Genomic DNA, 54274 nt, shown 5'->3' with positions numbered 1-54274 from the left:
GTTCGCGATACCGCGAACCCGCCCCGTCCGTATCCGCACCCGAGCGCCGACGGCACGACCGCGCTACCCGGCATCCGCAGGGGACCGCCCCGCCCCGCGTCGGCACCGCCGCAATACGGTGGCCGCGTCCCCGCCGCGCTGGCATGCTGACCGCGTGGACACCTCGGGGATAACCGTCGATTTCGCGCCGGAACTGGGACCGTTCCTGCCCGCCCGCCGGCGCGGCGCGCCGATGACGGCGCGTGTGGACGGCGTCTCCACGCTCGGTCACGTGGTGGAATCGCTCGGGGTACCGCTCACCGAGGTCGGTGAGCTCCTGGTCGACGGTGCACCGGCATCCGCCGCCCACATTCCGACCATCGGGCAGACCGTGACGGTGCGCGCGGTGACGCGCCCCCAGCCCGTCGCGAGCCCGCGCTTCCTGCTCGATATCCACCTCGGCACCCTGACCCGCCGCCTCCGTCTGCTCGGCGTGGACGCCGCCTACGAGAATCCGGATATCGGCGACGCGGCGCTGGCCGCCCGCTCGGCCGCCGAGCGGCGCATCCTGCTCTCCCGCGACCGCGGTCTGCTGCGGCGTCGCGAAATCTTCGCGGGCGCTTACGTCTACAGCCACCGGCCCGCCGAACAGCTCGACGACGTGCTGTCCCGCTTCGCGCCGCCGCTGCGCCCCTGGACCCGCTGTACGACCTGCAACGGCTCACTGCGCGAGACGGATCGGGAGTCGGTGCGGGCGCTGCTGCCCGCGCACACCGACCACTCCTACGACACCTTCGCTCAGTGCGAGGACTGCGGTCAGCCGTACTGGAAGGGCGCGCACCACGCCCGCCTCGACGCGATCGTCGAGCGCGCCCGACAGCGTTACGGGCCTGAACTCGCACCGCCGCCCCGGCACCGCGACTCAGGGCGTGACGATGGCGAACTCCGGGTCGGGCGTGTCGAGCACGTCCCGCAACTGCTGGAGCCGCAGCGGATCGCCCGCGACCCGTACCTCGCCGGACTTCACCGCATCGATCATGGTCACGGCGCCGGTGAGTACGCCGACGAGCGTGGCGCGGGTGAGGCTGAAGGTGGCGTCGGCGGGGACGCTGTCCGGTTCACCGGGGACGGTGTCGTAGTGGACGAGCACGCCGTTGCGCAGATCGGCACGGTGCGTACGGTTCTCGTCGGTGACCACCCAGTCGGTCACCAGCCTCGTCTCCCATGCCTTCGGACCGTCGACGCGCAGGGCCACGGCGTCGAACACCTGCTCCACGGTGAGCGCCGCCGCCACGCCCGCCGCATCGGCCTTGGTCGGGGTGCCGAACGGACCGTTGCGCAGTTCGTGCGCTCCGGAGAGGTAGAAGTTGCGCCAGGGTCCGTTCTCGGATCCGTACGCGAGTTGCTCGAAGGTGCTGGCCTGCAACATCTTCGCCGCCTCGTGCTCCGGCTCGGCGAAGATGAGGTAGTCGAGCACCTGTGCCGCCCAGCGGTAGTCGCCCTCGGCGTAGGCGGCCCGCGCGGTCCGCAGCACTCCGTCGGCGCCGCCCATGGCGGCGACGTGCCGCTTGGCGGATTCGACCGGCGGATGCTCCCACAGATGCGCCGGATTGCCGTCGAACCAGCCCATGTACCGCTGGTAGACGGCCTTCACATTGTGGCTGACCGAGCCGTAGTAACCGTGACTCGCCCAGGCGGTTTCGAGAGCGGGCGGCATGGTCATCAACTCGGCGATCTCGGCGCCCACGTACCCTTTGTTCAGCAGCCGCAGGGTCTGATCGTGCAGGTAGCCGTAGGTATCCCGTTGCAGCCCCAGCCATTCCACGATCCGCTCCGATCCCCAGGTGGGCCAGTGGTGGGAGGCGAAGGCCACCTCGGACCTGCCCCCGAACAGCTGGATGGCCTCGGTCAGATACTTGGCCCAGACGTGTGCGTCGCGCACCAGGGCACCGCGCAGCGTGACGATATTGTGCAGGGTGTGGGTCGCGTTCTCCGCCATGCAGAGTGCGCGCCGATCGGGGAAGTAGAAGTTCATCTCGGCGGGAGCTTCCGTGCCGGGCGTGATCTGGAAGACGATCCGCACGCCGTCGATCGTCTCCTCCTGCCCGGTGTGGGTGATGTCGCGGGTCGGCGGAACAAGGCTCACGGTTCCGACCGAGGTCGTCATGCCCAATCCGGTCCCGACCTGCCCTCGATCGCCGCGCGGCAGGGCCGCACCGTACATGTAGGCCGAGCGCCGGGCCATGGCCGTTCCGGCGTAGACGTTCTCCGCCACCGCGTGTTCCAGGAAGCCGCGCGGCGCCAGCACCGGCACCCGGCCCGCGCGCACGTCCTCGACGGTGACGACGCCCTGCGCGCCACCGAAGTGGTCGACATGTGCATGGGTGTAGATCAGTCCGGTGACCGGCCGATCGCCCCGGTGGGCGCGGTACAGCGCGAGCCCGGCCGCGGCGGTCTCCACCGAGATGAGCGGATCGATCACCACGATGCCGGTATCGCCCTCCACGATGGTCATATTCGACAGGTCGAGCCCGCGAATCTGATAGATCCCCGGCACCACCTCGTAGAGCCCGCTCTTGACCACCAGCTGCCCCTGCCGCCACAGGCTCGGATGCACCGAATTGGGGCAGCCGCCCTGCAGGAAGTCGTAGGAGTCGCTGTCCCACACCGTCTTTCCCTCGGCGTCGGTGATCACTCCGGATTCCGGCGCGGCCAGGAAGCCGCGGTCGGCGTCGGCGAAATCGGCGGTGTCGGTGAACGGCAAGGTGTCCCGCGCCTGCCGCTGGCGCGCGAGCACGTGGTCACTGGGGTCGACCGGATTCCGGCTGGGCCGTTCCTCGGCGCTCGCCCGCGCGTCGTCGCCGCAGGCGGTGGCCGCGGACCCGACACCCGCCGCCATCAGCGCGGCGGCCCCGGCGCCCAGTGCGCCGCGCCTGGACAGCGCGAGGCGTCCGGTGCGGCGGGTGTCGTCGGTGTCGGCACGGTGGTCGTCGACCATCACTGCTCCCTTCGCTATTGCAGTGAGACTGCAATATACTCACACCGTGACGACCAGCGCCAGACGCCGCCGCGACCCGGAGCAGACCCGGGCCGCGATCATCGCGGCCCTGCTCGAATCGGCCCAGCGGGGTGAGTTCACCCCGACCACCAAGGCGCTCGCCGAACGCGCGGGCGTCTCCGAACGCAGCATCTTCGTGCACTTCCCGACCAGGGAGGATCTGCTCGTCGCCCTGACCGACGAACAGTCCGAGCGTGTCGAGGCCCTCATCACCACGGTGGACCCGGGCGCGCCGCTGTCGGAGCGGGTGGAGGCGGTGGTGCGGCAGAGCGCGGCCGTTTTCGCACTGCAGCGCAAACCCCGAGTGCTCGGCCTGCTGCTCTCCCCCACCGTCGCCGCCGTGGACGATCGAATGCGCTTGGCCGACACCCGCATTCGCGACGGACTGGCGCGGGTGTTCGAACCCGAACTCACCCGCGACGGAACCCGCGACGAACAGCTGCTCGACCTGATCGAAGCGGCCGCGGCCTGGCCCGTCCACCATCACCTGATCGAACGCCGAGGCGCCGCCGCGGACGAGGCCGAGGCGGCGGTGCGACGAGCGCTGCTCGCGCTGTTGCGGACGTGATCAGGCGGGCAGGCCCAGTCCCGCCGCCAGCACCGGCCAGGACTTCTCCAGGGCGTCCTGCCAGTACCCCCACGAATGGGTGCCGGTCGGCGTGAAGTCGTAGGTGGCCGGGATGCCCAACTCGTTCAGCCTGGTCTGCAGGTTGCGCGTGCAGTAGTCGGTCGCGGCCTCGAGGCCGCCGCCGACCACGACCTGATTGGCCAGTCCGCCCGGCCCCGGTAGGGCGTACTGCCCGTCGAGTGTGTCGTAGCGGCCGGGCATTCCGGTCCCGCTGGAGATGAACAGATTCACCCCGCGCAGCTGATCGGCGTGCACGTAGGGATCGTTCGCGGCCCACATCGGATCACCCTGCGGGCCATACATGTTCTTCGCATCGCCGCCGCCCGCCGCCACCACGGTATTGACGAAGTTGTAGCCGATGGGATCGCTGATCTGCGCGCAGCCGCTGTAGGAGGCCACCGATCCGTACAGCCCCGGCGCCGCGATGGGCAGTTGCAGCACCGAGGTGCCCGCCATGGACAGTCCGGCGATGGCATTGCGCCCGGTGGTGTGCAACGCACGGTCGACGAGCGGCGGCAGCTCCTCGGTGAGGAAGGTCTTCCACTTGTTGACGCCCAGCGCGGGGTCCGGTGCGCGCCAATCGGTGTAGTAGCTGAACCCGCCGCCGATCGGCTGCACCACATTGACGTCCTTGGCCGCCAGGAAGTCCAGTACATCGGTCTGCTTGTTCCAGGTGGCGCTGTCCTCACCGCCGCCCGCCCCGTTGAGCAGGTAGAGCGTCGGCGCGGCGGCCGAGGTGTCGGCCGGTCGCTGCACATCGACCTCGATGTTCTTGTCCATGGCCGCCGAGTACACCCGGAGGGTCAGGTGCCGGTCGTCGACGGTGTGCACCGAGACGATCCGCGACCCGTCCGGCGAGGTGCCCGCCGGGGACACCGCGGCGGGTGCGTCGACCGCGAGGGCTGGTCCCGCCGCCGCGACCGGAAGGAGTGCGGCGGTCGCCGCCACGGCCAGGGCTGTCATGGTTCGATGTCTCGGTAAGCGCACGCGACCCACCGTGCCGCAGTGAACTGAGAATTTGCTGGATGCGAGCTGGCACGGCGCTGAGAGGCCAGCTCAGCGGGGCGGCCGGCTCAGCGGGCCGCCATGCGAATGCCGCCGTCCAACCGGATCACTTCGCCATTGAGCATGGGGTTGCTCACGATATGCGCCACCAGTGCGGCGAATTCGTCGGGATCACCCAGCCGCCGCGGATGCGGTACCTGCTGCCCCAGGGATTCCCGCGCCTGCTCGGGCAGCGCGGCCAGCAGCGGCGTATCGAACATGCCCGGCGCGACGGTGACCACCCGAATCTGCCGCTCGCCCAGATCGCGGGCAAGCGGCAGCGTCATTCCGGCCACCGCCGCCTTGGAGGCCGCGTACGCCGCCTGGCCGATCTGCCCGTCGAACGCGGCCACCGAGGCGGTGTTGACGATGACCCCTCGTTCACCGTCGACAGTCGCCAGGCGCGCCATCCGCTGCGCCCCGAGGCGCAGCACATTGAAGGTCCCGACCAGATTCACGTCGATCACCACCTGGAAGGCGTGCACGGGAATCACGCTGTCCCCGGTCAGGATTCGTCCCGGCAGCCCGATTCCGGCGCAGTTCACCACCATGCGCAGCGGACCCAGCGCCGCGGCGGCGTCCAGCGCGGCTGCCACATCGTCCTCCTCGGTGACATCCCCCGGCACGAAGATCGCGCCGTCACCCAGTTCCCGCGCCACCGCCGCCCCCTCGGAGTCCGCGAGATCGAACAGCACCACTCGCCCGCCCTCGGCCAGCACCCGCCGCGCGGTGGCCAGGCCGAGCCCCGAAGCGGCTCCGGTGACGAGGGCGACCTGGTCGCTGATCTGCATGGGCGCGGTTCCTTCCGAGCGTTCCGAACGACCACCATGAGTATCAGAATTGCTCCTTGTTATCAACAAGAGATCTTTTCCATTGCTCGCGACGGCTACCGCGACCCGTGCGTCGGCGGCATGATCGGCGCAGACCGACAGGCGGAGGCCCTGATGCGCGATTCCACCGTTCGTCCCCCGCTCGGTGCGTGGCGATTCGTCTTCGGCTTCGGCGCGGTGAGCCTGTGCGCCGATGTGGTGTACGAGGGCGCGCGCTCGGTCACCGGCCCGTTCCTCGCCGCGCTCGGCGCGTCGGCGGCACTGATCGGCATCGTCACCGGCGTCGGGGAGGCGGCGGCGCTGGCACTGCGCCTGTTCTCCGGCCCGCTCGCCGACCGCACGCAACGCTTCTGGGCGTGGACCATCGCCGGGTACGCGCTCAGCGTGCTGTCGGTCCCGCTGCTCGGATACACCGGATTGCTCTGGGTCGCGTGCGCACTGGTCGTCACCGAACGGGTCGGCAAGGCGGTCCGCAGTCCGGCCAAGGACACCCTGCTCTCCTACGCGACGGCCGCGGCGGGGCGCGGGCGCGGCTTCGCCGTCCACGAGGCGCTCGACCAGATCGGCGCGCTCGCGGGGCCATTGCTGGTGGCGGGCGTGCTGGCCGTCTCGGATACGAACTACCGCACCGCCTTCGGAGTGCTCGCGGTGCCCGCCGTGGCCACGCTCGCCCTGCTGGCCTGGCTGCAGTTGCGCGTCCCGCACCCCGAACGCTACGAAGTACCGTCCGAACCGCCCGCGACACGATCGACATCCGCTGTGCGGGAACGGCTTCCGGCCGTGTTCTGGCGCTACTCGGCCTTCACCGCCGTCACGTTGAGCGGCTTCGCCACCTTCGGCGTGCTCTCGTATCACCTGGTGACCGCGGGTGGCATGACCACGGCCGCCGTCGCCGTGCTGTACGCCGCCGCCATGGTCGTCGACGCCCTCACCGCGCTGGCCGCCGGCTGGACCTACGACCGCGTCGGCGCGCGGGTGCTCACCGCCCTGCCGCTACTCGCCGCGCTGGCAACGGTATTCGCCTTCGCCGCCGATCTGCGGTGGATGCTGCTCGGGGCGCTGCTGTGGGGTGCGGCCCTCGGCATCCAGGAGTCGACCATGCGCGCCGTGGTCGCCGATCTGGTTCCCCCGCACCGCCGCGCCACCGCCTACGGTCTCTACGCCGCTCTCGGCGGGGTGGCCGCGGCGCTGGGCGGCGCGCTCACCGGCCTGCTGTACGAGGTGTCGATCGCGGCGCTGGTGGGTACCGTGCTGGCCATCCAGGTGGTGGCGCTGGCCCTGTTCCCCCGCCTGGCCGCCGCCGAGCGATGACCGAATCCGAAACGGCCGCCGGGTGTCACCCGGCGGCCGTCACTCGAAGTGCCTTCAGGCGGAGCGGGATTCGGCGGCCACCGGTACGCGGCGGGCGGCACCGCGGGTGAAACGCAACACGCCGTCCTCCAGCGCGCCCTTGCGCAGCAGCGCGCGGTCGCGGAAATAGTTGTTGATGACCAGCCAGGGGCCGCGGGTGCCCTGCCGGGGCATGACGCCGTCGCCGCGCTGGATGTAGCCGGAGGTGAGCGCACCACCCATGAGCGACGCCTCCGACTTGTCGCCATCCTCCGGTACCGCGACCACCTTGGTGAATCCCTTGTCCCGCATATGGTTCAGCAGGCGGCAGAAGTACTCGGCGGCGAGATCGGCCTTGAGGGTCCAGGAGGCGTTGGTGTAGCCGAGCACCACCATGGCATTGGGCACGTTGCCCAGCAGTGCGCCCTTGTAGGCGACCAGGTCGCGGGTGGCGAGGGTTTCGCCGTCCACCACCAGGCTCGCGCCGCCGAGCATCTGCACGGTCAGGCCGGTGGCGCTGATGACGATATCGGCGGGAATCTCGTCCCCGGACTCCAATTGGATACCGGTTTCGGTGAAGGTCGCGATGCGATCGGTGACGATGGACGCCTTACCGCTGCGCAGCACCCGGAACAGATCACCATTCGGCACCACGCACAGCCGCTGATCCCACGGGTCGTAGCTGGGCGTGAAGTGGCGCATATCGATGCCGGGGCCGACCTGGGCGCGCACGGCCGCCAGCATGAGCTTGCGCGAGAGCGCCGGATTGGTGCGCGAGAGCTGATAGCTGGCCCGCTGCAGGGCGATATTGCGGGCGCGACCCACCTTGTAGGCGAGCTTGGCGGGCACCTTCGCCAGCTTCATGCCGACGGCGACCGGATCGTCGGCGGGCAGGGCGGCGATATAGGTGGGCGAACGCTGCAGCATGGTCACATGCCCGGCGGTGTCGCTCATGGACGGAATGAGGGTGATGGCGGTCGCGCCGCTGCCGATGACCACCACCCGCTTGCCGGCGTAGTCCAGATCCTCGGGCCAGTGCTGCGGATGCACGATCGGCCCCTGGAACCGCTCCTCACCGGGGAAGGTCGGCCGGTAGCCGTTGTCGTAGTCGTAGTAGCCGGTGCAGCCGATCAGGAAGTTGCTGGTGTAGATCTCGGTCTCACCGGTGCGCTCGTCGTGCGCCCGCACCGTCCACAGCTCGGCCGCACTGTCCCAGCTGGCCTCGACCACGCGGCGGCCGAAGCGGATACGGTCGGTGACGCCGTATTCGGCGGCGGTGTCCTCGATGTACTGCCGGATGTGCGGGCCGTCGGCGAGCACCTTGGTGCCGATCCACGGGCGGAAGCCGTAGCCGAAGGTGTACATATCCGAATCGGAGCGAATGCCCGGGTAGCGGAACAGATCCCAGGTGCCGCCGATGGCGGTGCGGCGCTCCAGGATCAGATAGCTGCGCCCGGTCCCCTCCTTGCCGAGGTGGCAGGCCATGCCGATTCCGGACAGGCCCGCGCCGATGATCAGTACGTCGACATGCCGCGTCATTGAGGTACTCGCTTCGTCTGGTCGCGCCCCGTACACCGTCGTCGGAGCCTCACCGCATAATAGGTGTTATTATCGGTTACGTCTACTCTGGCGGGAGCAGGCCCGGTCCCACGGCACGCCCGCCCAGTCGACCTTGCTGGCGCGGCACGCGCGGTCACGACAGACTGGAAACCGTGAATGCCATGCAGGACCTTCGAGGCGGCCCGCGATGACCACACTCGCTCGCGGCGAGAACCGCCCCGCACCCGGCGACCGCATGACCGTCACGGTGGCCTGCCACGCGCCGGTCGACGTCTCGGCCCTGCTGCTGGGGACCGACGGGCGGGTGCGATCCGACGGCGACTTCATCTTCTTCAACCAACCGGCCGGGCCGGGCGTCACCTACCGCCACGGGCAGGGCCGCGGCGACATGGTGGACGTGCACACCGGCATGCTGCCGCCCGATGTCGACACCGTCGTCGTCACCGCCAGCCTGGACGGGCGCGGACCGGCGAGCTTCGGCGGTGCGGGAGCGCTGACCGCCACCATCCAATCGCACACGGGGGCATTGACCTTCCCCGTCGGCGGACTGTCCACCGAGACCGCCGTGGTGTGCGTGGAGATCTACCGGCGCGGTGATGGGTGGAAGGTGCGCGCGGTCGGGCAGGGCTACGACAACGGCCTGGCCGGAATAGCCACCGCCTTCGGGGTGAACATCGACGACGAGCCGGATACGCCGCCGCCCGCGCCGAATCCCGCCCCCGCGCCGAATCCCGCTCCCGCGCAGCACCGTCCGCCGCCACCGCCACCGCCGCCCGTCCCGCCGAGCCCCGGGTACGCACCCGCCCACCAGTCCCCCACGCCGGCACCGCACCGAGGAGCCCAGCCCATGCAGAGCGATCTGTTCAGCCCCAGTTTCGCCGAGGCCAACGGTCTCGGCATTCAGAAGCAGGGCAGCAAGATGATCAAGGTCGGACTCGACGGCGAAGTGCTGGCGCGGTCCGGATCCATGGTCGCCTATCAGGGGGAGCTGCGATTCCAGGCACTGGGCTCCGGTGGCATCGGACGCGCCATCCAACAGCGGCTCACCGGTGAGGGCGTACCGCTCATGAAGGTGTCCGGGCGCGGTGATCTGTTCCTCGCCAATGCCGCCGCCGAAGTGCACATCATCGACCTGGACGGCAGCGACGGCCTGACCATCAACGGGGCCAATGTGCTCGCCTTCGACCCGACGCTGTCCTACAACATCAAGCGGGTGCAGGGCGCGGCGGGCTACGCCAGCAATGCCGGATTCTTCAACTGCGTCTTCACCGGTCGCGGGCGCATCGCCATCACCACCGAGGGCACCCCTGTCGTGCTCCAGGTCGACCAGCCGACCTACGCCGACCCGCAGGCCGCCGTGGCCTGGTCCTCCAGTCTCCAGACCGGTGTCAAGCGCAACGACTCCTTCGGCCTGGGCCGCCTCATCGGCCGTAGCACCGGCGAGGGGATGACGCTGTCGTTCTCCGGCCGCGGCTTCGTCATCGTGCAGCCGTCCGAACTGCCGCCCGGCGGCCTCATCGGCGGCACGGGCGGCGGTCAGGACGCCGGACAGAGCGGCGGCGCACTGGGCGGGCTGTTCAGCTAGAACCGTCGGCGGCTGTTCGGCCGACCCTGTCGCGGCCTCGACCGCTCAGAGCGGATGCGCGCCCATGGGGTTCGGGAACGGCACCGCGCCGCTGCGGGAGACCAACCGGGCCGCGGGCGTGATCAGCTTCAGCATGTCCTCGGCGTCGGGGAGATCCCGATAGGCGTCGGCGGCCAGGGCGTCGGTGCGGGTCTCGACTTGGGCGCGCAGCGCGCGGCCCGCATCGGAGAGCTCCTGTCCCGCAAGCAGTCCGCGTGCCCGCAGCCGGTCGGCCGCCGCATCCCAGTCGTCCCGGCTCCAGCCGCGGTTGTCGAGCCAGATCTGCTCGGGCGTACCGGTGTCGGCGGAGAACAGCACGTGCGCCTCGCAGCCGTCGATGCCCTCGGCGAGCAGGCAGGCGACGTGACCGTCCCCGCGATGTTCGCGCAACGCCGTCGCCGCCTGCCACAGCGCCGCGACCGGGGATTCCGGTTCGGGCACATCGCGATTGGCGGCGAACAGTGAGCGGCCGCCGGGCGGCGCAGCGGCCACCGCGGCCCGCAGACCGGGCAGCACCCGCTCGGCCAGCTCCTCGATATCCGGCGTCACCCGGGTCAGCGCCGCGGCGGCCGAACGGGCCCGGTCCGCGAGGATGGTCTCGGGGTCGGCGTAGTCCCAGGCGTCCGGGATCGCCCGCCGCACCATGCGCGGGTGGAAGTTGTAGAAGGTGGCCTCCACCACCCCGGGCCGGACGGCGCCGAACGGGGCCGCGCGGGAACCGAAGTAACCCATCCAGTACCCACGCAGCCCAAGGGTTTTGCGATCGGCGATGCATTCGGCGGCGAAGTAGGTCACGGCGTGCAGCGGTTCGAGCGCCCGCCACATCTCACGAGCGAAAGCGTTGTCCATGACCTCGACCCTAACCCCTGACTTCACTTACATGAAGTCACATCACTCGGCCGGGATGTGCCGAATGCTCTCCCCGCCCTTGACATCTCGCTGCCGACCGAACCGGGAACTCAGCAGCGACACCATCTCGCGGGCCGCACCGTCATAGGCTTGCTCGATGGTTGCCGCTTTATGCGTCACCACCACCGGCCCCTGACCCGCCGGACGGGCCTCCAGCGTGCACTTCTTGTCGTCCGCGCCGCCCTTGTCCCCGTTCTCGTCGTTCAGATAAACCTCCACGCGGGTGATCCGATCGCCGAACCGACCCAGCACGTCGGCGATCCGCTCCCGGGCCGCATCGAGCAGCCCCTGATCGCCTTCCACAGCCCTACCGGTATTGACCAGAATCTCCACGGAATCTCTCCTCTTCGAAATGCTCCGGGATGAGCCCCCTCCACAGTAGCCCTCCGCTCACCGCCGGACGCCGAGGAAGAACTGAATGTGTCCGGGATGACGGCCGTAATCCACGCGGAACATGTGCACCGCCAGCGAATATTCGGCACCGGAGTCGATATCGCGCAATAGCATACGCGGATCGTCGCGTCCATAGGTTGTCCCACCCGTCGCCCACATGGCGCGGAATTCCGGGTACGCGCCGAGTTCCTCCAGGAGATCACCGGCCCAGGCGGTATCGCCGGATTGGCCGATCAAACCGCGTAGCCAGTCCACCGTGAGCGAGGCTTCCCGCTCCCATTCCACCATCACCCGCCGCGAGTTCGCATTGCCGAAGAACCAGCGCAGAATACTGACATCCTCGACCAGCCCCGGGAATGCCGCCGCGTAGGAATCATTGCAGGCCAGCACATTCCACCGGGTGTCGACGAAGGCCGCCGGATTGGGCCCGTGCACCTCCAAGCCGGCGCGCATATCGTCGGAGATACCGGCCCGCAGGTCGTCGACGTCGGGAAACGTGTCGTCGTGGAGTCCGGCCAGATCGAACAGGTGGCGACGCTCGGCATCGGAGAGGGGATGCACGCGGTCGAGAAAGGTGCTGAGCGCCTCGATGACCTGTTTCGTGGGATGTTCGCGAGCGCCGCTCTCCAGGTGCGTGATATAGCTGGCGCTGACCCCGGCGGCGAATCCCAATCGTTCCCGGGAGACCCGGCGATCATCCCGCAGTTTGCGCAGCAGGCCGCCCAGTGTCGGCGGGCGCGGTTCATCGGGTCGGTCGTCGGAAGGTATACGCAACAATGGATTCCGCTCCCCCTGTTACTCGGGTCCGCATCGCGCCGAAGGCACGCAATTCCGACCTGGACTGACGGCCAGAATCGTAAAACACCTGTCGCACACCTGTTACTTATACAGCAAGTTGTCAGCTACATCACAGATCGACGCAGGGCCGGATGAGCCGGCCCGTTTCGCGAACGCGCCCGCTCGGCGCGGTATGCCACCCTGGTGGGGCCGACCGGCCGCAACCGCGGCCAGGAGCGCGGCGGGAGCACGACGCGATTTCGGAGGGAACCGATGAACCGAGAACGGCTCGCCCTGGCGTCCGGCTGGGCATACACCGCGGTCCGGGTGCTGCTGTCGCTGGCGATGATCGCCTTCGGCATGGTGAAAGTCGTTCCGACGCAATTCATCACCTTCACCCTGCCGGGCGCCATGCTGGTCCCTCTCGGCGATTCCTCGCCCTCGGGCATGCTGTGGAAGTTCATGGCGACCTCCACGCCGTACACGGTGATCACGGGCGCGGTGGAGGTGCTGGGCGGGCTACTGCTCATCTTCCGGCGCACCACCCTGCTCGGGGCCCTGGTCTCGGCGGTCGCACTGGTCCAGGTGAGCATTCTGAACCTCAGCTACGGCGTGCCGGTCATCCTGACCCCACTGCTCATGCTGGCGATGGCCCTGGTGGTCGCACTGCCGTGGTGGTCGCGGCTGCTCGATGTGCTGATCCGCAACCGGGATTCGGTCGCCCTGCCCGAACCGCCCGCGGCGGGGCGGCGTCGCCGGCGGGCGGGAACGCTCGCCCACCTCGCCGCAGCCGCCGTCGTCATCGCCGCCATGGGGGCCAATGGAATTCGCAGCTACAACGACTACACCGAGCGGATCTCACCCCTGGACGGAGTGTGGGCGGTGGACACCTACGAGGGGGCCGGACCGCGCTGGGTGCGCCTCGCCATCGACGCCCGCCCCGCCGCCCAGCACCTGGCCGTGACCCGTGACACCGGCGAGCTGCTGACCACCGAGCTGAGCATCGACGCCGCGACATCCCGACTGCGTCTGGACGATTCGACGCTCGACTACCGCCAGCACGACAGCACCCTGCGGCTGACGGGAGAGTTCGACGGCACACCGGTCGATATCACCCTGCACCGCATCCCCCTGCGCGGTGAGGCCCGCGACTTCCGCTGAGCGACAGCGACTCTGCGTTTTCCACGCCCGGCTGCACACCCGACACCCACCGGCTCGGCCGCACATCCACCCCCGGCACTGCGCTCGGTATCACCGGATGACGGGTGCCGGGTGATGGTGGATGACCGCGGGCGTCAGATGCCCAGTGCCGGAATATCACCCGGCCGGGCACCGTGCGCCAGGAAGTGTTCGGGCTCGACCACGATGAACAGGGCGTCGGCCGTGGCGGCGGTCTCGCCGTCGAGTTCCAGCCGCGCGGCGATGTGCAGTTTGCGGCCCTCGCGCCGGTCCAGCGCGGCCCGCACGGTGACCGGGCGGCCGAGTGGAATCGGCCGAGAGAACGCGATATTCAGCTGCGCCGTGACCGCCGGGAGCGTGTGCCCGAGCAGGATCGCGCCCGCCGCCTCGTCGAGCGCTGCCGAGGCCACGCCGCCGTGTACCAGTCCGGGCGCGCCCTGATGACACTCGTCGAAGACGACCGTGCCGGTGACCTCGTCACCGGCCCGCCGGAAGTCGATGTGCAGCCCGGACCGGCTGTCCGGCCCGCAGCCGAAGCAGTTGCCGTGGTGTTTGGGCAGGATCGTCCCGGTCACGCACACTCCTTCATTTGAGAATCATATGTGTCCCGAATGTTACCCGAGCCAGCCGGTAGCGGAGCGATAGCCTGTGGCCATGACCGAAGTGATCGCCGTATCCGGCGCGAGCGGGCAGATCGGCGGACGAGTGGCGCGCCTGCTCTCCGACGCGGGCCTGACCACCCGGCTGCTGGGCCGCACCCCCACCCGGATCCCGGCCGTACCGGGCGCGACCACGGCCCGCGCCGACTTCGCCGACCCCGAATCCGTCGCCACCGCCCTGGCCGGTGCGCACACCTTCTTCCTCGTCTCCGCGACCGAATCCGCCGACCGGGCCGCCCAGCAGGTCGCCGTGGTCCAGGCGGCCCGCGATGCCGGGGTCGAGCGCATCGTCTACCTGTCCTTCGTCGCGGCCGCGCCCGACTGCACCTTCACCTTCGGACGCGACCACTGGTACACCGAACAGGCCATCCGGGCCTCGGGGATGGAGTTCACCATCCTGCGGGACAACCTGTACCAGGACCTGATCCCGGCCTTCGCCGACGAGCACGGTGTCATACGCGGGCCCGCCGGTGACGGCGCGGTGGCCGCGGTCGCCCGCGCGGACGTGGCGGCCGCCGCCGCGGCCGTGCTCACCGGCAAGGGACACGCCGGCGCGATCCACGATCTCACCGGTCCGCGCGCCTTCACCCTGACCGAGGCGGCCGCACAGATGACCGAGATTCTGGGCCGCCCCTACCGCTACGACCCGGAAACTCTCGCGCAGGCGTACGCGTCCCGCGCGAAATACGATGCGCCCCCATGGGAGCTGGACGGCTGGGTGACCTCCTACGCGGCCATCGCCGCGGGCGATCTGGATACCGTCACCGATGCGGTGCGGAGGCTGACCGGACGCCCGCCCACCGATTTCGCGGACTTCCTCACTACGCTGCGCCGAACCTAGAACGCCAAACCTGGAGCACCGAATCCAGTGCGCCGAACCTGACGCACCGGACCTGGTACGCCCGCCCGACCTGGTACGCCCGACCTGGCCTGTAGACAGCATCGCACCCCGCCCGGATCCGAGCGGGGTGCGATACCGTCATGAGTCAGCCGATGGGCGTGAAGTCCCGGCTGCCGATGTAGGTCGGCCGCGGTGCATCCGCCGCGAACGGCGCGACCAGCGCGTTCTCCACGCTGTTGAACACCAGGAAGATGTTCGAGCGCGGGAACGGCGTGATGTTGTTCGACGAGCCGTGCATGATGTTCGAGTCGAACAGCAGCGCCGAGCCGGCGGCACCGGTGAACTGGTTGATGCCGTAGGTGCTGGCCAGCTTGGTGATGTCGTCCTGGGTGGGGACACCGATCTGCTGCTCGCGCAACGAATCCCGGTAGTGCTCGGCCGGGGTCTCACCCTGGCAGGGCACGAAGGTGCGATGCGACCCGGGCATGAGCATCAGGCTGCCGTTGTAGGGATAGTTGTCGGTCAGTGCGATCGACAGGCTCACCGCGCGCGGAGCGGGCATACCGTCCTCCGCGTGCCAGGTCTCGAAGTCCGAATGCCAGTAGAAACCGGCCCCCCGGAAGCCGGGCATGTAGTTCACCCGGCTCTGGTGGATGTAGACCTCGGAACCCAGAATCTGTTCGGCGAGTCCGCGAATCCGGCTCTGGCGCACCAGATCCGCAATGGCGTCACTGAGCTTGTGCACCTCGAAGATCGAGCGCACCCGCCGCGACGTCTTCTCGATGATCAATCGCTCATCGAGCCACAGGTCCGGATCATCCGCCAAACGCCGGGTCTCCGCCGAGAATTCGGCGACCTCGGCGGGGTCGAGCAGCGCATCGATCACGGAGTAGCCGTAGGGCTCGAAGGTAGCCAGTTCCGGGGACTCGATGTGGCCCCACACCGTGGGATCGGTGCGCTCGATGTGCGCCCGCGGTGTGCTGGTCCGGGTCTGGTAGCGATCGATTACGGTGTTGTCCGACAGCGTCATTCGTTCCTGACTCCCAATCTCCCTACTCGGCGGCGACGGCGACCAACGGATAGACGCCGTTCTCGTCGTGGACCTCCTGTCCGGTGACAGGCGGATTGAACACGCACATCATGCGCATCCGCTCACGCACCTCGAGGCGGTGACGTTCGTGGCCGTCGAGCAGGTACATCGAACCCGGACCCAGCTCGTACTTCACGTCGTTGTCGAGGTCGACGAGCGTCCCCTCGCCCTCGACCAGCCACACCGCCTCGATGTGGTTGAGATAGTGGAACTCGTGCACGGTTCCGGCCTCGATGGTGGTCTCGTGGAAGGAGAAGCCGACACCGTCACCCCCGAGCACGATGCGCTTGCTGCGCCAGCCCTCCCCGGCCACGTCGCGGTCGGTCCCGGTGATCTCCGCGGTGGTACGAACGATCACGTCAGGCCGCCTTTCCGGTGCAGACGGAATCCACGGCACCGGCCAGGATCTCCAGACCGTGATCGAGTTCGTCCGGGGTGACGGTCAGCGGCGGCAGCAGTTTCACCACTTCGTCCTCCGCACCGGAGGTCTCCACCAGCAGACCGCGCTCGAAGGCCACCTGGCACACCTTGCCCGCCTGCGAGGCGTCGTCGAAGACCAGACCCTGCACCAGACCGCGGCCACGCGTGGACAGGCCGTCGTAGGCGGAGGTCAGGCCGGTCAGCGCCCGCTCGGCGCGCGCGCCCTTCTCCAGGGTGGCCCGCTCCAGGGTGTCGTCGGACCAGAAGTGCTCCAGCGCCGCGCGGGCGGTCACGAAGGCCGGGTTGTTGCCGCGGAAGGTGCCGTTGTGCTCACCCGGCGACCACTGGTCGAGTTCGGGCTTCATGAGCACCAGCGCCATCGGCAGGCCGTAGCCGCCGATGGACTTCGACAGCGTCACGATATCCGGCTTGATACCCGCGATCTCGAACGAGAAGAACGGGCCGGTGCGACCGCAACCCATCTGCACGTCGTCGACGATGAGCAGGATGCCGCGCTCGGCGCACAGCTCCGACAGCTGGCGCAGCCACGCGGCGCGGGCCACGTTGACGCCGCCCTCGCCCTGCACGGTCTCGACGATGACGGCCGCCGGGGCGTCCTGACCCGACGAGGAGTCGTCCAGCACGCGCGCCATCCACGCCAGGCCGTCCATGTCGTCGAGGTAGCCGTCATACGGCATGGCGGTCGAATGCACCAGCGGAACACCGGCACCCGCGCGCTTGGTCGCATTGCCGGTCACCGACAGGGCACCCAGCGTCATGCCGTGGAAGGCATTGGTGAAGTTGAGGACCGCGGTGCGCCCGGTCACCTTGCGGGCCAGCTTCAGCGCCGCCTCGACGGCGTTGGCGCCGGTGGGGCCGGGGAACTGCACCTTGTACTCCAGCCCGCGCGGGGCCAGCAGGGTGCGGCGCAGGGTGTCCAGCAGATCACGCTTGGCGACGGTGGACATGTCCAGGCCGTGGGTGATGCCGTCGCGACCGATGTAGTCGAGCAGCGCCTCCTTCAGCACCGGGTTGTTGTGCCCGTAGTTGAGCGAGCCCGCGCCGGCGAAGAAGTCCAGGTAGTCCCGACCGTTCTCGTCGTGCAGCCACGCACCGCGGGCGGTGTCGAAGAGAGCGGGCCACGAGCGGCAGTAGCCGCGCACGTTCGATTCGAGATCCTCGAAGATGGTCATCGTCTCGGTGGTGGTCATCGGATCTCCTCCAGTGTGGTCGGCGGCGTGATGCGGTACAGGCGCTCGGCCTCGTGCTGGTCGGGGAAGTGCTCCCGCTCGAAGAGTGGATAGTCGGCGATGACGGCCCGGCGGCGGCGCGTGAGCGAATTGAACATCGCGATGGAGGCCGGGTTGTCATCGGAGATGGTGGTCTCCAAGGTCGAAACCCCGTGGGCGGCACAGCTGTTCATCAGGGTGTCGAGCATTTCGACGCCCAGACCGCGGCCGCGGTAGGCATGGTCCACGGCCACCTGCCAGACGAACAGTACGTCGGGGGCTTGTGGACGGCAGTAGCCGATCACGAATCCGGCGATGTCACCGTCGATTTCGGCGACGACGGACGTTCCGGCGAAGTCGCGGCACCACATCAGGTACGCGTAGCTCGTATTGGTATCCAGCACGCGGGAATCGCGGGCGATTCGCCAGATACCGCCACCGTCCTCCACCCGTGGAGATCTGAGTGTGAACGTGGAGCCGTCGGGGGGTTCCACCAGAAGCTGATCGATAGTTACGGGGAATTGGCTGAATGGTGTCTTCATGACCATTTCAGAGTGGCGGCCGAATCTTGAGATGAACCGGTCGGCTTCATTGCGATCGTATGACGAGCCCGTTACCCGCGTGTGTCACATACCGGAAGTCGGATAATGAAACGTGCTCCGCCACCGGGACGTTCACCACATTCGACACGCCCTCCGTGCGCCGACACGGTCTCGGCCACCAGAGCCAACCCGATGCCGGTACCGGTCACCGTCCGACGTCCCGCACGCACCGTCGTAAAGCGATCGAAAACACGTTTACGATCGGCGACAGCGACTCCGGGACCGGCATCGTCGACCATGATGACGGCTTCGTCACCATTCCGTCGCAATGTGATCCCGACAATGCCGCCGCCGTGCCGCACGGCATTGTCGAGCAAATTGCCCACGGCACGTTCGAGTTCCAATTTCCGGCCGCGAATCATACTGTCCTGCACGACCGTCAATAATTCGGGTGCATGTTTTCGCCCGGATACCGTGTGAATCAATAATTCTTTCAGCGACAGCGGGTCGGCGTCGCCCGCATGTACCCCCGCCTCCATCCGGGCCAGGGCCAGCATGTCGTCGAGCACCCGGCGCAGATGTTCGATCTCGTCGGTGACCAGCCCCAGGGCCAGCCGACAGCGCTCGGGCAGATCCGCCTCGTAGCGCTTCAGCACGCCGACACTGGTGATGAGGGTGGTCAGCGGAGTACGCAATTCGTGGCTGACGTCACCGACCAGTCGGCGTTCCCGCTCCACGCTGCTGCGCAGCGAGCGCACCACCGGTTCGAAGGTGCGCCGACTCACCCACATGCCGAGGGCGAGTCCCAGGGCCAGGGCCACCACCGCGGTGACGACCAGGAGACCGATCACCGCTGGACGTCGAGTCGGTACCCCAGCCCTCGAACGGTCACGATGAGTTGCGGATCCGAGGCATCCCGCTCGATCTTGGTGCGCAGTCGCCGGATGTGCACGTCGACGATGCGCTCATCGCCGAAGAAGCCGCGATCCCACACCCGTTCCAGCAGGGTGCCGCGACTGAGCACCCGCCCGGCCGAGCCGGCGAGTTCGCACAGTAGCCGGTACTCGGTGAGCGTGAGGTGGATCTCCTCGTCACCACGGCGCACGATCCCGCTCTCGGTGGAGAGCACGAGCGGGTTGCCGGCCTGCTCGTCGAGCACCATGGTGCCCAGCTCGGAATCCGGATCCTCTTCCGCGGCAGCCTGTTCGGCGAACCGCGCGCGCCGGGCCACGGCGCGCATGCGCGCGGTGATCTCCTTGACCTCGAACGGCTTGGTGACGAAGTCGTCGGCGCCCGCCTCCAGCGCGGCCACCACGTCGTGGGTGTCGTCGCGGGCACTGACCACGATGATGGGGACGTCGTGGTCGCGGCGGATCTCGCGGATGCAGGTGAAGCCGTCCATACCGCCCAGCATCAGATCCACGATCATGAAATCGGGTGCTCCGTTGTCACGCAGCTGCCTGAGCGCGACCTCCGCCTCCTCCGCCTCAGCGACGTCATAGCCCTCATCCTCCATGGCCAACCGCAGGGCCACGCGAACGCGGTCGTCATCCTCCACGATCATCAGGTTCGCACTCATATCCCAATCCCAGCCGGACGCGGCTTCGCGTCCACCACGCACACCTCTAGTTCGTTCGGACAGTCCCGACAAAGTGGAGTACCCGGGTCCACCTCCGTCAAACTCGGACACCGCCGAACCTGTGGCGAACTCCCGCCGCTACCCCTACCGAGCAGCCGGTATGGCAGGGTGTCGCATGTGTCACATTCTCGCGCGCGGGCGGCCTCGGCCGCTTCCCTACGTCTGACGGTACTCCTGGGCGTGGCCGGCACCATGCACTTCCTCGCCCCCAGGTTCTTCGACGCCATCGTCCCGCGGTCGCTGCCCGGCAGCGCGCGGACCTACACCTATGCCTCCGGGGTCGCCGAACTCGGGATCGCCGGGTTGCTCGCGACACCCCGCACCCGCCGCACCGGCGGTGCGCTCGCGGCCCTGCTCTTCGTCGCCGTCTTCCCGGCGAACGTCCGGATGGCCGCCGACTGGTACCGCGATCCCGAACGTGCGCTGCCGCTCAAAGCCGGCGTCCTGCTGCGCCTTCCGCTCCAGGTGCCGCTGGTGACCGAAGCGGTGAAGGTGGCGCGCACCGGCTAGCCGGTCGGCCGACCGTGCGATCCCGGCCCCCTGGCGACCGGACGACGGGTGCACCGAGACCGGACGGGCCGTCCCGCTCGTGCGCCGTGAGCTGTGGGGGCGATCTCCGCCCGAGCGCCGCAGCAATCTCCGCCCGAACGCCCCGGCAATCTCCGCCCGAACGCCGCGAAGCGCGGCGGCAATCTCCGCCTGAACGCCGCGAAGCGCGGCGGCCAACTGTGCCCGAGGGCCGCGAGGCGTGGCGGCGATCACGGCCCCGGTGTGTCACATGCGCGGCGGCCGCGGTGTCTGGTGTGTGACATACGGTCGAGGACACGGACAGGAGTCACCCATGCACGAGGCCGACGGCACGGATGCGGCCACCGCGGCATTCGTCACCCACCGCAACCTGCTCTTCACCGTCGCCTACGAGATACTCGGTTCGGCCGCCGACGCCGAGGACGTATTGCAGGAGACCTGGCTGCGGTGGACGGGCGTCGACCTGGACGCCGTGCGCGACGAACGCGCCTACCTGGTACGGATCGCCACCCGCCAGGCGCTCACCCGACTGCGCACGCTGGGCCGCCGCCGGGAGTCCTATGTCGGCCCGTGGCTGCCCGAACCGCTGCTCACCTCACCCGATGTCGCCGAGGACGTCGAATTGGCGGAGAGCGTCTCGATGGCCATGCTGCTGGTGCTGGAGACCCTCGCGCCCACCGAGCGCGCGGTCTTCGTCCTGCGCGACGTCTTCGACCTGGGCTACGACGAGATCGCCGCCGCCGTGGACAAGACCCCGGCCGCGGTGCGTCAGATCGCGCACCGGGCGCGGGCGCATGTGGCCGCGCGCCGCCCGCGCGGGGTGGTCTCCCCCGCCGAGACCCGGCACGCGCTGGACGCCTTCCAGGTCGCGGTGGAAACGGGCGACCTGCGCCGCCTGCTCGACATTCTCGCCCCGGACGTGGTGATGCTGGGCGACGGCGGCGGCATCAAGCAGGCCATCACCCGACCCGTGGTGGGCGCGCACCGGGTGGGCCGCCTGCTGGCCGGTGGTCTGGACCGGCACGGCGGGACGCTGACGGTCGAGCCGGTGCAGGCCAATGGCTTCCCGGCCCTGGTCGTGCGGATCGACGGCGCGATCGACGGCATCGTGGCCGTGCGGATCGACGACGGTCTCGTCACCGGGCTCTACATCGTGCGCAATCCCGAGAAGCTGTCGCATGTGACATCCGAGACCGCCGTCAGCCGCTGAACCGGCGCGACCGGCGACCGATCCGGCTCAGGCGAAGAGCCGGGCCACGAACGGCATGCTGTCCGGCAGCGATGCCGCCATGGTCGCGCTGTGGTCCTTACCGGGGTAGATGTGCACCTCGGGACGCACGCCGTGCGCTTCCAGATCGGCGATGAGCTTGGTGGTCAACGGAATCGGCACATCGGTGTCGTTGGTGCCCTGTCCGATGAACAGCGGGCGGTCGTATCCGGACATGGGCACGTCGAGCACGGTGCGCGCCCGTGCGATGAGATCGCCCTCGGCGAGCGGCCGCGCCAGCAGTTCGCCGAGCGCCACTCCGGCCGCGCGCTGGGTCATGGGCGCGTAGCACAGGGTTTCGGCGGCGGCCACCAGCTCCTCGCCGAGCGGCGACAGGTAGCTGTCCAGATCCAGATCGGGCAGCGCCGTGCGCAGACCGTTGAACACATAGGTGCCGTAGGCCGTCAGGGCGGCGGACCGGACGGGCACGCTGTCCGGGCCGAGCAGGCCGAAGACCTCGGCCACATTGGAGGCCGGACCCGTCGCCACCGCGCCGCGGTAGTCGAGTTCGGGTGCGTAGCGGGTGGCCTGCGCGGCGGTGAAGACGGTCGCGCCGCCGCCCTGGGACTGCCCGATGGCCACCCACTTGGCGGCCAGCGAGGCATCGACCGCGCGGGCCGCGCGCACCATGTCGATGGCGGCGTTGGCCTCGGCGCGACCGTCCAGGTAGGCGTGTCCGCCCGGGGTGCCGAGTCCGATGTAGTCGGTGGCGACCACGGCGTAGCCCTGGTCCATCCAGGTGCCGAGGTAGTCCAGGTCGCGCTGGGAGCGGCCCGCGGTCGAGGGCGCGCAGGCGTCGCCCACGCCCACCGTGCCGTGTTCCCACGAGAGCACGGGCCAGCCGCCGGGCGGCGGCGTTCCGGCGGGGACGAAGATCGCGCCGGTGGACAGGGCGGGCGCGCCCGCGGAGTCCTGGGTCCAGTAGGTCAGCCGACGGGCCGATCCGGTACCGGGGATCCACAGTTCGGCGGGCAGGGCCGCGTCGCTGACGACGGTGCCCGGTGCGGAGGTGTGCGCCGCGCTCGGCGGATCGGCCGCCGCGCTGCCCGCGAGCGGCGCGCTCGCCACTATCGCCGTCGAAACCAGGGTGAGTATTGCGCGTCGCGTCATCGCGGCCCTCTCGCATCGGTGAGCAAATGGCGTCACAGTGAGACACTTCGATCAGATTAACCGGAAAAGTGTCACGGTGTGACATCAAATAGTGTGGGTTGGACAACGAAGGGCGGGACATGCCGGAATCGGTCGGACTGCGCGAGCAGGAGAAGGCCCGCGTGCGCCGGGAACTCATGGACGCCGCGCTGCGGCTGTTCGAGCGACAGGGGTACGAGCAGACCACCGTGCAGCAGATCGCCGACGCGGTGCGGGTCTCGCGTCGCACCTTCCACCGCCACTTCCCGTCCAAGGCGGCCGTGGTGTTCGGCCATGAGGAGGATCTCGTCGCCTTCCTGCTCGCGGCCATGGACCGGCGACCGCCCGAGGAGTCCGCGCCCACCGCGCTGCGCGGCGCGCTGCGCGAACTGCTCGTCCACGAACCGGATGCCGAACAGCGACGCGAACAGGCCGCCACCGTCCGCCGCGCCCGCCAGGTGCTGATCACCAATCCCGAACTGCGACAGGAGAATTTCACCGGGGCGGTGCTGCGCCGCCACGTCCTCGCCGAGCACTTCGCCCGCCGCGCCGGACTGGTCGAGGCCGATCTGCGCACCCAGGTCGCCGCCGCGGCCTGCTTCGCCGCCCTGGGCGTCGGACTCGACCACTGGGTGGTGAACACCGACCGCTCGCTGTCCGCTCTCCACGAAACCCTGGACGGGGCCATCGCCACGCTGCAGGACGGCCTCGACGTCTGATCCGCGCCCGATCCTCCCTATACTCGGTAGCTACAGCGTTGCCCGCCGGTACGTTTGAATTCCGGCGCAGGAGATACCCACCGACAAAGTGACCTATTTCCGAAGCAAGGGGCCCGTTGATGTTGCTACGACGACTTGCCCGGCCGCTGCTGGCCTCCGCCTTTCTCGCGGATGGGGCCGACACGCTCATGCACCCGGACGAACGGGTGAAGGCGGCCAACACCCTCCTGGAGCAGCAGCGTGAATCCCGGTTCGCCGGGGTCGCCGAGAAACTGCCCGCCGATCCGGCCACATTGGTGAAAATCAATGCCGGCGCGCAGATAGCTGGCGGGGTGCTACTCGCCACGGGCAAGGTGCCGCGACTCGCCTCGCTGATGCTCGCGATGACCGTGGTGCCATCGGCGGTGACGAATCAGGATTTCTGGCAGGAGACCGATCCCACCCGCAAGGCGGCCAAGCGGACCGCGTTCTTCAAGGATATGAGCCTGCTCGGCGGCCTGCTCATCGCCAGCGCCGATACCGAGGGCAGGCCGTCGCTGGGCTGGCGCGGCCGCCGGGCCGCCCAGCGCACGGCCGCCGCCGTCTCGGCCGCCCTGCCGCTGGGCGCGAGTGACCACGCCGGTCCGGCCGTGCGAGACCGCCTGCACGACACCGCCGTTCGCGCCCGCCACGTCGCCGAGGTGGCGGCCTCGAAGGGGGCGGAGGTGGCCGGGACCGCCAAGGAGCGTGGCCAGGAGTTGGCCGAGGTCGCGCGCGAACGCGGACCGGAATGGGCCGAGACCGCCCGCGAACGCGGCACCGAAATCGCCGAGATCGCCCGCGAACGCAGCGCGCACCTGGCCGAGATCGCCCGCGAACGCGGACCCGAACTGGCCGAGGCCGCCCGGGAACGCGGCAGCCACCTGGCCGAAATCGCCCGCGAACGCGGACCCGAGTACGCCGGTGCCGCCCGCGAACGCAGCGCGCACCTCGCCGAGGTCGCCCGCGAACGCGGACCGGAATGGGCCGAGACCGCCCGCGAGCGCAGCGCGCACCTGGCCGAAATCGCCCGCCAGCGCGGGCCCGAGGCCGCCGACGCGGCCAAGGGCCGGGGCGCGGAGTGGACGGCCCGCACCCGCCGCCGCGGCGAACGGATCGCGGGTTCGGCGCGCGGCCGCACCACCTCGCGCCGCCGGTAGTCGACCACGGCGCCGCCACCCGCCTGGCCGAAAGTACCGATTTCCTGACCGCAGCTGTGTCCCGTCGCGGCCGTGACCGCTCCTACGGTGGAGCGAATCGGCAGCGACGGCGAAAGGTGCGGGCAGCGTGGATCTCGACGGCATGGGTGACGGCAAGGGTTTCGACTACGACGTACTCGTGATCGGTTCGGGGTTCGGTGGCAGCGTCACCGCGCTGCGGCTGACCGAGAAGGGGTACCGGGTCGGCGTACTGGAGGCCGGGCGACGCTTCGCCGACGACGAATTCGCCCGCACCTCCTGGCGGCTGCGCCGATTCCTGTGGGCCCCGAAACTCGGTTGCTACGGCATCCAGCGGCTGACCCTGTTGAAGAACACCTTCATCATGGCGGGGGCGGGCGTCGGCGGTGGTTCGCTGGTGTACGCGAACACCCTGTACGAGCCGCCCGCCGCCTTCTACGCCGACCGGCAGTGGGCGCACATCACCGACTGGCGCGATGAACTGGCACCGCACTACGACCAGGCCAAACGCATGCTGGGCGTCACCGTCAACCCGGCCACCACGCCTACCGACCGGGTGCTGCGCGAGGTCGCCGAGGAGATGGGCGTGGGCGACACCTACCGTTCGACACCGGTGGGAGTGCTGTTCGGCGGCAAGGGAATCCGGCCGGGCACCGATGTGCCCGACCCGTTCTTCGGCGACGTCGGCCCGACCCGCCGCACCTGCACCCACTGCGGCGAATGCATGACCGGCTGTCGCCACAATGCCAAGAACACCCTCGTGAAGAACTACCTGTACCTCGCCGAGGCCGCCGGTGCGGCGGTGCATCCGCTCACCACGGTGGTCGATGTGCGGCCGTTGGAGACCGGCGGCTACGCCGTCGAGACGGTGCGCACGGGCCGCTGGGTGCGCACGCGTCGGCGGGTGTTCACGGCCGAGCAGGTGGTGTTCTCCGCCGCGGCGCTCGGCACCCAGCGGCTGCTGCACCGGCTGCGCGATTCCGGTTCGCTGCCGCGCATCTCACCGCGGCTGGGCTATCTGTCACGCACCAATTCCGAGGAGTTGCTGTCGGTGCGCACCCGTCGCCGGGGCTCGGACTACACCCGCGGTGTCGCGATCACCTCGTCGATCCATCCCGATGCCGACACCCATGTCGAGCCGGTGCGTTACGGCAAGGGCAGCAACGCGCTGGCGCTCATGGTCACCGCCATGGTCGGCTCCGACGACGGCACGCCGAACTGGCGGCTGTGGCTGCGGGAGATGCGCCGCGGGCCAAGGGATCTCGCCACCATGCACAATCCCCGACGCTGGTCGGAGGAGATGATCGGCCTGCTGGTCATGCAGTCGGTGGACAACTCCATCACCACCTACACGCGGCGCGGGCTGTTCGGCCGCCGGATGACGACCAGACAGGGTGAGGGCGAACCCAATCCGAGCTGGATTCCGGCCGGACACGAGGTGGCGCGCCGGGTGGCCGACAAGATCGACGGCATTCCCACCGGCTCGATGAGCGCGGTGGCCGGTATCCCCATGACCGGGCATTTCATCGGCGGCTGCGCGATCGGCGATTCCCCCGAAACCGGTGTGGTGGACCCCTATCACCGGCTCTACGGTCATCCGGGCCTGCACGTGATCGACGGCTCCACGATCTCGGCGAATCTGGGCGTCAATCCGTCGCTCACCATCACCGCCCAGGCCGAGCGGGCGGTATCGCTGTGGCCCAATCGGGGCGAGGCCGATCCCCGGCCCGCCCCGGGCGCGCCCTATCGGCGGGTGCGGCCGGTGGCCCCGGCACATCCGGTCGTTCCGGCGGCGGCACCGGCCGCCCTGCGGCTGCCGATCGTGGAGATCACCGGAGATCCGCAGCGCGCCTGAGGATCACCCCGATCACAGCGCCACCGCCGCCGCGTGCAGCCGCGCCAGCGTCGGCTCGTCCGGCCACCGGCGCAGCTCGAAGCGCGGGGGATGCAGTCCCGGAATCGGCACCAGCCCCAGCAGTTGCACCACGGTATCGAACGGCACCGTACACACCAGGTCGATCTCGCCGTCGGCGTCCATGCGCGCGAAGTGCACGTAATCGGCTTCGGGCAGCAGGTATTCCACGTCCTCGCCCACGATGGTGGAGGTGACCGGACCGTCGTCGGTGGACTGGAACATGACCGCACCGACCATGGCCGGCTCGACATCGCTGAGCGGCTCCAGATCGAGGTCCTCCTCGAATTTGGCGGTGAGGATCCGGGTCTGGATGCCGTACTCGGTCACCGCCAGGCCGCTGCGGGCCCGCCGCGCGTACTCGGGGGCCGGTTCCGGACCGGCCTGGTCGTAGGGCACCACCATGCCGTACTCGTCGAGGGTGTAGCCCTGCGGTGAGATGGGCCGGGCCGCCTCGCCGTACTGCTGTTCCACCATCTCGAAGACGGCGGGCAGCAGGTCCGGATCGTCGGGCACCACGAGCAGGGTGTGGTCGTCGGGGATGAACGCCACCGGGCGGTGCTCGCCCCCGGCGTAGCTGGCCAGCCAGCCGGGCAGCAGCGGCCAGGAGCCGAAGTAGGCGTCCCCGTCGTCGATGAAGCGGAGCAGGTTCAGTTCCTCCGGCGACCCCGGGCGGGCCAGCTCCGCGAGATTGTCACGCGCGGCGGCGAATACGGCCTCCGGTTCGACACCCCAGTCCCGCACCATATCCGTCGTCACGTAGGCCCGGGTGCGGGGCAGGTCGACCACCACTGTCTCGTTGACGAACGGGAACGCCGGGCGGCTCAGCGGCGTGCTCATCCGGTCGAAGTCGTCCAGACCGTAGGTGACCGGTCGCAGCACGGCCCGCAGCAGCGGCCGCACCTGCGCCCAGTCCTCGGGCGCCTCGTCGGAACTGGTCATGGCGGCCACGAAGTGCGCGATCCGCTCGGCGCGCTCGGCCGCCTCGTATCCGGCGCACTCCCGGAAGATATTGCCCAGATAGACGATTCGGTCACCGCTGTGCCGAATCGAGAACTCCTCCGCGAGGTACTCCGCGTCCGTCACCCCGTGTGCCCGCAGACTCCCCAGCACCGCCTCGGCGAACCGCTCCTGCTCCATCCCCGCGCTCTCCCCATCATTCGTCCGTGCCGATCGCAGTTCGATTCTGCCGCCACCCACCGACAGCCCGCGCCACCACGGCCAAGCGCAGCACGAGCAGCAGAGTGGCGGTTCCGAGGACACCGTAGACGAGCCAGGCGATATCTGGGACCCACAGCGCCAACTGCCCGAGTCGCACTCCCATCCGCTCGGGCAATGCCAGCGCCAGGCCGTAGAGCAGGGCAGGTACGACCGTCAGCCAGAGGGCGGTGGCGAGCGCGAGACGCCACCGGCCGTCCCGCCGGACCGGGCGGGTGAGGGCACGCGCGGTGAGTCCGGACGCTGTGATCAGCACGGCGAGGAGAGCGACCAGGACGCCGAGCATGAGCGCATAGGCCCGGTCCGGCGCGCGCGGAGTCGCGGCCGCGCCGGAAGCCAGTTGTGCCAGGCCGAAACCGGTGTCCAGCAGCTGCGTTTCGTGCACGGGGCTGGAGACGTTGGTGAGCAGCACCACGGCCCGCTCCCGCTCGGGCAACAGGATCACCTGCGCGAAGAATCCGGGAGATGAGCCGCCGTGCCAGATCATGGGCGTGTCGGCGCCGTCCAGGGTCCAGCGCCGCCAGCCGAGGCCGTAGTAGGCGTCCGGGCCGGTCCGCACCGCTGGGTCGAACATGGCGATGCGCTGGTCGGCGGAGATGCCGCCGCCACCGAGGGCGGCGCGGGCGAATGCGGCGGCGTCGCCGACGGCGCCGCCGAGATATCCGTAGCCCACGCCCGCCGGGTCGTAGCCGGTGGCGAACGGCACGGCCCGTCCGAAGACGAACCGATGCCCCCGGGGCACCCGCTCCGCGTCCACCGCGCTCGTCACGGCGGTACGCATACCGAGCGGATCGAGCACCCGTTCGGCGAGCACCCGCGCGAACGGCCTGCCGGTGACCGCCTCCACCACGGCCGACAGCAGCAGGTAATTGGTGCTCGAGTAGTGGTGGGTCGTGCCCGGCTCGCTCACCAGCTCCGCGGTGGCCAGTTCCGGCAGTACGTCGCCGGGTCGGCGATCCGGATCGGTGCGGTCGGTGTAGCGGGTGGTGGTCGCGAGACCGCTGGTCTGTTCGAGCAGGTGGCGCAGGGTGATCCGGGCCGAGCGGGTCGCGTCGCGCAGCCGGAACGACGGCAGGTACGCGGTCACGGGCGCGTCGAGCCGCAGTTCTCCGGCCGCGGCCATGGCGGTGACCAGGGTGGCGGTGACCGATTTGGCGACCGAGCCCCACAGGAACGGGGTCGCCGCGGTGATATCGCCGCCGTCCCCGTCGTGCCCGAAGGTGCCGGTGTGCACGGTTCCAGATTTCTCCACCACGGCATAGGCGAGGCCCGGCAGTTCGACCTGGCTCATCCGGGTGCGCGCGAAATCGTCCATGCGCGCGTGCAGGTCGTCTCCGCTGGCGGGTTCGGATCTCGCGGGTGCACCGCTCAGCAGTAGCAGCGCGAGGACTGGCACCAGCCACCCCGCTCGCCGTAGCAATATGTTCATATTGGAACGGTAGCCATATGGCGGTATGGTTGTCACGTGCCGCGTTTCGCCGACCACGATCAACGCCGCGAGCAGATGGCTCGCGCCTTCCAGCGCCTGCTGGCCAGTGACGGCCTCGCCCGCGTCACCTTCGCGCGCGTCGCCGTCGAGGCGGGTATCTCGGTTGGGCTCATCCAGCACTATTTCGACGGCAAGGACGCCCTGCTGCGGTTCGCCTACGCGGACTGCCTGCGCCGCATCGATACCCGGATCGCCACCCGCATCGAGGCGGGTGAGGCGGCGCACGAACCGATTTCGACCATGCTGCTGGACTGCCTACGCGAACTGCTGCCCCTCGACGCGGAGCGGACCATCGAGTTCCGGGTGGAGCGCACCCTCTGGACCGCCGCCTTCACCGACGAATCCCTGGCTACGATCGCCGCCCAGGCCACGGCCGACACCCACCGGCGCATCGCCGACGCCATCGACAACGGTAAGCACTGCGGCGAGGTCGACACCGCGGTGGACAGCACCTCCGCCGCAACCATGATCCTGGCCACCACCCGCGGCCTGGCCGACGCCCTGGGGCTGGCCCCGTCGCCCGGCACGAGCGTGGCGGACGCGACGCTGCGCCCGCCGCTGGCGCTCGTATTCACCGGCGAATGCCGGTATCACGAGCGCTGATTCACGTCGGGTGCGGCACGCACCGTCACCGACACGACTCCGGACCTGCCCCATCGGGTATCACCGAACCGGAGATCGACGCGACGCGCTGAACGCGACGTCTCACACCCGGGCCCGGTCCACCACCGGCAGACCGAGGTCGGTGACCAGTCGCCGCACCCGCTGCTCGATGGAGTCGCGGATGGCGCGTACCTCGTCCAAATCCCGGTCGGCGGGATCGGGCAGCCACCACTGTTCGAAGCGGTGACCGGTCAGGATCGGGTCGGCGTCCCCGCAGCCCATATCGATCACCACGTCGGCGGCCCGCACGAGATCGTGGGTCCAGCGCTTCGGGTACTCGCCGGAGATGTCGATGCCCCGCTCCGCCATGGCGCGCACCACGAGCGGATTGAGCGCCGAACCCGGCGTGGAGCCGCCGGAGCAGCCGGTGGCGCGATCGCCGACCAGCCGATTGAAGAATCCGAGCGCCATCTGGGAGCGCCCCGCATTGTGGGTGCACACGAACAGCACGGTGGGGCCCGCGGGGGCGTCGGAGGTAGGTGTCGGGGCGTTGACGGGACCGTCTGTCATCTTCCCCTCCTCTGGGTGTGGAGACCTGGGCCGGGCGCATGGCTGCGGCCGGGCATCCTCCGCCAGAATACGATCGTTTTCATGAAGGTTCTCGGCGCGTGCCCGCTCGATTGCCCCGACGCCTGCTCCTGGGAGGTGACGGTGGCCGACGGTGTCGCGGTCGGTCTGCGCGGAAACAAGGCGCATCCGGTCACCCGCGGCGCGCTGTGTGTGAAGGTGAATCGCTATCTGGAGCAAGTCGATTCCCCCGATCGGCTGCGTCATCCGCTGCGCCGCGTCGGCCCCAAGGGCGCGGGCCGGTTCGAGCGGATCGGCTGGGACGAGGCGCTCGACGAGATCGCCGATGCGGTGACACGGATCACCGCGGAGTTCGGCGGCGAAGCGGTGTGGCCGTTCCACGGCACCGGCAGCCTCGGCTACATCCAGGGGCTGGAGGGCTTCGCCGGACGGCGGTTCTTCAATGTACTGGGAGCCAGCCTGCACGATCCGACCATCTGCTCGGTGGCGGGCGGGACGGGGCTGAAATACACCCTCGGCACCTCCGGCGGCATGGATCCGGAGGACTTCGTGCATTCCCGGCTGATTCTGCTGTGGGGCACCAATCCGCTCACCTCGGGTCATCACCTGTGGAAGTTCATCCAGGACAGCGGTGCGTACACGATCGCCATCGACCCGGTGCGCACCCGCACCGCCGAGCGCTGCGACGAACACCTCGCCCCGCTGCCCGGCACCGATGCGGCGCTGGCGCTGGGACTCATGCACGTCATCGTGTCGCTGGGCGCGCAGGACGACGCCTACCTCGCCGAGCACACCGAGGGCTGGCCCGAATTCCGTTCCCGCATCGCGGAATACACCCCGGAGCGGGTGGCCGCGATCACCGGGCTGCCGGTGCGGCGCATCGTGGCGCTCGGGGAGCGGATCGCCCGCACCCGGCCCACCGCCATCCGCGCCTCGCAGGGCATGCAGCGCCACGACGGCGGCGGTATGGCGCTGCGGGCGCTGGCCTGCCTGCCCGGCGTCACCGGGGATTGGGCGATGCGCGGTGGCGGACTGCACTATTCGACCAGTGGGCATTTCCGGCTGCGGGACGCGGAGCTGCGGCGCATGGATCTGCTGCCGCATCCGGTGCGCACACTGTCCTCGACGCGGCTCGGCGAGGCACTGCTCGACACCGATGATCCGCCGGTCAAGGCGCTGTTCGTGATCGGCGCCAATCCGGTCGGGTCGAATCCGGATCAGCGCCGGGTGATCGAGGGGCTGCGGCGGGCGGACCTGTTCACCGTCGTGCTCGAGCATTTCGCCACCGACACCGTGGATTACGCCGATATCGTGCTGCCCGCCACCATGCAGCCCGAACATCTGGATGTGCTCGCCGGATACGGCCACCTGTACCTGGTGTGGAACGAGCCGGCGGTGGCACCGCCCGGTGAATGCCTGTCCACCACCGAGACATTCCGCCGTCTGGCCCGGCGTATGGGCATGACCGAACCGGCGCTCTACGACTCCGACGAGGAGTTGGCGCGGCAGCTGTTGCGAGATCACGATATCGAGCGCTTGCGCGCCGAGGGATTCCTGAAGGTGGACAAGGGGCCCGTACCGGCGGGCAAACTGAGCTTCGTCTCCGAGCGGGCGGTGCGCGCGGGGCACGAGCGGCTGCCCGATTACACGCCACCGGGCGATCCGGGCGACGGTCTGGTGCTGATTTCGGCTGCCTCGCACTACTTTCTGAACAGCACGTTCGGCGCGAATCCCGAATTGCGGCGGCGGGCGGGCGAAGCGACGGTCGCCGTCCATCCCGAGGACGCCGCGGCCCGGGGACTCGCCGACGGCGCACCGGTGCTGGTGTCCAATGCCCGCGGCGGTTTCGAGGCCGTCGTCGCGGTCACCGATCGGGTGCGGCCCGGTGTGGCCGCCACCACCAAGGGCCGCTGGGCCAAGTTCTCCGGCGGTGCGACGGTGAACGCGACCATCGCCGAACGGGATGCGGACTACGGCGGCGGCGCGGTGTTCCACGACAATCGCGTGCGGATCACGCCGCGATGAGGCTGCCGGAGCTACCCGATCTGCCGGTCCGCGCGGCCCTGCCCGGGATCGTCGAGACGGTGCGGGAGCGCGGGGCCGCGGTGCTGGTCGCGCCGCCGGGCACCGGGAAGACCACGCTGGTGCCACTGGCGCTGGGCGCGGACAGCGCGGGCCGGGTGGTGGTGGCGGAGCCGCGGCGGCTGGCCGCCCGAGCGGCGGCGGCGCGCATGGCGGCGCTGCTGGGCGAACCGGTCGGCGCGACGGTCGGCTATTCGGTGCGCGGCGAGCGACGGGTGGGCGCGGCGACGCGCATCGAGGTGGTCACCTCCGGTCTGCTGGTACGCCGGTTGCAGGGGGATCCCGAGCTGTCCGGGGTGGACGCGGTGGTTCTCGACGAATGCCACGAACGCCATCTCGACGCCGATCTGCTGCTGGCCCTGCTGCTCGACGCGCGTGCCGGACTGCGCCCGGACCTGCGCGTGCTGGCCACCTCCGCCACGGTGGCCGCGGACCGGTTGGCCGTGCTGCTCGGTGCGGACGAGGCCGCGGCCCCGGTGCTGGAGGTGCGCGGGCGGACCTATCCGGTGGATGTCGCCTATGTCCCGCCGCTGCCGCGCGAGCGCGCCGAGGCGCAGGTCGCCCGGGTCACCCGGACGGCGCTGGCCGCCGCCGACGGCGATGTGCTGGTCTTCCTGCCGGGCGCGGCGGAGATTCGCCGCACCGCCGACCTGCTGTCCGGGGTGGACGCCGATATCGTCCCGCTGCACGGCCGTCTCGCCGCCGCCGCACAGGACACGGCCCTGCGCCCCGGCACTCGGCGGCGGATCGTCTTGTCCACCGCGGTGGCCGAATCCAGTCTCACCGTGCCCGGGGTGCGCGCGGTCGTCGATTCCGGGCTGGCGCGCGTCCCCCGCGTCGACCACCGGCGCGGACTGTCCGGCCTGGCCACCGTCCGGGTTTCGGCGGCGGTGGCCGACCAGCGCGCGGGCCGCGCCGGACGCGAAGCACCGGGGTGGGCCTGGCGCTGCTGGCCGGAATTCGAGCACACCACCCTGCCCACCTTTCCGGAGCCGGAGATCCGCACCGCCGATCTGACCCGGCTCGCCCTGGAACTGGCGTCCTGGGGGATTCCGGACGGCCACGGCCTGGCCTGGTGGGACGCCCCGCCGCCGGGCGGCCTGTCCGCCGGACGGGAGGTGCTGCGCGCCCTCGGCGCGGTGGACGCCGACGGCGCCATCACCGCGCGCGGCCGCCGCATGGCCACCGTGGGCCTGCACCCCCGCCTGGCCCGCGCCCTCCTCGACGGCGCCGCCCTCGTCGGCCCCCGCCGCGCCGCCGAGGTGGTGGCCCTGCTCGACGACGACACCCTCGCCACCGCCACCGATCTCGCCAGCGCCCTGCGCACCCTGCGCCGCGACCGCCCCACCCGCTGGCAGCGCGAAGTGCACCGCCTCACCCGCCTGCTCGACCACCCCGGCACCCCGACCGACGAGCCCACCTCCTATGCGGCCGCCACCGAGCTGTCCACCGAACCACCATCACCCACAGCGACGTCCGACCGCGCACAGGAAGAAGCACAACCATCCGCCGCGCACGACCCCGCGGCATCGGACCCGCGAGCGCACCCGACGCACGACCTCGCGAAGACCACGGACACGCGAGCGCACCAAGAGGGCGATCACGCGACAGCAATGGCCGATCGCGCGAAGATGAGCGGCACACGAGCCCCCACCACGCACGGCCCCGCGACAACAGCAGAAACGCAAGCGCATACGGCAGGCGTTCGCACGAAATCAACAGACAAACAAGCGCATACGGCGAGGAGTACAGCGAAAACAGCTGACGCACAGGCACATGCGTCCGTCGATATCGCGAAGGCAGCTGACACACACGCACATACGGCCGGTGATCGCGCCAGAACAGCTGACCCACACGCTCGTGCGGTGGACGATCGCACGAAAGCACCGGGCGTACACGCTGATACGGTGGGCGATCCCGCGAGGGTGGCAGGTATGCGAGCGCGTGCGGTGGACGATCCGGCGGTGGTGGTGGCGCTCGCGCATCCGGAGCGGCTGGCGCGGCGGCGGAGTGCCGAGTCGGCGACCTACCTGACCGCGGGCGGCACCGCCATGGTGCTGCCGCCGGGGTCGGGGCTGGGGGACGGCGAGTGGCTGGCCGTGGCGGTGGCGACGCGCGATCCGGGCCGGGCGGAGGGGCGAATTCGGTTGGCCGCCATGGCCGATGCCGAACTCGCGCGGCAGGCCGCGCCCGCGCTGCTGGATACCGCGGACGAGGTGGACTGGGTCGACGGGGAGGTGGTGGCGCGGCGGGTCGAGCGGCTCGGCGCGATCACGCTGTCGGCGCGACCGCTGCGGGATCCCGATCCGGCGCTGCTGGCGGCGGCGGTGCGGCGCGGGTTGCGGGAGCACGGGGTGGGGCTGCTGCGTTGGGATGCGGACGCGCACAATCTGCGGGCGCGGCTGGATTTCCTGCATCGCACCCTCGGCGCGCCGTGGCCCGCCGTCGACGACGACAGCCTGCTCGACGATATGGATCGCTGGCTGGGTCCCGAACTCGACACCGCGCGCCGCCGCGCCGATCTGGAACGCGTCGACGCCGGGCAGGCACTGCGCCGGCTACTGCCCTGGCCGGAGGCCGTCCGCTTCGACGAGTTGGCCCCCGAACGGCTGGAGGTGCCGTCCGGCAGCGCGATTCGCCTCGACTACTCCGCCGATCCCCCGGTACTGGCGGTGAAGGTCCAGGAGATCTTCGGCTGGACCGAACCACCCCGGCTGGCCGACGGCCGGGTGCCGATCCTGCTGCACCTGCTCTCCCCCGCCCAGCGCCCGGTCGCCGTCACCGCCGACCTGCCGTCCTTCTGGCGCACCGGCTGGCCCCAGGTCCGCGCCGACCTGCGCGGCCGCTACCCCAAACACGCCTGGCCGGAGGACCCCACCACGGTGCCCGCGCACCGCGGCACCGCCCGCCGCGCGTCGCGCGGCTGATCACCGCGCGGCGCTCAGACCCCGTAGCCGCCGTCCACGTCCAGCTTCTGGCCGCTGATGAAATCGGCGCGGTCGGAGGCCAGGAAGCAGACGGCCTCGGCGATGTCCTCGGCGTCGCCGAAGGTGCGCAGCGGGATGTTGTTCCGGGCCGCGTCCAGGGCGCGGGCATCCAGGTCACCGCTGCTGATGAGCCGGTCGGCCATGCCGTCGGTGGTCATGCCCGGCCCGACGCAGTTGGCGCGGATGCCGTAGCGCCCCTCTTCGGCGGCGATGGCGCGGATCGCGGCCTCGACCGCTGCCTTGGGGACCGAGGAGAGAGCGTCGCGGATGGGGAAGCGGGCCGTGGCGGCGGTGGTGATGGCGACGATGGTGCCGCGGCTGCTGCGTAGGGCGGGCAGGGCGGCGTGCACCGCGTTGAAGAATCCGGCGACGTCGGCGTCCACCTGGCCCCGAAGATCCGCGGGCGCGATACCGCTGAGGTGACGCATGGGCACGTGCGGCCCGGCCGCGTAGACGAGGGTGTGCAGACCACCGCATTCCCGCACCACCTCGCCGACCACCGCGGCCACCCGGTCCGCGTCACCGAGATCGAGCTGCCATGCTCGGGCCGTCCGGCCGCGCTCGGCCGCCTCCCGCAGCACGGGGTCGAGCCGCTCCGGCGATCGGCGGTAGGTCAGCGCGACCGCGCTGCCCCGCTCGAGCAGCATGCGCGCCGTGGCCCGCCCCAATCCGCCGCTGGCGCCCAGTACCAGCGCCACACCATCGCGGTGGCCGAAATCGTCCATGGGTCATTGATAGCCCACCGAACACTACCAAGCAACTGCTTGGTTCACGAGCGCGCCGCCCGCTGCCGCCGATACGGTTCACGCCCGGACGGCACCGCGGGCCGCGGCACCCGCGCACCCTTCGGAATCGGAAAGCTGCGCGGCTCCTCGGCCAGCCGGAATCCGGTGCCGTGATGCGTCAACCGCAGCGGGTCCCCCGACCGCAGGGTGTAGGTGGCGACATGGTCGTGGATCTCCACCGACAGCCGCCGCCCCCGCCACACCAGCCGGAACGCGATGCGCTCGAGTTCGTCGGGAAGCGCCGGGGCGAAGGAGATCTCGCCGTCGTGGTCGCGCAGCCCGCCGAAGCCGCCCACGCAGCCCAGCCAGGTGCCCGCCAGCGAGGCGATGTGCAGCCCGCTGCCGACATTGCCGTGCAGATCGTGCAGATCGGTCAGCGCCGCCTCCACGCAGTAGTCGTAGGCCAGCGACAAGTGCCCCACTTCGGCCGCGAGCACCGCCTGCGCGGCGGCCGACAGGGACGAATCCCGGACGGTGAGCGCCTCGTAGTAGTCGAAGTTGCGCCGCTTCTGCTCGGCGGTGAACTCGTCCGGGCACAGATACATGGCGAGCGTCAGATCCGCCTGCTTGATCACCTGTTTGCGGTACAGCGCGAAGTACGGGTAGTTCAGCAGCAGCGGATAGTGCTCCGGCGGCGTGGCGGCGAAATCCCACCGGGCGTAGTGGGTGAAGCCCGCCGACTGCTCGTGGACGCCCAGTTCGTCGTTGTGCGGCACCAGCATTCGCGCGGCGCGGTCGCGCCAGCGCGCGGTCTCGTCGGCGTCCACGCCGAGTTCGCGGGCGATATCGGGGTGGCGTGCGCAGGCCGCCGCGGCCGCGTCCAGGTTCCGCCGCGCCATCAGGTTGGTGTACAGGTTGTCGTCGGCCAGGGCGGAGTACTCGTCGGGGCCGGTCACTCCGGCGATGCGGAATCCGCCCGCGCCGTCCTCGTGGCCGATTCCGTCCCACAGTCGCGCGGTCTCGACCAGCAGTTCGACGCCGAGGTCCCGTTCGAACCGCTCGTCCCCGGTGGCCGCGACATAGCGCACCACCGCGTGCGCGATATCGGCGTTCACATGCACCGCGGCGGTCCCCGTCGGCCAGTAGCCCGACCCCTCGGCCCCGTCGATGGTGCGCCACGGGAACATGACACCCGGCTGCCCGAGCCGCCGCGCATGCTCGCGGGCCCGATCCAGGGTGGAGTGCCGCCAGCGCAGCGCGTCGCGAGCCACCACGGGCATGGTGTAGGTGAACACCGGCAGCACGAAGGTCTCGGTGTCCCAGAACGCGTGGCCGTCGTAGCCGGTGCCGGTGAGCCCCTTCGCGGGGATGGCCCGGTTCTCGCCGCGCGCACCCGCCTGGAGTACGTGGAACAGCGCGAAGCGCACCGCCTGCTGCAATTCCGGATCGCCGTCGATCTCGATATCGGCGTCGGCCCAGTAGGCGTCGAGGAAGTCGCGCTGGCGCTGACGCAGTGTCTCCCAACCGGTTTCCATCCCGGCGGCCAGCGCCGCCTCCACCTGGGCGCGCAGCGCGGGGGTGGAGCGGCGGCTGGACCACCCGTAGGCGAGGTATTTGGTCAGGCGCACACGGTCGCCCCGGGCGAGGTCCACCGCGATGGTCAGCCGCGCCAGATCGTCCTCGGCGTAGATCTCGCAGCGCGGCGTGACCGCCACGGCCAGTTCGTGATTCATGGCGGCCGCCATGCGCAGCCCGGAGCGCCGGGTGTGATGGCAGAGCGTGGCCGAGTGGTCCCGGGCGGTGGCGAAGTCCGCGGCCAGGGGCCGGTCCAGGGCCGCCGCCAGCCGCGGATCGTCGCGCGGCACGCTGATCGGCTCGTTGACCAGCAGATCCGACTGCACCACCAGTTCGAGGTCCGCGTCCAGCGGTTCGACCTCGTAGTGGACGACCGCCAGGGCCCGCTCGGTGAAGGAGACGAGCCGTTCGGAGTGGATGCGCACCCGCCGCCCGGTGGGCGACTCCCAGACGGTGGAACGGCGCAGCGTCCCCGAGCGGAAGTCCAGGATCCGTTCGTGCGCAATGGTTGTGCCGTAGCGCAGATCCATGGGCTCGTCGTCGACGAGCAGCCGGACGATCTTCCCGTCGGTCACGTTGACCACCGTCTGCCCCTCCTCCGGATAGCCGTATCCGGCCTCGGCGTAGGGCAGGGTGCGTTTCTCGTGGAAGCCGTTGAGGTAGGTGCCCGGGGTGCCCACCGGTTCCCCCTCCTCCAGCGTGCCGCGCAGGCCGATGTGGCCGTTGGAGAGCGCGAAGATGGATTCGGTGCGGTGCAGCGCGTCCAGATCCAGTCCTTGCCAGCGCAGGTGCCAGGGCGCGATCTCGAATCCGGGATCCGGTGCCGTCATACCCCGTCCCCGAGCCGGTCCAGATCCGGCACCACCACATCCGCGCCCGCGTCGCGCAGCGCCTGTTCGTGGCGGCCGTCGCGCATCCGGTCCACGCCGACCACGTACCCGAAGCCGCCGGCCCGCCCGGCACGCACGCCCGAGACGGCGTCCTCGAAGACGGCCGCATTCGCGGGCGCGACGCCCAACGCTGCTGCGGCGGCGAGGAAGGAGTCGGGCGCGGGTTTCCCGCGCAGCGCACGCTGCCGGATGACGGTGCCGTCGACGCGGGCCTGGAACGCCTCGCCCAGCCCGGCGGCGGCCAGCACGACCCCGGCATTGGCGGAGGAGGTCACCACCGCCACCGCGAGTCCGGCGGCCCGCACCGCCGCGAGATAGTCGACCGACCCCGGGTACACCCGCACCCCTTCCCGCTCCAGCAGGTCCAGCAGCAGGCGGTTCTTGGCCTCCCCGAGCGCCGTGACCGTCCACGCCTCGGGCGGGTCGTCGGGCGCGCCGTCGGGCAGTTCGATATCCCGGGATCGCAGGAACTCACGCACCCCGTCCAGCCGGGGCCGACCGTCGACGTAATCCAGATAGTCGGTGTCGCTGAAGGGCCGAAACCCTTCTCCCACATACTGTTCGAGGAATCCGTCGAAGGTCCGCCGCCAGGCCCGGCGGTGTACCGCGGCGGTATCGGTGAGCACCCCGTCGAGATCGAACAATCCGGCGGCGATGGATTCCGGCAGCCCTGGCACCTCTCGCGTCACCCGCCAGCGATACCCAACGGTCTGTCAGCCAAACGCGAACGTTCTAGCCATTTCCTAACCAAGTGTTAGCCGTACTCGAAATCCGACCCCGTACCGTCGCTCGGGTGTTCGTCCAAGCATCGTGCCCACTGCTCTCCACTACCTCTCGCGCCGAGCGATAGCTGCGCGTTCGCGGGTTTAGTCTGAGGGCTGTGGTGAGCAATCGCGTGCTGGTGGTCGACGACGACGCCCGGGTGTTGGCGTCGGTGACGCGCGGGCTCCGGCTCTCCGGATTCACCGTCGATACCGCCACCGACGGTGCGGCCGCGCTGCGGCGGATCGCCGCCGTGGCCCCCGACGCGGTGGTGCTGGATCTGAACATGCCCACGCTGGACGGCGTCGGTGTGGTCACCGCGCTGCGCTCACTCGGCAACGAGGTGCCGATCTGCGTACTCAGCGCGCGCTCGGCCATCACCGACCGCATCGGCGCTCTGGAGGCCGGGGCCGACGACTACCTCACCAAACCGTTCGACCTGGGCGAATTGGTGGCCCGGCTGCGCGCCCTGCTGCGCCGGGTCCCCGCCCCGGCCACCCGGACCGCGGACCCGTCACCCATCGTGGTCGGCCCGCTGGTGATCCATCCGGGCAGTCGCCGCGTCTACGCCGACGACGTTCCGCTCGACCTGACCAAGCGCGAATTCGACCTGCTCGCCGCCCTGGCCACCGCGCCCGGGCAGGTGTTCAGCCGCGCGCAGCTGCTGCGGCTGGTGTGGCAGTACGACTTCGAGACCCAGACCAAGGTGGTGGACGTCTTCATCTCGTATCTGCGCCGCAAGATCGAGGCCACCGGCTGCCCGCGCGTGGTGCACACCGTGCGCGGGGTCGGATTCAGCCTGCGGGAGGAGCCGTGAGGCGGCCCGTCTCCCTGCGCACGCGCGTCGCGCTCGCCAGCGCGCTGTCCGCGGCCCTGGCCATTGTCGCCATGAGCGTGGTGTTCCTGCTCATCGTGCAGACCCGAACCGATGACGAACTCGATGCCGCGCTGCGCTCACTCGAGGTCGTGCGGGTCGACGGGACGGCGTCGGCCGCGGCCTGCGACGGCCGGGTGGTCCGCCTCGAACCGAACGGCGACGGCTGCTGGGAGTTGCCCGCCGATCTGCGCGAGGGCGACCGGGTGGATCTGGGACTCGCGGTACCGCGGGACGTGGTGGCGACGGCGGTGGAGCGCAGGCGATTCCACATCGTCGCCGTCGCGCTCTCGGCCATCGCGCTGGCCGCCGCGCTCGGCTGGTTCTTCGCCCACCGCAGTGTGCTGCCGCTGCGCCGGCTCACCGCGGCCACCAAGGATGTGGGCACCCGGCTGTCCCTGGACTTCCCGCGCCGCACCGCCACCACCGAGACCGCCGAACTGGCCACCGCCATGGACCAGATGCTCGGCCGCATCGACGCCGAACGCCGCCACACCGCCGACGCGCTGGCCACCGCCCGCGACTTCGCCGCCACCGCCGCCCATGAACTGCGCACCCCGCTGACCTCCATGCGCACCGATCTCCAGGTGCTGTCCGCCATGGAACTGCCCGCGGCGACGCGCGCCGAGATCCTCACCGACGTGCTGGCCGCCCAGAGCTCCCTGGAATCCACCCTGTCCGCCCTGGAACGGCTCGCCCTCGGGGAGCTCACCACCGACGCCGACCGGGAGGAGGTGGATCTCGACGAACTCGTCGACGAGGTGGTCGACGACGCGCGCCGCCGTCACCCCGACGTCACTCTGATATCCACTGTCCCGCAGCCGATTCGGCTGGCGGGCCTGGCCGCGGGCCTGCGCTCGGTGGTGGACAACGCCATCACCAACGCCATCCGCCACGGCGGCGCGACCCGCGTCGAGGTGGCGGCCCGCCGCGCCCCGGCCGGAATGGTCACCCTCACCGTCGACGACGACGGCACCGGAGTGCCGCCCGAGGAGCGCGACAAGGTCTTCGACCGCTTCTACCGCGGTCTCGACACCGAAACTCCCGGCAGCGGACTGGGACTCGCGCTGGTCGCGCAACAGGCCCGCCTGCACGGCGGCACCGCCGCCCTGACCGACAGCCCCCTCGGCGGCGTCCGGTTGACCGTCACCCTCGCTACCGCACCGCGCGCAACGCCTCCGGGGCAAGATCCTTCAGCGTCGGATAGCCGTCCACCGCCATGATCAGATCCGCCTCCGCTAGCAGGGTGCGCAGCACGTGCGCGATGCCGTCGGCCCCGCCCAGCGCCAGACCGTAGGCGTAGGGGCGGCCGATGCCGACGGCCGACGCCCCCAGCGCGAGCGCCTTGACGATATCGGCCCCGGAGCGGACCCCGGAGTCGAACAGCACCGGCACCCCGCCCGCCGCGGCGACCACCTCGGGCAGCACGTCCAGCGCGGGCAATCCCCCATTCGCCTGCCGCCCACCGTGATTGGAGCAGTAGATGCCGTCGACCCCGCCGTCCACCGCGCGGCGGGCGTCGTCGGGGTGGCAGATACCCTTGACGATGAGCGGCAGCTCGGTGAGCGACCGCAGCCACGGCAGATCGTCCCAGGTGAGCGGATTGCCGAAGAGCTGGATCCAACGCAGGATGGCGGCCTGCGGGTCCTCCTCGGGGGTGCGGTCCAGTCCGGCGCGGAACACCGGATCGGTGAAGTAGTTGGCCAGGCAGTGCCCGCGCAGCTGCGGGAAATTGCCGGTGGACAGATCGCGCGGCCGCCAGCCGGTGACCCAGGTGTCCAGGGTTACCACGATGCCCCGGAAGCCCGCCTGCTCGGCCCGGCGCACCAGGCTGGCGGCCAGTTCGCGGTCGGTGGGCGTGTACAGCTGGAAGAAGCCGGGCGTGGCACCGAATTCGGCGGCGACCTGCTCCATCGGGTCGACGGTCAGGGTGGAGGCCACCATCGGAACGCCGGTGCGGGCCGCCGCGCGGGCGGTGGCCAGATCGCCGTGCCCGTCCTGCGCGCACAGTCCGATCACTCCGATCGGAGCCAGGAAAACCGGTGCGGGCCAGGTGGTTCCGAACAGCTCGACGGACAGGTCACGCTGTTTGGCCCCCACGAACATGCGCGGGATGAGCCCCCAGTGGTCGAAGGCGGTGACATTGGCGTCCTGGGTGCGCTCGTCGCCCGCGCCGCCCGCCACATACGACCACACCGAGGGCGGCATGGCCGCGCGCGCCCGATCCCGCAGCTCCGCGAAACTCACCGGTAGCGGCGGCACCACACCGCGCAACCCGTTGAAGTAGATCTCGTTCTGGTAGTCCCCGAACGCCATGGCCGACTGCCCGCCTTTCCGATGCGAACTCTCTCTGTGCTCGACGAGAGTGCGATACTGGGCTCCCACAGCGGTCCACGTGCAGGAAATCCACGCGAGAGCGGTAGTGAATGCAGGATCATTGCGAACCGATCGGTGAGGATGAGCTCGCGCTCATCCACGCCCTGCAATTGCGCCCCCGCGCCTCCTGGACCGAGCTCGGCGCGGTCCTGGGCGTCGACCCGGTCACCGCCGCCCGCCGCTGGAGTCGGCTGCGGGCGCGCGGCACGGCCTGGGTGACGGTGTCCCCGGGACCGCGCCTGCTGGACCGGATCACCGTGGCCTATGTCGAGATCGATTGCGCCGCAGGCGAAGCCGCCACGGTGGCGGCGCGGTTGGCGACGCATCCGCATATGGTGACCATCGAGCGCACGGCCAGCGCCCAGCGGCTGTTCACCACCGTGGCCACCGCCGATCTGGCCGCCATGTCGCGCTACACGCTGGACATCCTGCCGACACTGCCCCACATCGGTGCGGTGCACGCCAGCCTGGTCACCCACATGTTCGCCGAGGGCGGCGACTGGCGCATAGACGCCCTGGATCCCGCGCAGCGCACCCGGCTCACCGCACCGCCCGCCCGGTCACCGGCCGATCGCGACCGCTCCCGGCTCACCGAGGTCGATCGCGCCCTGCTGGGCCTGCTGGCCCGCGACGGCCGCGCGCCCTACGCCGAACTGGCCGCCGCCCTCGCGGTCAGCACGTCCACGGTCAAACGCCGGGTCGACGACCTCACCGGACTCGGCCTGTTCCGCTTCCGCTGCGATTTCGCCCGCCCACTCGGCGGCTGGCCGGTCGCGGTCACCTTCCGCGCCACCGTTCCCGCCGCGGACCTCCCCCGCGTCGGTCACGCCGTGGTGGCACTCCCCCAAACCCGCAACTGCGCCGCCACCACCGGCACCCACAACCTGCTCGTCCAGGCGGGCCTGCACACCATGAGCGATGTGCTGCGCTTCGAGAACACGCTCACCGCACTGCATCCCGCCATGACCATCGCCGAACGCGTCATCACCCTGCGCCACGACAAACTCCTGGGCCACCTGCTGGACCGCTACGGCCGCACCGAATCCGTGGTGGCGGCCGACATCTGGTCCGAACCCGGCACCGGTGCCTGAATCGACGGTCAGCGCGGACGCCGGGCGACGACGGCGAAGTTCAAAGGAATGCGCGGCGCGCCCGCGGGCAGCGTCCAGCCTTCCGGGCAGGCGACGAGTTCCGGGAAGGCGTGCCAGTCCATGTACGGCAGTTCGCGCAGCGACTCCAGCACGAGCCCGGCGTCCAGCAGGGCCGTGACGATCTCCTGGAGGTCGTGCCGCCACTCGTGGTTGGTCGCGTGCGCGATCTGTCCCGCCGAACCCGGTGTGTAGCTGCCCGAATCGGTGTAGGTCTGTACGCCGCCGCCGGACCGATAGTCCTCGCTGATCTCCCAGGGTTCGAAGCCGAGCGCCCCGAGCAGCGGATGGTCGTCGCGGATGAGGAACAGCCCGCCCGGTTCCAGCAGATCGTGGACCGATTGCGCCCACGCGTCGAGCTCCGGCAGCCACACGATGGTTCCGGCGCTGGTCACGATGGTGCTGAAGCGCCGGTCGAGCAGTGCGGAGGCGAATCGCGCGTCGCCCTCCACCCAGGTGATCTCGCGCCCGTCCGCCGCCGCGATGCGGGCGGCGTGGCGCAGCGAGTTCGGCGACAGATCCAGTCCGTGAACGTCGACCGCCCCGAGCCGCGCCCAGGAGACGGTATCGGTGCCGATATGGCATTGCAGGTGCAGCAGCGACCGATCCCGGATGCCGGTGTCCGGGAGGTGCGGGGCCAGGACTGACAGATCGTTGCGCACCACCGTCGAGATGCGGGTCGGTTCGTTCAGGAATCCGTCCACGTCGTACATGCCCGAGCGCGCGTGCACGTCGGCGCGGTCGTCCCAGTTCGCCCGATTGTCGGCTATGGCGGTGTCGTCGGCTATGGCGGTGTCGTCGGCTGCCGCGGCGGCATCATGCATGCCGTCCGGTCTACTACCGCGGGTGGCCGTCGCACCACTGAATTTCGGCGACCTGGGCGCGCACCTCGTCGACGTGTTCGCCGCAGCCGGCCCACGTCGTCTTGCCACACGTCTCGCACGGCACCGGGTAGCACATGGATTCATCTCCTCACGTCGGCCGAGTCGAGCATACCGGCGGCATACCGGCGGTTCGCCGGCCGCACCTCCGGCTACGAGCGCGGATGCCCGGTTCGCGCACTCTGCTACATTCGCCGGGCCGTGGTGTTCGGGAAACCGGTGTGGAACCGGTGCGGCCCTCGCCACTGTGATCGGGAGCGACGAATCGTTCCGGGCGACAAGGTCGTCCGGAGCCACTGGGGCCCGGCCCTGGGAAGGTGGATTCGCCGCGCGACACCCGTCAGCCAGGAGACCGGCCACGGCGCTGTAGTGCCCGTTCCACGAGGACCTGGAAGGCGGTCGTCTTGACCACGTTTGTTTCCGCGCGCCTGCGGATCGGCGCGTTGCTCGCCGGTGCCGTCGCGCTCGCCGGGTGTGCGCCCGCGGCCGACACCGCTGTCGGTGACGCCGCCGTCACGCGCGTCAACTGCGGTATCGATATCGGCGTCGATGCGCCGCCGCAGCGCATCTACGCCGCCTATCAGCCATCCATCGAGATCGCGCACGCCCTCGGGGTCACCGACCGCCTGGTCGGGACGGCCTTCCTGGACGCGGCGGTGCTGCCCGAATTATGGGACGCGCAGGCGAGCGTCCCATACGTCGAGAAGCTGCCGAGCCGGGACGAATTGCTGTCCCAGCGGCCCGATTTCGTGCTCTCCGGCTACAACGGGGTGTTCGCGAAATCCGCTCAGGCCAGCGTCGGCACCCGCGCCAGCCTGCACGAACTCGGAGTGCGCACCTGGGTGCTGAGTCCGCTGTGCCCGAGCGCCGACGGACTGGCGGACGAGGCCATCGACCCGGCGACGGTGCGATTCGACAACGTGTACGCGGATCTTCGGGATCTCGGCGCACTGTGGGGTGTGCCCGAACGCGCCGAGCAGGTGGCCACCGATCTGCGCGACCGGATCGAGGCGGTGCGCGCGACGGTCGCGGGAGCCGAGCGCCCTCGGGTCGCGGTGGTGACACCCAAGGACGACGGTTCCTACACCGTCGCGGGCGGCATCGACTTCGTCACCCGGATCATCGAGGCCGCGGGCGGGGTGAACGCCTTCGCCGACCTGACCGCCCGCCGCAATGTGCCGATCGGCGCGGAGGAGATCATCGCCCGCGATCCCGACATCATTCTGACCAGTCTGTGCTGCGAGGCCAGTTACACCCGCGCCGACGGGCAGTCGCAGGCCGACACCATCACCGGCAATCCGGCCTTCGCCAATCTGACCGCGGTGCGCGCGGGTGCGGTGCACCCCTTCCTGTTCGCCGATCGGGCGGCGGGGGTGCGGATCGCCCACGCGACCGAACTGGTCGCCGAGTTGATCCACCCCGATCTGTTCGGGCGGTGAGTCGCGGTCTGCGCGGCGTCGGCATGCCGGTGGCCCTCGCCGCGCTCGCCCTGGTCTGCCTCGCCTCGCTGCTTGTCGGGACGCATCCGATCACCGTCGATCAGGTGGCGGCGGCGTTCACCGACTTCCGGGGCACCGACGCGGATCGGGTGGTGCGCTACATCCGGTTGCCCTGCACGGTGGCCGGACTGCTGGCGGGCATCGCGCTCGCCCTGGCCGGAGCCGTCATGCAGGGGCTGACCCGCAATCCGCTCGCCGGACCCGGACTGCTGGGCATCAATTCGGGTGCGTCGCTGGCCATCGTGATCGCCATGGGCGTGCTCGGCCTGAGCGCGCCGGGCGGAGTCGTGTGGTTCGCTTTCCTCGGTGCGGCCGTCGCGGCGGTATTCGTCTACACGCTGGGATCGCTCGGCTTCGGCGGCGCCACCCCGGTGAAGCTGGCCCTGGCCGGTGCCGCGTGCGCCGCGCTGTGCGGTTCCATCACCACCGCCGTCACGCTGCTGGACCGCACCACCTTCGACAACTTCCGGTTCTGGGTGGTGGGTTCGCTGACCCGCGCGGATGTCGAATCCGTCTGGGCCATAACGCCGTTCATCGCCGTCGGGACCGTGCTGGCGGTGGCGGTGGCGCGCTCGCTCAACGCGCTCGCCATGGGCGAGGACATGGCGCGCACGCTCGGCGCGCGGCTGGTCACGGTGCGCGCCGTCGGGGCGGCGGCCGTGGTGCTGCTGGCGGGTGCCGCGGTGGCCATCGCCGGGCCCGTCGCGTTCATCGGCCTGGTGATCCCGCATATCGCGCGGGCCCTGGCCGGACAGGACTACCGCTGGATCCTGGCCTGGTGCGCGGTGCTCGGCCCGACGCTGCTGCTGGCGGCGGACGTGCTCGGGCGCGTGGTCGCGCGCCCGCAGGAGATCCAGGTCGGCATCATCACCGCCTTCGCGGGATCGCCGTTCTTCCTCTATCTGGTCCGCAATCGGAAGGTCGCGACGCTGTGACGCCCATCCGATCCGCGGTGCTGCCGCTGGGCACCGTGCTGCTGCGCTCCCCCGGCGGACGGATAGTCGTTCGCGCACACCGCCATTCGGCCCTGCTCACCGTGGTGTTCACGGTGGCCGCGCTGGTCGTGGCGGCGTGGTCGCTCACCGTCGGCCACTTTCCGCTCACGGTCGGCGATGTGCTGCGGGTGCTCGGTGGGGGCGGCACCCTCATCGAATACGACGTGGTGGTGCGGGATCGGCTGCCGCGTGTGCTCACCGGGCTCTGTGTGGGGGCCGCCTTCGCGGTCTCCGGCGCGATCCTGCAACGCGTCGCGACCAACCCGCTGGTCAGTCCGGAGATCATCGGGATCAACACCGGCGCGTCGCTGGGCGCGCTGGTGGTGAGCGTGGTGCTGGGCGGTTCCGGTCCGCTGCTGGTCGGCGGCGCGCTGGCGGGGTCGCTGCTGGCCATGGCGATCATCGTGGCGGTGGCGACCAGGAACGGCCTGGACGGCTACCGGCTGGTCCTGGTCGGCATCGGTGTGACGGCCATGCTGTCGGCCGCCATCTCCTTCGTGCTGACCCGGGCGAACATTTACGAGGCGCACACCGCCGCCCGTTGGCTCACCGGCAGCCTGGCCAATCGCGACTGGAGCCATGTCGCGCTCGGGGTCGCGGCGTTGGCCGTGGTGACGCCGCCGCTGCTGGTGCTGGCCCGTACCCTGCGGCTGCTCGAACTCGGCGACGAGCTGGCGGCCACCCTGTCCGGACGCCGCGGACCGCACCGCACCACCCTGATCGTCCTCGCCGCGGTGGCGGCGACCCTGGCCACGGCGGCGGCCGGACCCGTCGCCTTCGTCGCACTGGTCGCTCCGCAGATCGTGCGGCGGCTGCTCGCCGAGCGCGATGCCGGGCTGGTCCCGGCCGCCGCGGCGGGCGCGCTGCTGGTGGTCACCGCCGATCTGGCCGCCCGGCGGTTGTTTCCCGCCGAACTCCCGGTCGGGGTGGTGACCGCCGTGCTCGGCGCGCCCGTACTCGTCTATCTCCTGGCCCGCGCAACCCGAATCGGACACGCTGGATGACCGCTCACCTCACCACCGCTCATCTCACCACCTCGGCGCTCACGCTCGCCTACGGCGACACACCGGCCGTCACCGACGCCACCGTGGACTTCCCCGCCGGGGCGCTGACCGTCATCGTCGGCCGCAACGGCTGCGGCAAATCGACCCTGCTGCGCGGGTTGGCCCGCCTGATACCGCCCGCGGCGGGTGCGGTGCTGCTGGACGGCGGCGATATCGGGCGGCTGCCCGCCCGCACCCTGGCCCGGCGTCTGGGGATGCTGCCGCAGCAGCCGACCGCCCCGGACGGCATCACGGTCGCCGACCTGGTGGGCCGCGGCCGCCATCCGCACCAGCGCTGGTTCCGCCAGTGGTCCGAGGCCGACGAGGCCGCGGTGCACCGGGCCATGGCGGCCACCGACACCCTCGAACTCGCCGACCGCAGCCTCGACGAACTCTCCGGCGGGCAGCGCCAGCGGGTGTGGGTCGCCTTGGCGGTGGCGCAGGATCCGGAGGTGCTGCTGCTCGACGAGCCGACCACCTTCCTGGATCTGACCCATCAGCTCGATGTGCTCGACCTGCTGCGAAATCTGTTGCCCCGCACCATCGTCGTGGTGCTGCACGATCTCAATCTGGCCGCACGCTACGCCGATCACCTGGTTGCCGTGCGGGACGGCCGCGTGGTGGCCCAGGGCGCGCCGAGCGAGATCGTGCACCCCGATCTGGTGGCCGAGGTGTTCGACCTCGACTGCACCGTCATCGACGACCCGGCCACCGGCACACCCCTGGTGGTTCCCGCCGCGCGAAAGGTCCGTACCGCATGAGCCGCCGCCATATCCTCGTCGCCCGCCCCACGCCCGCCGGTGTCGACCTCCCCGCCGTCCAGGCACTGGCCCGCGCCTGCGAAATGGGCTACGCCCTGCTGGATCAGGGTGAACCGACCATCCACCAGGTGCTGGACGCGGCCGCCGACGACGACGTGCCGGTCACCCTCATCCCCCTGGCCGTCCCGCGCGACCGCTACCTGGAGACCTGGATCGCCCGCGCGGTGGCCAACTGGAAGGAGACCCGCGACCGCGACATCGATCTCCGCATAACCGAGAGTATCGACGGCACAGCGGATTTCGCCGCCCTGATCCGAGCCCGCAAGCAGGACGCGGGCACACCCGTCACGGCCAGCCCGCGTGCCTTCCGCAGCCCCGCCTGGTCGGAGATCCCCGAGCACAGCACCCATATCCTGGTCTGCCGCGGGCCCCGCTGCACCGTCTACGGCGCGGCCGAACTCCACCGCACCCTGCGCGACACCCATCCGGACGCCCTGATCACCCCGACCGGCTGTCTGCATCCGTGCAATCTGGGTCCGCTGTACATCACCTACCCCGACGGCCGGTGGCATTCGGGGGCGGCGGTGGAGACCGCCGAGGCGGATCGGGTCGGCTAGCCGATCGTCAGCGGCACCGGCTGCGCTACGGGAAATCCAGCGCGTCTCGGCGGGCAGCCCCGATCGGCACGGCGACAGCCCAATCAGCGCGGCGGGCAGCCTGATCAGCTCGGCAGGCGGCCAGATCAGCACGGCCGTTTATCCGAATTCCAGTGCGTCCCAGACCGGTCCGGCGAGCAACCCGATCAGCACGGACAGCACGGCCGCCGCGTAGGCGGTGACGGCGGCCGCGCCCGGCGGGGACGGTTCGATATCGCCGCCGCCGCGCACGACCGGAACCACCCAGCGCAGGTAGTAGAAGACGCTGGCGACCGTATTGACCACCGCCAGCACGGCCAACCAGGCCAGCCCGGCGTCGAAGGCCGCGGTGAAGACGGTCAGCTTGCCGACGAACACAGCGGTGGGCGGGGTGCCGATCAGGCCGAACAGACACACCAGCAACGCCGTTGCGAGTGCGGGTCGACGCCGCAGCAGCCCGGTGTGGTCACCGAGGGCGCGCCGGTCGGGCAGTGCGCACACCACCGCGAAAGCACCGAGATTGGTGACCGCGTAGGCGGCCAGATACAGCAGGATCGCGGGCACGGCCAACTCCGACCGGCCCACGGCGGCGACGCCGACCAGCAGGTATCCGGCCTGGCTGATGGTGGAGTAGGCGAGCAGGCGGCGCACGTCGGTCTGGAAAAAGGCGGCGAGATTGCCCAGGGTCATGGTGGTGGCGGCGATGACCGCGATCAGCACCCCCCAGCGCAGCTCCCCGTCCGCCGACACCACCGTACCGAATCGTGAGATCGCCACGATGGCACCGAGTTTCGGCACGGTGGTGACCACGGCGGCCACGGCGGGACGGGTGCCCTGGGTGACGTCGGGCACCCAGAAGTGCGCCGGTACCGCCCCGGCCTTGAACAGCAGCGCGCCCAGCAGTGCGACCGCGCCCACCGCCAGGGCGGCGCGCGGGGCCGTCGGCGCGGCCTCGGCCAGCGCCGTATAGGTGGTCGCTCCGCCCGCGCCGAGCACCAGGGCCGCGCCCAACAGCATGGTGGTGCCGAACAGCGCGCCGAGCAGGTAGTACTTGAGGGCGGCCTCCACCCCCGCGGAGTCCTTCTCGAAGGCCGTGAGCGCGTAGAGCGGAATACTCGCCAGCAGGTACGCGGTGATCAGCACCAGCAGATCGGCGGCTCCGGCCAGCAACACCGCGCCGAGTCCGGCCAGGGTCAGCAGCACCACGAATTCGGATTCGCGGGCGGCGGCCCGGGTGCCGGGCCACGACAGGGCCAGGACCAGCAGTAGGGAAACGGCCACCGTCAGACGCACGGCGTTGGTGGCGGTGTCGATGTCGTAGGTGGCCTCGAAGATGGTGGCGGGCGCGTCGTTCCAGACCGCGACCGTCGTCACCAGTGTCGTGATCGCGGCGACGGCGGCGAGCAGCCGTACCGGCCACTGCCGGGTGCGCGGCAGGAATGAGCCGAGCAGCAGACCCAGCACCGCGGCGGCGGCCAGCGCCGCCTCCGGGGCGAGCGCCGCCAGATCCGCGCCCATCTCGCCGCTCGCGGCGAGCACGGCGTCGCCTCCGTGGGCCGCGCTGTCGGTCCCCACGTCAGCCCTCCACCAGCAGCCCGAGCATCCGAGCCGACGGTTCGATCACATCCAGCAGGAAGCGTGGAGCCAGCCCGATGACGAGGGATCCGGCGAGCAGCGGGATGATCGACCAGGCCTCGGGCGCGGTGACATCGGCGAACTCACCGATGCGCTTCGGCCCCAGGAAGATGCTCTGATACGCCCGCAGCAGCAGCGCGGCGGTGATCAGAATACCGGTGAGCGCGATGGCCGTAAGTACCGGTGCGGGTGCGAAAGAGCCCAGGAATACCTGGAATTCGGCGATGAACCCGGAGAAGCCGGGCAGGCCGAGCGAGGCCATGGACGCGACCGCCGTGGCCGCGGCCAACACCGGGGCCGCGGCGGCGAGCCCGCCGAAGGCGTCCAGGTCGTAGGTTTCGCGCCGCGCGTACAGCACCCCCGCGATGAGGAACAGCGCCCCGGTGATGAGCCCGTGGCTGACCATCTGCGTGACCGCACCCGAGATCGCCAGCGTGCGCGCCTGTTCGGAATTGCCCGCCACCAGACCGGCCGCGCCCAGGGCGAGCAGGATGTAGCCCATGTGGTTGACCGAGGTGTAGGCGATCATGCGCTTGAAGTTCCGCTGCGCCAGCGCGACCAGCGCGCCGTAGACCACACTGACCACGCCGACGATCAGCAGCACCAGGGCGAAACGCCGCCACGCCTCCGGCAGGAGCGGCATGGCGATGCGGATGAAACCGTAGGTGCCCAGTTTCAGCAGCACCCCGGCGAGCACGGCGGAACCGGCGGCGGGCGCTTCGGTGTGGGCGGGTGGCAGCCAGGTGTGGAAGGGCACCGTCGGAGTCTTGATTGCCAGGCCGAGCACGATCGCGGCCAGTGCGATCGAACCGCGTACCGTGTTGTCCGCCAAGGGGTTCGCGGCCGTCAGTTCGACGATGTCGAAGGTGTGCGGGTCGGCGGACAGGTACAGGATGATGAAGCCGAGCAGCAGGGCCAGCGATCCGATGAAGGTGTAAAGGAAGAACTGCAAGGCCGCGCGGCGCGCCTGCCCGTGGCCCCACCCGTTGATCACGAAGTACATGCCCACGATCGACAGATCGAAGAACACGAAGAACAGCACCAGGTCCAGCGAGACGAAGACTCCCAGGCAGACGGTCTCGAGAAACAGGAACAGCGCGGCGAACCAACGCACCCGGCGGGTCTCCCGCAGCGAGTAGACCGCGCACGCCAGGAACAGCACGGTCGTCATGGCGACCAGCGGCAGACTGAACCCGTCCAGGCCGATGTGATAACTCGCCCGCAGGCTCGGAATCCAGGAGACGCGTTCGGTGAAAGCGAAGTCGCCGGGTGCGGGCGGGGTTCGTCGGTAGGACCACCACAGCACCGCGACCAGCACGACTTCGGTCGCGCTCGCGGCCACCCAGGCCCAACGGACGGCACGATCGCCCAGTCGGGGTACGGCGGCCACGATCAGCGCCGCTGCCAGTGGTAGGAACACCAGCACACTGAGCATTCCGCACCTCCTCTCGTATCGGTCATCCCCTGTGTCCGTGTGGAACTCACGTCAGCACCAGCAGCACCGCTGCCAACAGCACCATGAGCACTGTCGCCTGGGCGTAGTACTGGTGCACCGCACCGGTTTCCGGACGTCGCGCCCACCGGGCCAACTCCCGTGCGCCCGCGGCGACGGCCCCGACAGCACGGGCGATGGCGCGTTCCGGGCCGTGGGTGGTCGCGCGGGCTGCCGCCATGCTCGCGGCAGCGGTTCCGCGCACCGCTGCGGCGAGCGCCCGGTCGTCGAAACCGGCCAGTCTCCTGGCGAGTTCGGCGACGCCGCGCGCGGCCGAGCCGGTCCCGGCGGCGAGCACCCGGTCGTCGAACCGGGCCAGTGCGTGCGCCGCCGCCAGGACCGGTGCGCCCACGAATCGACGCGCCGCCGATTCCAGTCCCAGCCATCCGGCGAGCGGGGCGGGCGCGGGAATGTCACCGCGCCAGCGGATCACGGCGGCCACCCCGGCGACACCTGCCACGGCCACGGCCCCCGAGAGCAGCAGTTCCGGCCCGGTGATCGCCGGTGCCGGTATATCCAGCAGGGTGGCGAACTCCGTCCGGACCACCGGCAGGGCCGCCGCGCCGCCCACTACGGTGGCGGCGGCCAGTACCGGCAGCGGCAGCGCTTGCGCGGCATTCACTCGCCGCGTCCCGGTTTCCACACCGTCCCGGTGCTTCTCGGTATCGGCCACGGGCCGCGACCACACCAGCGTCACCGCGCGACCGGCGTACAGCGCACCGAGTACTGCGGCGGCGTATGCGGCGATGAACAGCGGCGTCGACGTCTCGTGTGCCGCCACCAGCACGCCTTCCTTGGTCGGCCACAGTGCCAGCGGAGGCACCCCGGCCAGCGCCAGTGCCCCGATCGTGAACGTCACGCCGACAACGGGATACGCGCGGGCGGCCCCGCGCAGCCCGGTCAGGTTGCGGGTGCCGAGGGCGGTCAGCCACGCGCCCGCGCCGAGGAAGAGCAGACTCTTGGTGGCCGCGTGCGCCACCAGATGACCGGTGCCTGCCACCACACCGCCCATGCCCGCGGCCGCCACCATCAGACCCACCTGAGCGCAGGTCGATGCCGCCAGCAGCTGCTTGAGGTCGCTCTGGCACACCGCCACCGCACCCAGCGCGACGGCGGTGGCCAGACCGCCCCAGGCCGCGACCGACCCCGCCCACGAGGTGGCGGCGAGCAACGGTTCCAGGCGCAGCAGCAGATACGCGCCCGCCGCCACCATGGTGGCCGAATGCAGCAGCGCCGACACCGGACTGGGACCGGCCATGGCCCGCGACAGCCAGAAGCTGAACGGCAGCAGCGCCGATTTCCCGAACGCCGCCAACAGGATTCCGGCGGCCGCCGCATCCCGCCAGCCGCCGCCGGTCTCCGCCAGAGCATCGAGGGCCAGCGTGGAAGCTCCCCCGGCCAACACCGCGCCCGCGGCGAGATAGAGCCCCAGATCCCCGGCGCGCGTGGTGAGGAAGGCGATCAAGCCCGAGGCGGCACGGCGCGGATCGCTCCAGTGAAAGCCGATGAGCGCGTAGGAGGCCGCGCCCATGATCT

At 70.4% G+C, this 54274-nt stretch carries 47 protein-coding genes, 2 pseudogenes and 1 riboswitch; of the genes and pseudogenes, 22 read left to right on the top strand and 27 right to left on the bottom strand.

Features of this window, described 5'->3' with window-relative positions; all coding sequences use genetic code 11:
- Positions 1–118: 118 nt before the first annotated feature.
- Positions 119–829 (top strand): annotated as a pseudogene (locus ON31_RS38655) (Mut7-C RNAse domain-containing protein); the annotation flags it as partial.
- Positions 830–901: 72 nt separating this feature from the next.
- Here the strand turns inward: ON31_RS38655 and ON31_RS31295 are convergent.
- Entirely contained in the window at positions 902–2977 is a 2076-nt protein-coding gene (locus ON31_RS31295) for an alkyl/aryl-sulfatase (RefSeq protein WP_081592874.1), read from the bottom strand.
- A 46-nt stretch (positions 2978–3023) separates the two neighbouring features.
- Here ON31_RS31295 and ON31_RS31290 point away from each other — a divergent pair, with 46 nt between their 5' ends.
- Positions 3024–3605, top strand: coding sequence for a TetR/AcrR family transcriptional regulator (locus ON31_RS31290; protein ID WP_051038081.1), 582 nt, complete (start codon positions 3024–3026; stop codon positions 3603–3605).
- Here the strand turns inward: ON31_RS31290 and ON31_RS31285 are convergent, their stop codons facing one another.
- Both ON31_RS31285 and ON31_RS31280 read right to left on the bottom strand, forming a co-directional pair.
- On the bottom strand, positions 3606–4628 hold the full coding sequence (locus ON31_RS31285; protein WP_039818768.1) for an alpha/beta hydrolase: 1023 nt from the start codon (positions 4626–4628) through the stop codon (positions 3606–3608).
- A 110-nt stretch (positions 4629–4738) separates the two neighbouring features.
- Positions 4739–5500 carry an SDR family NAD(P)-dependent oxidoreductase gene (locus ON31_RS31280; protein WP_039818767.1) on the bottom strand — a complete coding sequence of 254 codons (762 nt, stop codon included), beginning with the start codon at positions 5498–5500 and terminating at the stop codon, positions 4739–4741.
- 153 nt (positions 5501–5653) lie between these two features.
- Here ON31_RS31280 and ON31_RS31275 point away from each other — a divergent pair, with 153 nt between their 5' ends.
- Positions 5654–6850 (top strand): MFS transporter, encoded by a 1197-nt coding sequence (locus ON31_RS31275; protein ID WP_039818788.1) that lies wholly within the window; start codon positions 5654–5656, stop codon positions 6848–6850.
- Positions 6851–6904: 54 nt separating this feature from the next.
- Here the strand turns inward: ON31_RS31275 and ON31_RS31270 are convergent, their stop codons facing one another.
- Entirely contained in the window at positions 6905–8407 is a 1503-nt protein-coding gene (locus tag ON31_RS31270; protein ID WP_039818766.1) for a flavin-containing monooxygenase, read from the bottom strand.
- Positions 8408–8615: 208 nt separating this feature from the next.
- On the opposite strand from ON31_RS31270, the gene ON31_RS31265 reads away from it, so the two are divergent.
- Positions 8616–10013, top strand: coding sequence for an AIM24 family protein (locus ON31_RS31265; RefSeq protein WP_039818765.1), 1398 nt, complete (start codon positions 8616–8618; stop codon positions 10011–10013).
- 45 nt (positions 10014–10058) lie between these two features.
- On the opposite strand, the gene ON31_RS31260 is transcribed toward ON31_RS31265, so the two are convergent.
- The 3 genes from ON31_RS31260 to ON31_RS31250 are packed head-to-tail and all read right to left on the bottom strand — an operon-like array spanning position 10059 to position 12128.
- A complete protein-coding gene (locus ON31_RS31260) occupies positions 10059–10901 on the bottom strand; it encodes an SCO6745 family protein (protein WP_039818764.1) in 843 nt (280 codons plus the stop codon).
- A gap of 42 nt (positions 10902–10943) precedes the next feature.
- Positions 10944–11294, bottom strand: a complete 351-nt coding sequence (locus ON31_RS31255; RefSeq protein ID WP_029932244.1) for an HPF/RaiA family ribosome-associated protein — start codon at positions 11292–11294, stop codon at positions 10944–10946.
- A 57-nt stretch (positions 11295–11351) separates the two neighbouring features.
- Positions 11352–12128 carry a helix-turn-helix transcriptional regulator gene (locus tag ON31_RS31250; RefSeq protein WP_228811121.1) on the bottom strand — a complete coding sequence of 259 codons (777 nt, stop codon included), beginning with the start codon at positions 12126–12128 and terminating at the stop codon, positions 11352–11354.
- Positions 12129–12404: 276 nt separating this feature from the next.
- Between ON31_RS31250 and ON31_RS35030 the strand changes: the two genes are divergently transcribed.
- Positions 12405–13292 carry a DoxX family protein gene (locus tag ON31_RS35030; RefSeq protein ID WP_051038079.1) on the top strand — a complete coding sequence of 296 codons (888 nt, stop codon included), beginning with the start codon at positions 12405–12407 and terminating at the stop codon, positions 13290–13292.
- Between the two features lie 134 nt (positions 13293–13426).
- Here the strand turns inward: ON31_RS35030 and ON31_RS31240 are convergent, their stop codons facing one another.
- A complete protein-coding gene (locus ON31_RS31240) occupies positions 13427–13885 on the bottom strand; it encodes a PaaI family thioesterase (protein ID WP_039818762.1) in 459 nt (152 codons plus the stop codon).
- Between the two features lie 79 nt (positions 13886–13964).
- On the opposite strand from ON31_RS31240, the gene ON31_RS31235 reads away from it, so the two are divergent.
- Entirely contained in the window at positions 13965–14810 is an 846-nt protein-coding gene (locus ON31_RS31235) for an NAD(P)H-binding protein (protein ID WP_039818761.1), read from the top strand.
- A 145-nt stretch (positions 14811–14955) separates the two neighbouring features.
- Here the strand turns inward: ON31_RS31235 and thpD are convergent, their stop codons facing one another.
- From thpD to ON31_RS31205, 6 genes are all read right to left on the bottom strand, one after another.
- Positions 14956–15840, bottom strand: coding sequence for an ectoine hydroxylase (thpD, locus tag ON31_RS31230; protein ID WP_039818760.1), 885 nt, complete (start codon positions 15838–15840; stop codon positions 14956–14958).
- A 22-nt stretch (positions 15841–15862) separates the two neighbouring features.
- A complete protein-coding gene (locus ON31_RS31225) occupies positions 15863–16258 on the bottom strand; it encodes an ectoine synthase (RefSeq protein WP_029932238.1) in 396 nt (131 codons plus the stop codon).
- A gap of 1 nt (position 16259) precedes the next feature.
- On the bottom strand, positions 16260–17531 hold the full coding sequence (gene ectB / locus ON31_RS31220) for a diaminobutyrate--2-oxoglutarate transaminase (RefSeq protein ID WP_039818759.1): 1272 nt from the start codon (positions 17529–17531) through the stop codon (positions 16260–16262).
- On the bottom strand, positions 17528–17998 hold the full coding sequence (gene ectA, locus ON31_RS31215; RefSeq protein WP_370450506.1) for a diaminobutyrate acetyltransferase: 471 nt from the start codon (positions 17996–17998) through the stop codon (positions 17528–17530). Before ectA ends, ectB begins: the two co-directional genes overlap by 4 nt.
- A gap of 164 nt (positions 17999–18162) precedes the next feature.
- Complete coding sequence (locus ON31_RS31210; RefSeq protein WP_169335057.1) at positions 18163–18852, bottom strand: sensor histidine kinase; 690 nt, start codon at positions 18850–18852, stop codon at positions 18163–18165.
- 86 nt (positions 18853–18938) lie between these two features.
- Positions 18939–19670, bottom strand: a complete 732-nt coding sequence (locus ON31_RS31205; RefSeq protein WP_029932234.1) for a response regulator transcription factor — start codon at positions 19668–19670, stop codon at positions 18939–18941.
- Between the two features lie 177 nt (positions 19671–19847).
- On the opposite strand from ON31_RS31205, the gene ON31_RS31200 reads away from it, so the two are divergent.
- Both ON31_RS31200 and ON31_RS31195 read left to right on the top strand, forming a co-directional pair.
- Entirely contained in the window at positions 19848–20240 is a 393-nt protein-coding gene (locus tag ON31_RS31200; protein ID WP_039818782.1) for a DoxX family protein, read from the top strand.
- Between the two features lie 331 nt (positions 20241–20571).
- On the top strand, positions 20572–21468 hold the full coding sequence (locus ON31_RS31195; protein ID WP_039818756.1) for an RNA polymerase sigma-70 factor: 897 nt from the start codon (positions 20572–20574) through the stop codon (positions 21466–21468).
- Positions 21469–21495: 27 nt separating this feature from the next.
- Here the strand turns inward: ON31_RS31195 and ON31_RS31190 are convergent, their stop codons facing one another.
- Entirely contained in the window at positions 21496–22635 is a 1140-nt protein-coding gene (locus ON31_RS31190) for an alpha/beta hydrolase family protein (RefSeq protein WP_039818755.1), read from the bottom strand.
- 119 nt (positions 22636–22754) lie between these two features.
- Here ON31_RS31190 and ON31_RS31185 point away from each other — a divergent pair, with 119 nt between their 5' ends.
- The 3 genes from ON31_RS31185 (at position 22755) to ON31_RS31175 (ending at position 26423) form a co-directional block, all read left to right on the top strand.
- A complete protein-coding gene (locus ON31_RS31185; RefSeq protein ID WP_039818754.1) occupies positions 22755–23372 on the top strand; it encodes a TetR/AcrR family transcriptional regulator in 618 nt (205 codons plus the stop codon).
- A gap of 119 nt (positions 23373–23491) precedes the next feature.
- On the top strand, positions 23492–24550 hold the full coding sequence (locus ON31_RS31180; RefSeq protein WP_039818753.1) for a DoxX family membrane protein: 1059 nt from the start codon (positions 23492–23494) through the stop codon (positions 24548–24550).
- 142 nt (positions 24551–24692) lie between these two features.
- On the top strand, positions 24693–26423 hold the full coding sequence (locus ON31_RS31175; RefSeq protein WP_039818781.1) for an FAD-dependent oxidoreductase: 1731 nt from the start codon (positions 24693–24695) through the stop codon (positions 26421–26423).
- Between the two features lie 12 nt (positions 26424–26435).
- Here ON31_RS31175 and ON31_RS31170 read toward each other — a convergent pair whose 3' ends face one another.
- Positions 26436–27620: a DUF1444 domain-containing protein gene (locus tag ON31_RS31170; RefSeq protein ID WP_081592871.1), complete on the bottom strand. Its 1185-nt coding sequence runs from the start codon at positions 27618–27620 to the stop codon at positions 26436–26438.
- 16 nt (positions 27621–27636) lie between these two features.
- Entirely contained in the window at positions 27637–29127 is a 1491-nt protein-coding gene (locus ON31_RS31165) for a serine hydrolase domain-containing protein (protein WP_081592870.1), read from the bottom strand.
- 36 nt (positions 29128–29163) lie between these two features.
- Between ON31_RS31165 and ON31_RS31160 the strand changes: the two genes are divergently transcribed.
- Positions 29164–29790, top strand: coding sequence for a TetR/AcrR family transcriptional regulator (locus ON31_RS31160; protein ID WP_039818751.1), 627 nt, complete (start codon positions 29164–29166; stop codon positions 29788–29790).
- A 102-nt stretch (positions 29791–29892) separates the two neighbouring features.
- On the opposite strand, the pseudogene ON31_RS38310 reads toward ON31_RS31160, so the two are convergent.
- Positions 29893–30369, bottom strand: a pseudogene (locus ON31_RS38310) (arsenate reductase ArsC); the annotation flags it as partial.
- Between the two features lie 72 nt (positions 30370–30441).
- Between ON31_RS38310 and ON31_RS31150 the strand changes: the two are divergent.
- Together ON31_RS31150 and ON31_RS38425 are read left to right on the top strand one after the other, a co-directional pair.
- On the top strand, positions 30442–32403 hold the full coding sequence (locus tag ON31_RS31150; RefSeq protein ID WP_039818749.1) for a molybdopterin-containing oxidoreductase family protein: 1962 nt from the start codon (positions 30442–30444) through the stop codon (positions 32401–32403).
- Positions 32400–35387 carry an ATP-dependent helicase C-terminal domain-containing protein gene (locus ON31_RS38425; RefSeq protein ID WP_051038067.1) on the top strand — a complete coding sequence of 996 codons (2988 nt, stop codon included), beginning with the start codon at positions 32400–32402 and terminating at the stop codon, positions 35385–35387. Before ON31_RS31150 ends, ON31_RS38425 begins: the two co-directional genes overlap by 4 nt.
- Before the next feature lie 14 nt (positions 35388–35401).
- Here ON31_RS38425 and ON31_RS31140 read toward each other — a convergent pair whose 3' ends face one another.
- Genes ON31_RS31140 through ON31_RS31130 form a run of 3 tightly spaced genes read right to left on the bottom strand, consistent with a single transcriptional unit; the run spans position 35402 to position 39314 of the window.
- Positions 35402–36172: an SDR family NAD(P)-dependent oxidoreductase gene (locus ON31_RS31140; protein ID WP_039818747.1), complete on the bottom strand. Its 771-nt coding sequence runs from the start codon at positions 36170–36172 to the stop codon at positions 35402–35404.
- 44 nt (positions 36173–36216) lie between these two features.
- Positions 36217–38577 carry a glycoside hydrolase family 65 protein gene (locus ON31_RS31135; RefSeq protein WP_039818746.1) on the bottom strand — a complete coding sequence of 787 codons (2361 nt, stop codon included), beginning with the start codon at positions 38575–38577 and terminating at the stop codon, positions 36217–36219.
- Positions 38574–39314 carry an HAD family hydrolase gene (locus ON31_RS31130; protein ID WP_039818745.1) on the bottom strand — a complete coding sequence of 247 codons (741 nt, stop codon included), beginning with the start codon at positions 39312–39314 and terminating at the stop codon, positions 38574–38576. The genes ON31_RS31135 and ON31_RS31130 overlap by 4 nt, the downstream gene beginning before the upstream one ends.
- A gap of 194 nt (positions 39315–39508) precedes the next feature.
- Here ON31_RS31130 and ON31_RS31125 point away from each other — a divergent pair, with 194 nt between their 5' ends.
- Positions 39509–40216 (top strand): response regulator transcription factor, encoded by a 708-nt coding sequence (locus tag ON31_RS31125; RefSeq protein WP_029932218.1) that lies wholly within the window; start codon positions 39509–39511, stop codon positions 40214–40216.
- Positions 40213–41496 (top strand): sensor histidine kinase, encoded by a 1284-nt coding sequence (locus ON31_RS31120; RefSeq protein WP_051038066.1) that lies wholly within the window; start codon positions 40213–40215, stop codon positions 41494–41496. Before ON31_RS31125 ends, ON31_RS31120 begins: the two co-directional genes overlap by 4 nt.
- Here ON31_RS31120 and ON31_RS31115 read toward each other — a convergent pair.
- Entirely contained in the window at positions 41429–42589 is a 1161-nt protein-coding gene (locus ON31_RS31115) for a lactate 2-monooxygenase (RefSeq protein WP_039818743.1), read from the bottom strand. The two genes, ON31_RS31120 and ON31_RS31115, sit on opposite strands and share 68 nt — an antisense overlap.
- A 110-nt stretch (positions 42590–42699) precedes the next feature.
- On the opposite strand from ON31_RS31115, the gene ON31_RS31110 reads away from it, so the two are divergent.
- Positions 42700–43740 (top strand): Lrp/AsnC family transcriptional regulator, encoded by a 1041-nt coding sequence (locus ON31_RS31110; protein WP_039818742.1) that lies wholly within the window; start codon positions 42700–42702, stop codon positions 43738–43740.
- Positions 43741–43748: 8 nt separating this feature from the next.
- Here the strand turns inward: ON31_RS31110 and ON31_RS31105 are convergent, their stop codons facing one another.
- A complete protein-coding gene (locus tag ON31_RS31105) occupies positions 43749–44621 on the bottom strand; it encodes a class I SAM-dependent methyltransferase (protein ID WP_051038065.1) in 873 nt (290 codons plus the stop codon).
- Between the two features lie 13 nt (positions 44622–44634).
- A complete protein-coding gene (locus ON31_RS38720; RefSeq protein ID WP_498049390.1) occupies positions 44635–44757 on the bottom strand; it encodes a DUF8730 family Cys-rich protein in 123 nt (40 codons plus the stop codon).
- 106 nt (positions 44758–44863) lie between these two features.
- A riboswitch (cobalamin riboswitch) is annotated at positions 44864–45053 on the top strand.
- 29 nt (positions 45054–45082) lie between these two features.
- Between ON31_RS38720 and ON31_RS31100 the strand changes: the two genes are divergently transcribed.
- The 5 genes from ON31_RS31100 to ON31_RS31080 are packed head-to-tail and all read left to right on the top strand — an operon-like array spanning position 45083 to position 49593.
- The gene (locus tag ON31_RS31100) at positions 45083–46117 is read left to right on the top strand and encodes an ABC transporter substrate-binding protein (protein WP_051038063.1); all 1035 of its coding nucleotides are present in this window, start codon (positions 45083–45085) and stop codon (positions 46115–46117) included.
- The gene (locus ON31_RS31095; RefSeq protein ID WP_255222337.1) at positions 46114–47112 is read left to right on the top strand and encodes a FecCD family ABC transporter permease; all 999 of its coding nucleotides are present in this window, start codon (positions 46114–46116) and stop codon (positions 47110–47112) included. The genes ON31_RS31100 and ON31_RS31095 overlap by 4 nt, the downstream gene beginning before the upstream one ends.
- Positions 47109–48176, top strand: coding sequence for a FecCD family ABC transporter permease (locus tag ON31_RS31090; RefSeq protein ID WP_218007412.1), 1068 nt, complete (start codon positions 47109–47111; stop codon positions 48174–48176). Before ON31_RS31095 ends, ON31_RS31090 begins: the two co-directional genes overlap by 4 nt.
- Positions 48173–48976: an ABC transporter ATP-binding protein gene (locus ON31_RS31085; protein ID WP_039818740.1), complete on the top strand. Its 804-nt coding sequence runs from the start codon at positions 48173–48175 to the stop codon at positions 48974–48976. The genes ON31_RS31090 and ON31_RS31085 overlap by 4 nt, the downstream gene beginning before the upstream one ends.
- On the top strand, positions 48973–49593 hold the full coding sequence (locus ON31_RS31080) for a (2Fe-2S) ferredoxin domain-containing protein (RefSeq protein WP_051038060.1): 621 nt from the start codon (positions 48973–48975) through the stop codon (positions 49591–49593). Before ON31_RS31085 ends, ON31_RS31080 begins: the two co-directional genes overlap by 4 nt.
- Before the next feature lie 138 nt (positions 49594–49731).
- Here ON31_RS31080 and ON31_RS31075 read toward each other — a convergent pair whose 3' ends face one another.
- From ON31_RS31075 to ON31_RS31065, 3 genes are all read right to left on the bottom strand, one after another.
- Positions 49732–51186: an NADH-quinone oxidoreductase subunit N gene (locus ON31_RS31075; RefSeq protein ID WP_255222336.1), complete on the bottom strand. Its 1455-nt coding sequence runs from the start codon at positions 51184–51186 to the stop codon at positions 49732–49734.
- A gap of 1 nt (position 51187) precedes the next feature.
- Complete coding sequence (locus tag ON31_RS31070) at positions 51188–52681, bottom strand: complex I subunit 4 family protein (RefSeq protein WP_039818739.1); 1494 nt, start codon at positions 52679–52681, stop codon at positions 51188–51190.
- A gap of 46 nt (positions 52682–52727) precedes the next feature.
- Positions 52728–54274, bottom strand: a 1547-nt coding sequence (locus tag ON31_RS31065; protein ID WP_039818738.1) for a proton-conducting transporter transmembrane domain-containing protein, incomplete at its 5' end; no start/stop codon positions are given.

The sequence above is a fragment of the Nocardia otitidiscaviarum NBRC 14405 genome, from assembly GCF_000308635.1.
Classification (GTDB): domain Bacteria; phylum Actinomycetota; class Actinomycetes; order Mycobacteriales; family Mycobacteriaceae; genus Nocardia; species Nocardia otitidiscaviarum.
The sequence above is the reverse complement of the archived record's forward strand: the minus strand, read 5'-3'. Positions and strand labels throughout refer to the sequence as shown.

Coding starts and splice junctions, on each gene's coding strand:
- ON31_RS31295 (WP_081592874.1), bottom strand. CDS start 2,977: ATGGTCGACGACCACCGTGCCGACACCGACGACACCCGCCGCACCGGA.
- ON31_RS31285 (WP_039818768.1), bottom strand. CDS start 4,628: ATGACAGCCCTGGCCGTGGCGGCGACCGCCGCACTCCTTCCGGTCGCG.
- ON31_RS31280 (WP_039818767.1), bottom strand. CDS start 5,500: ATGCAGATCAGCGACCAGGTCGCCCTCGTCACCGGAGCCGCTTCGGGG.
- ON31_RS31275 (WP_039818788.1), top strand. CDS start 5,654: ATGCGCGATTCCACCGTTCGTCCCCCGCTCGGTGCGTGGCGATTCGTC.
- ON31_RS31270 (WP_039818766.1), bottom strand. CDS start 8,407: ATGACGCGGCATGTCGACGTACTGATCATCGGCGCGGGCCTGTCCGGA.
- ON31_RS31265 (WP_039818765.1), top strand. CDS start 8,616: ATGACCACACTCGCTCGCGGCGAGAACCGCCCCGCACCCGGCGACCGC.
- ON31_RS31260 (WP_039818764.1), bottom strand. CDS start 10,901: ATGGACAACGCTTTCGCTCGTGAGATGTGGCGGGCGCTCGAACCGCTG.
- ON31_RS35030 (WP_051038079.1), top strand. CDS start 12,405: ATGAACCGAGAACGGCTCGCCCTGGCGTCCGGCTGGGCATACACCGCG.
- ON31_RS31235 (WP_039818761.1), top strand. CDS start 13,965: ATGACCGAAGTGATCGCCGTATCCGGCGCGAGCGGGCAGATCGGCGGA.
- thpD (WP_039818760.1), bottom strand. CDS start 15,840: ATGACGCTGTCGGACAACACCGTAATCGATCGCTACCAGACCCGGACC.
- ectB (WP_039818759.1), bottom strand. CDS start 17,531: ATGACCACCACCGAGACGATGACCATCTTCGAGGATCTCGAATCGAAC.
- ON31_RS31205 (WP_029932234.1), bottom strand. CDS start 19,670: ATGAGTGCGAACCTGATGATCGTGGAGGATGACGACCGCGTTCGCGTG.
- ON31_RS31195 (WP_039818756.1), top strand. CDS start 20,572: ATGCACGAGGCCGACGGCACGGATGCGGCCACCGCGGCATTCGTCACC.
- ON31_RS31190 (WP_039818755.1), bottom strand. CDS start 22,635: ATGACGCGACGCGCAATACTCACCCTGGTTTCGACGGCGATAGTGGCG.
- ON31_RS31185 (WP_039818754.1), top strand. CDS start 22,755: ATGCCGGAATCGGTCGGACTGCGCGAGCAGGAGAAGGCCCGCGTGCGC.
- ON31_RS31180 (WP_039818753.1), top strand. CDS start 23,492: ATGTTGCTACGACGACTTGCCCGGCCGCTGCTGGCCTCCGCCTTTCTC.
- ON31_RS31175 (WP_039818781.1), top strand. CDS start 24,693: ATGGGTGACGGCAAGGGTTTCGACTACGACGTACTCGTGATCGGTTCG.
- ON31_RS31170 (WP_081592871.1), bottom strand. CDS start 27,620: ATGGAGCAGGAGCGGTTCGCCGAGGCGGTGCTGGGGAGTCTGCGGGCA.
- ON31_RS31165 (WP_081592870.1), bottom strand. CDS start 29,127: ATGAACATATTGCTACGGCGAGCGGGGTGGCTGGTGCCAGTCCTCGCG.
- ON31_RS31150 (WP_039818749.1), top strand. CDS start 30,442: ATGAAGGTTCTCGGCGCGTGCCCGCTCGATTGCCCCGACGCCTGCTCC.
- ON31_RS38425 (WP_051038067.1), top strand. CDS start 32,400: ATGAGGCTGCCGGAGCTACCCGATCTGCCGGTCCGCGCGGCCCTGCCC.
- ON31_RS31140 (WP_039818747.1), bottom strand. CDS start 36,172: ATGGACGATTTCGGCCACCGCGATGGTGTGGCGCTGGTACTGGGCGCC.
- ON31_RS31135 (WP_039818746.1), bottom strand. CDS start 38,577: ATGACGGCACCGGATCCCGGATTCGAGATCGCGCCCTGGCACCTGCGC.
- ON31_RS31115 (WP_039818743.1), bottom strand. CDS start 42,589: ATGGCGTTCGGGGACTACCAGAACGAGATCTACTTCAACGGGTTGCGC.
- ON31_RS31110 (WP_039818742.1), top strand. CDS start 42,700: ATGCAGGATCATTGCGAACCGATCGGTGAGGATGAGCTCGCGCTCATC.
- ON31_RS31105 (WP_051038065.1), bottom strand. CDS start 44,621: ATGCATGATGCCGCCGCGGCAGCCGACGACACCGCCATAGCCGACGAC.
- ON31_RS38720 (WP_498049390.1), bottom strand. CDS start 44,757: ATGTGCTACCCGGTGCCGTGCGAGACGTGTGGCAAGACGACGTGGGCC.
- ON31_RS31085 (WP_039818740.1), top strand. CDS start 48,173: ATGACCGCTCACCTCACCACCGCTCATCTCACCACCTCGGCGCTCACG.
- ON31_RS31080 (WP_051038060.1), top strand. CDS start 48,973: ATGAGCCGCCGCCATATCCTCGTCGCCCGCCCCACGCCCGCCGGTGTC.
- ON31_RS31070 (WP_039818739.1), bottom strand. CDS start 52,681: ATGCTCAGTGTGCTGGTGTTCCTACCACTGGCAGCGGCGCTGATCGTG.